We start from the raw sequence: 57,671 nt of genomic DNA on the forward strand, positions 1-57,671 counted from the left end.
GCATCACCACGCCAATCGCAGGCGATGACATCATCAATGCCGCGGAAAGTGACGAACCACTGACCATCAGTGGTACCACCACCAACGTGGAAAACGGTCAAACCGTGACGGTGACCATCGATGGTGTTGCATACACAGCGGAAGTGACAGACAACGCATGGAGTGTTGAAGTACCGGCTGCTGCTGTAGCGGAGTTCGAAGAAGGCACGGAAAGCATCACGGCGGACGTGAGTGATAAAGCGGGCAACCCAGCACCGCAAGCGAGCCATGACATCACGGTCGATACCGAAGCCCCCAATCCCCCAGTCATCACCAATATTACTGATGACTCAGCGGGTAGTGATTACAGCGATGTCACTATGCACGGTACGGGTGAACCTGGAGCAACCATTTCGATTTACTTCGAAGGTGAGAGTGGAGCGCCTCTTGCTCAAGTCACAGTGGCAGCGGACGGCTCTTGGGCCATTGAGCTCGAGGGTATCGACAACATCGGCACGAACGACAACGTACGTTTAGAAGCCGTACAAAGTGACGATGCGGGCAATCAGAGTGGACCATCAGAGGCAGTGCATTACTGGCACGGTAGTTGGGCGAATGCAAATACTGAAACAGGGGATGATTATGTCCTAACCGGTGAAGGTAACGATACGGTTAATATCATTACCGATGATGCGAACGATCAATTGGTGATTGATGGTGGGGCGGGTACTGATAAAGCTGTGTTCAATACTCGTGTTGATCATTTATCTTTTAGTAAAGACACCAATGGTTATCTCATCGTCGAAAACAGTGATACCGGAGATCGTATTGAGCTTCGTGATTTCGAGACAATCAATATTGATGGTGATGAAAAACATATTGATGAACTCTTCACGCCAACAGTGACTATTAGTGAAGACGCCAACGATGATGGTGTTATCACTGCCAATGAGCTGAATGGTGACGTTGATGTGATTGTCGGTCTGCCTCTTGGGGCCTCTGTGGGCGACACCATTCGTGTCAGCGATGGCACCACGACCAACGAGATCGTGTTGGTCGAGGCCGACATCGACAACGGTAGCGTAGCAACTTCGTTCGATGCCCCGGCGGAAGGTGAAACCCTCACCGTGACTGCAGAACTGGAAGATCAGATCGGCAATACATCAGAACCAGGCAGCGACAGCGCCGTACTCGATACTCAGTATGGTGGTGAAGATGGCGAAGATCCTAGTGATATACGTTTACCTAATATTGTCATCACGGACAGCACGGAGAACGATGGCGATGATATGATCACCAATTCAGAAACGGCTGAAATAACAGTCGATTTTGGTGAAGGGGTTACGGCTGGAGCCAGTACAATTGTCTTGCGAGATAGTTCAGGCAATGATTCAGATGTTGAACTGCAACTGGTCTGGGATCATAACGGTCCACGTATTAACGTCATCAATGGAGAGCTTGACGCAAATGCGCTTACTCTTTCTGGACAGGATGGCCTGTTTACCATCAGTGGTATTGATGTCAGTAATTTACAAGATGGCGGTATTGACGCGTTTGCATCATTTATCGACCAGGATGGTAACGTCGCTACGAATGTAAACGGTAGTCAATGGTTTGATGACTCAGTTGTGAAAAGTTTCGCGCCTGTGATCACCATTGGCTCGGGTGTCAACGTGTCCGAAGAAGGGCTGGATGGTGGGAACGCCGATAGCGCTCCAACGGGCACAGATACGACCAATAGCCCATCGGTATCGGGCGAGTTCGCTGTGACGGGAGGCGTGGGTAATGTGACCGTCGCACTTGCCGGCGGTAGCGGTTTGACCTCTAACGGTGAAGCGGTAGCCTGGACATGGGATGCATCTACAAATCGCTTAATCGGGTATACGAGCACCACAAACCCTGTTGTTTCTATTGCGCTTAATGAGCCTACTCCCGGAAATGAAGTATGGACTTATGACGTCGAGTTGCATGGATCGCTCGATCATTCAGACTCACAGACAGAAGATACACTCGCGCTTCCTATCAATGTTGTTGTGAGTGATGACAACCACACGGGCTTGAGTAAGCCGTTGAGTGTTACTGTTGAGGATGATAGCCCTGAAACGACAGCGGCAGAGGCCATTCCTGTCGAGTTGCAAGACATCCCTGATGTACTTACTGGCAAAGTCTCGTTTACTGGGCAAGGTTCGGGAGATAGTGTCACTTTTGATGATGTTACGGTGACCGCGCTCGGGTTTGCGAATGATTACAACACACAACTTGAATACGATAAGGTGAATCTATCGTCTGATGGTATCGGTGTTGATAGCGGGTCTTCGCCTACTCCTTGGCCATGGCCAAGTAATCCTGACGAACACGGTCACCCGTTATCCAATGAGATCGAATATCGCATCACGGAAACAGGCCAAGGTGTGTCCGAACAGCTCATTTTCTCATTAAATGGCAAAGTGGCTTACGGCGCTCAAATTGAGTTCTCAAAAATGTATGGCGGAGAGCTCGAGTCAGGTATTGTGCGCTTCTATCGTGATGGACAGCTTATTGCTGAAAAGGCATTCACCTCCGATGAAGCCAGTGGTGACTATGCGAAGAACTTTGATATTCAGGAAGGTGGCTTTGACCAAATTACTATTGAGGCCACTGACAATGGAAACCGAAATGGCCCAGATAATAGTGACCTAACCGTCAAGTCGATAACTTTCACCGGCGCATCGGATCAACAAGCGATTGCTGTTGCTGATGGTACATTGCAATACCACGCTGGCGCCGATGGACTCGGCTCTCTCAAGATCACAGGCGTTGAGGATGGATTGCGCACCGCTGAAGGGTTAGCCATTACAACCCGTTCTGATGGTAATAATCGCCTCATTGCAACTGATGAAAACGGTGCATTGGTCTTTGAAGTTCAGTTGACTCCAGCGACAGGAAAATGGGAGTTCTATCAATATCAAGTCGTGCAAACGCCAGAAGGTGATGCTGATATCGACTTCTCATACCAAGTCGTGGATGGCGATGGTGATTCGGCAACCGGTGAGTTTTCTGTTCAGCCAGCAAACGTGCCTGAGCCACAAAATCATTCGATAGAAACCGGTGATGGTGTCGATCAAATTGATATGTTGCAGAGTGCAGACAGTGGTTGGTTAGCATTGAATGTCGGTTTAAGTGGGTCTGAAAAAGTCGTCATTAACGACGAAAGCTTTACTATTGACGGGCCTGAGACGCACCGGATGTCAGAGTTTGTCTCTGACTGGCGGGTGACGGATAATCATGTCATTGATGCCGGAGGTGGCGATGATAATGTCCGTGGTGGTGAAGGTGACGATGTTCTAATCGGTGGTCGTGGCAGCGATATGCTGACCGGCTCTGATGGCGCGGATACTTTCTCTTGGTCGATGGCCGATGTGAACTCACAAAATGGTCATGAATATACCGATACGGTCAGTGACTTCTCCGCAGAAGATACCTTAAACCTGAATGACTTGTTCAAAGGTGATTCTGTTAACGGCGAGTTCAGTCGTTTTAGTGTTACGGTCAGTGACGATAGCGACAATGACGGTACTGTCGATGTGACGTTGAAGTTCGATTATCACAACAGGGCAGATGCTGATCAGACCATTGAGCTGAGCAATGTCAAAATGGAAGGAGGAACGGTCGTGATCAATACGCTAATTGATGGTGAAAGAGGGGCAATAACGATCGATAAACATAACGATGGTTCAATCTCAGTAACGTCAAATCATGATGCACTGGATGATATTCGTATCGATACCGACTGGTAATCCCTACCAGGCAGCGGCTATCATGTCGCTGCCTGCTCATTTTCGGTCAAAAGAGAGACGTAAGTGACTGACCCTTCTAACAATAGTCAAACTGCACAATGGCGAATTGCGCCCGGTGAGCAACCTACAGACGATCCTTTGCTTGATTGCTTAGTGTTATTGACTGAGCACTATGGCACCCCTTGCTCTGGTGATGCGTTGGTCGCGGGCTTACCGATGACTAATGCCTTGCTTACCCCAGACATGTTTCCACAAGCCGCGGGTCGAGCGGGTCTGGCTGCTCGGTTGTCTCGACGTAATCTGGATAATGTCGGCGCGCTCTTATTGCCCTGTGTCCTGTTACTCTCCGATCAAAAAGCCTGTGTATTGCGTGAAATAGATAGTGATGCGGGCACGGCACTTATTCAACTGCCTGAAAATGCAGGGGAAGAGACCATTGCGCTTGAGGCGCTTGAGGCCATGTATGTTGGTTACTGTTTTCTGATTAAACGTCAGTACCGCGGTGATCAATCTGTGGATCTGCATTTGCACGACACTAAGATCCACTGGTTTTGGCAGACGGTAAAAGACGCAGCACCTATCTATCGAGATGCGTTATTAGCCTCCATTTTGGTAAACCTTTTCGCGCTTGTCTCTCCTTTATTTGTCATGAATGTCTATGACAAAGTGGTTCCTAACCTTGCGTTTGAGTCTCTGTGGGTGCTCGCAAGCGGTGCGACGCTAGCGTATTGTTTTGACTTTTTAATGCGAAAACTTCGCTCTTACATGATTGATGTTGCAGGAAAAAAGGTCGACATCATTGTGTCATCTCGTTTATTTGCGCGGCTGATGGGAACCCCTTTGGTCAATCGAGGAGCCAGTGTGGGGGCAACCGCAAAACAGTTGGGTGAGTTTGATGCTGTGCGAGATATGTTGACCTCAGCCACGATTACCACGCTTGTCGATCTTCCCTTTGCGGTATTTTTTATTACAGTGATTTATCTCGTTGCGGGGGACTTAGCGATAGTGCCTGTGCTTGCGGGCTTTATCATATTGGCTTACACCATTTCGGTTCAGCCCAAACTAAAAGCGGCCATCGAAGAGAGCAACAAGTATGCATCAGAGCGACACGGACACTTAATCGAAAGCCTCTCGGCGTTAGAAGGGATTAAGTCCAATGTTGCTGAAGGTATTGTGCAGCGTAGTTGGCAACAAATGACCGCACACACGGCCAACTGGAATTTTAAAGTTAAGCAAATCACCAACAACATCTCTTATACCGCGACATTTGTGACCCAAATGATGGCTATCGCGGTGGTGATTTTAGGGGTGTATCGTGTCGCTGATGGTGATATTTCCATGGGCGGTATTATTGCGGCGGTGATGCTTTCAAGCCGCGCCGTGTCGCCGATGGCACAGATGGCGAGCCTGCTCAGTCGCTGGAATCAAACCAGTTCCTCGCTTCGTCAGCTTAATGCCATGATGGAGCAAGAAGATGAGTTTGCAGAAAAAGGCCATCTCGTTAGTCGCAAACGCTTAAAAGGTGAGATCAGTGCTGACAACTTGGCGTTTAATTACCCTGAATCAGAACGTCCAGCGCTCTATCCATTAAACTTCCGTGTTCAGCCAGGGGAAGTCATTGCGATTTTGGGCAAAAACGGCTCAGGGAAAACCACCTTACTCAAACTATTAGCTGGCCTATTTCAGCCGCAGCAAGGGAGCTTACGCTTTGACGGGGTCGATAGCCGGCAAATACACCCCGCTGATCTACGTCGAAACGTCGGGTATCTCGCACAGGATGTGGCTCTGTTTCATGGCACTATCCGTGAAAACATTATGTTTGGTACGCGGCAAGTGACCGAACACCAATTGATGCGTGCCGTGCAGCTTTCTGGTGTGAGCTTATTTACCGCTCAAGATCATGAAGGGCTAGACAAACAAGTCGGTGAGCGAGGCGAGCGGCTGTCCCGAGGTCAACGCCAAGCGGTCTCCTTAGCAAGAGCTCTGCTCAATGAGCCACCGATGTTGATCATGGATGAGCCGACCGCAAGCCTAGATGCCCATGCCGAAAACCAGTTCATTAAAGCCATGCAAGTGGCGGCGCGTGGGCGAACACTGATCATGGTGACGCATAATATGGCGCTGCTCAAACTGGCTAAGCGTGTGATTGTGATGGATAAAGGGCGCGTGGTCATGGATGGACCCAGAGATCAGGTGCTCAGTAAGCTCAATAAAGGAAATGCATCATGATCAAGCGGTTAATTAAAAAAGACCGTCATACAGATCTAGATATGATCGATGATGTTTATGGTGCGATGATGACAGATGCACCATTGCGTTATCGCGCAGTGGTATGGGGAGCACTCCTGTTGGTCGCGAGTTTTATCGTTTGGGCGTCTTTTGCTGAATTGGATCGCGTCACTCGTGGCAGTGGTAAAGTGATCCCGTCGTCTCATGTTCAGCTGATTCAAAGCTTGGATGGAGGGATCCTTCAGGCCATGTTCGTTGATGAAGGCCAGCTCGTCGAGAAGGGCATGCCGTTGGCTCGAATTGATGATACCCGATTCCGCTCAGATCTTGCCCAACAAGAGCAAGAAGTGGATAGCCTTCGTGCGGCGGTGACTAGGATGTATCACGAACTCGATAGCGTATCACTGTTGCCCGCCAGCCAGCCTTGGCAACAGCAAATTGTGATTGAACCCAGAACGATCACTTTCCCCGATACCCTCACTAGCCGAAAACCCAATTTGGTGGCTCGCCAAAAGTCTGAATATCGCAGCCGATTAGATAGCTTGAGTAACCAGCTAGAGATACAAGCGCGTCAGATTGTCCAAAAAGGCCAAGAGCTTCAAGAAGTCGCTTCAAAGATAAAAACACTCAATAACAGCATGACAATCATGCAGCGTGAGATCAATATCACACGCCCACTGGTCGAAAAGCGCATTGTCTCAGAAGTGGAACTTCTCAAACTCCAGAGACAGATCAATGATATGGAAGGTGAGTTAACAAACCTGAAGCTGTCCCGACCTAAAATCAAAGCAGCGTTGGATGAGGCAATACTAAAACGACGAGAGGCCGCGCTTCAGTTTATCAGTGAAACACGTGGCAAGCTGAGCGAAATGGAAGCACGGCTGTCTCGGTTGACGGAAGCGACCGTTGGTGCGCAAGACAAAGTGGATAAAGCGGTGATCACCTCTCCGGTGAACGGCACGGTAAAGACAGTGCACATCAATACCCTCGGTGGTGTGGTGCAACCCGGTGAAGACGTGATTGAAATTGTCCCCACCGAAGACCAATTATTGGTCGAGGTGAAAATCTTGCCCAAAGATATCGCCTTTTTGCATCCCGGCTTACCTGCTGTCGTAAAAGTCACAGCCTATGACTTTACCCGTTACGGCGGATTGGACGGGACTGTCGAGCACATTAGCGCCGATACAACGCAAGATGAAGAAGGCAACAGTTTTTACTTAGTGAGAATACGTACGGATTCTTCCCATCTCACTAAGAAAGATGGGACACCCATGCCCATCATACCAGGCATGTTAACGTCAGTGGATATTATAACCGGCAAGCGGACGGTGATTGAGTACTTACTTAACCCGATACTGCGAGCAAAAGAAAATGCGCTCCGCGAGCGCTAATTAAAAATAGGAGAAACAACATGCTGCACTTACCACACGTGGTATTTAAAAAGCGTGTGACTGCCATAGCCTTGATGTTAGGGCTAAGTTCGCCTGCTGTTTTATCACAGACACTGGAGCAAGCGGTTGCCCAGTCGCTCGAATCACATCCTCAGATTCGTCAAGCGTTTGCCCGCTATAAAGCCAGTGAGCAAGCCATTGATCAAGCGAAAGCCGGTTATTATCCCAAGCTCGATGCGACGGCTGGGATCGGTTGGGAGCGTACCGACTCCCCCGCGACACGGCGTGATACCACCACCGATGATGAAGTGGATCTAACACGGCGTGAACTGGGTGTCTCTCTTCAGCAAATGCTATTTGACGGTTTTCGTACCCAAAACGAAGTCGATCGTACCCAAAACGAAGCGACGGCGGAGCAGTGGGCAATGGTCGCTACTGCCGAGGATAAAGCCTTAGAGGTCTCTCGCGTTTACCTTGATGTGTTGGTTGCAGATCAAGTAGTGACTTTGGCAGAGAAGAACTTACAAAACCACCAAGAAATCTATGATGCTATTGCGGAGAGCAATGCGGGCGGGTTTGCCAAAGCCAGTGATCTCTCTCAGGTCACTGGGCGTTTAGCGAGAGCCAATGCAAACCTGATGTCAGCTCGTAACAATCTTGCTGATGCACAAAGTCGCTTTACCAAAATGGTTGGCGAGTCTCCAGAAGCATTGCGTCTGCCGATGCCTGATGCTGAGTTGCTGCCGCGCACGCTAGAAGCCATGCTAGATATTGCCCTCGAACAGCACCCACGTATTCATGCTGCGCAATCCGATATTGCGGCGGCCAATGCTGCGCGAGATGGTTCGCGCGCTGCGTATTTGCCGACTTTAAATGTTGAAGTGGCGGCAAATTGGAACGAAAACGTTGGTGGGGAAGATGGGGCGGGTCCGCCTGACGTTGGCCCAGAGAACAATAACGTCCAAGCGATGTTACGCATGCGCTATAACCTGTTTAATGGGGGCGCAGACCGTGCGCGTGAACGGCAAACGGCGTATCAAACCATTGAAGCGCGAGAGATTAATGAAATGACGCATCGGGATGTGATTGAAGGGGCAACCCTCGCTTGGAACGCGCGTACGTACCTTGAGCAGCAACGCGACTTTATGCGTCAACATGTTGAAGCGGCCACCGATACCCGCGATGCTTACCGTGAAGAGTTTCGCCTAAATGCGCGAACATTGTTGGATGTATTGGACTCTCAGAACGAGCTTTTTGAAGCACGTCGTGAATACTTGAGCAAAGAAGCGGATGAGCTTTACGCGCAATACCGAATTTTAAATGCAACCGGTCGTCTTTTGGCGTCATTGCGAGTTGATACTCCTGCCATTTGGAATACTGAGTCACTGAAGCAGGAGGACAGCCAATGAAACAGTTTTATATCGCGGGATTTGCCGTCATGCTTCTTGCCGGCTGCGCACCGCAAGCGGTGGATACAATGCCAACCACCATTGCGCAAAGCCAAGATTTGAGCGACGCCGATTATGATGGTGTGATTTCTGCCCGTGAGCAATGCGAGCAAACGCCAAACGGTGCCTTGGTTGACAACAATGGCTGTCCTGAGCAATTGCAAACCAGTGAGTCGTTTGAGTTAAACGTGCACTTTGACACCGACTCCGCCGATGTGGATGTCTCACAATATGCCGATATCCAAACCTTGGCTGACTTTATGCAGCGCTACCCGAATACTCAGGTGGTGATTGAGGGGCATGCCAGCAAAGTGGGTTCGGCAGAGTACAACCTCGCACTCTCACAACGTCGTGCTCAAGCCATTGCGGACGTATTGACGCGACAGTTTGCGATTCCTGCTGCTCGTATTGAGGCTATCGGCTATGGTGAGACGCGTCCGTTGATTGACCAAGAAAACGACTACGCTAATGAAGTGAACCGAAGAGTGATTGCTCATGTCACTGGTGAGCATGGCTCAACCCATATGCGCTGGACAATTTATTCTTCAGAGCAGACGCCTTAGAGAATGATCTAAAAGAGAAAGCATGACATTACATCAACGTGTTGTCCTGTTTGTTGTCGCCGCCGCTTTGCTAACTGCGTTAGCGACGGCGGCGGTCGCTTTTCAGCTCGGTATAACCCAACTGAAAAATGAACAGCAACAGCAAGTCAGTTTACTCAGTGCAGCGATGGCCGAGGCACTGCCACCCATTATTGAACAAAGCGACAACGAGCGGCTCAACCAGCTCGTGGCGCATTTTATGGCGGCTCCCCAAGTTAAGTCGGTATCGGTGATGCCGATGCTTTCTGGTCAACGACAACTTTGGCAGGCGGATGCAAGAGCGATCGCAACGCCTCGTTGGTTTGTGCATTTATCTGGCATTGAGTCAGCGTCGAAAACAGTATCAGTCAGTAATGGCTGGACTCAATTGGCGAGAGTTACGGTGGAGGTTAGTCCACTCCCTGCCGTTGAGGCGCTTTGGGAACGCATGTCGCAACTGGTGACGCTACTAGCGGCCATGTGTGCGGTGATCCCTTTTGCCGCATCCTTTATGTTTCGGCGCGTGACCACTCCTTTGGCGGAACTGGACACGCGCTTAAACGCGTTAGGGCGAGGTGATTATCAACCCGCTAAGTCGAGAACGCGCGTTAAAGATCTGCAAGCCTTATTGCAGGCCTTTAATCTCGCGGGTCAGCAGGTAGCTCGAGTCCATAAAAGCCAGCAAGAAGAGCTATCGCGTTTACGCGATAAATTGATGATCGATCCCGTCTCTCGTTTACCGAATCGAGGTTACTTCCAACATCAGTTACAAAGTTTTATAAAAGACGATGTAAACTGCACTTTATTGTTAATTGAGACCGAATGGTTATCACGCTTGCGCGCACGGTATGGTTATCAATATCGCGATCAATGCTGGCGGTTGCTGGGTGAAGCCTTAAGTCATGGTGAGTTAGCTGAGAGACACAAACTGGTTGCACGTCTAAGTCACAACGAAGTTGCCATTCTCCTGACCAGTGTTGATGAGGGGGATATTCGTCCTTATCTACAGCGCTTACTGCGTGTGGTTAACCAAGAGCTGGAAAACATTTCCTTGCCCGCGAATCAAGGTTTTCATATTGGTGTAGCTAAAACACAAGACGATGATGCGGCGTCGTTACTGGCCAAAGCGGATAACGCTTTGCAGCAAGCGAAGCGACACGGTGAGGTTTACCATTGGCCTAGTCATGCGAATGCCGATAGTCGAACCCGAGAACAGTGGCGTCACATTTTGCTTGATGCACTCAATAAAAATCCGCTCACCCTTTATGCTCAGCCAGTGAGACATCGTGATAATCAAACCAACTGGCACCAAGAGGTCTATGCCCATTTGTGGGTGGATGAGGCTTGGTTGTCTGCTGGGCAGCTGCTCAATCGTATTGAAATGTACGCGCTGGGTGAAGAATTTGACCGTCATGTGCTGACACGCGCTGATCAGTACATTAAGGCGCATCCAGACTCGGACAAACTTGCCATTAACCTGACGGTAGAGAGTGTGAGAAGTACGGCGTTCCATGACTGGTTAGCTAACTACTTATTAAAAACCTACTTGTCAGATAAGCTCGCGTTCGAGGTTGCGGAGGAAGCGGTGCAGGTCGACATTGCGGCATGCCAAACCCTGTTTAAGATGATCCGAGAGCATGGGTTTGACGTGGGGATTGACCATTTTGGCCGTGATATGGACAACGTGAATTATATCCACGATATTGAGCCCGATTATGTCAAACTCGATATTGGCTTTGGTCAGCCGTCGAGCGATGTGGATGATGTCTTTATCCGTATGCTGATCAATATTGCCGCGGCGCAAGAGATACGCGTCATTGCCACGGGCATTGAGCAATCTGATCAGCACCAATATTTTCATCAACTGGGCTGTCATGGTTACCAAGGCTATATATTGCCACCGGTTCAACTGGACAACCTTTCTCAGTCCGCGTCATTGCCAAGCTGAGCACGCATAATAAGTGCGTCTTCCGTGGTGCCATCCGGGCAGGGGTAATAGCCTGCTCGGCGGCTTATCAGCTCCAATCCCTGTTTTTGATACAGCGCCCGTGCACCACGGTTACTTTGTCGCACTTCTAACCACAAGGTGTTCGCCCCTGCAGCAACGAGTGTCTTTTTTAGCAAGATGAGTAGCTGGTGACCGACGCCTTTACCTTGAAAAGGCCGGTCAACGGCAATGTTTAAAAGCTCTGCTTCGCCAGCGACGCAACGCGTGTAAAAATAACCGATGATCTGATCATCTTGGTTGACTAACGCATAGTGGTGATCGAAGCGCCCCTGAGCCGGTGCAAGCTGTGTCTTGGACCAAGGCGCAATATGCACGGTTTGTTCAATACGTACGATATCGGTCAGATGCTTATCGTCGATGGGCTGAAGCGTGTAATCAGTCATACTGGCAGATCTGACGCCATAAATCGCGTTTTGCCGCAGGGTTATCATGCATCTGTGCCAAGGGGAGAGAGCGGAGTGTACGCACACCGTCAATCACGACTTCCGGCTCGCCAATATACCAACACCAGACCAAGTGGTGATCGCCGAGTGCTGCGAGCGCAGCGTGGGGCAGTTGCCTCGCCTTATCAGCGTCAAGCTTCATACTTTTTAAGATATTGCCAAATAACCACGCATCTTGCTCGCTGAGAGGATCGTCGCAAACCAGCAATAGCTGGCAGTTTTCGGGAAGCTGGATAACTTCCTGTTCACGGCCGTAAAGCTCAGGATGGCGGAGTTGCCAGACGGATAAACCCATGGCTTGTAAACGTTGAATATCGGTCAACATATCGAGTGCTCGTTAAACGGTGGCGGCAGTGAGTTGCTTGTACCACCAATGCTTGTCGGTCGAAATCGGCGCAAATTCAGCATTGGCCGCTTGAGGGCTCGGCGCAATTTTAAGCTGACAATAGCCAAGTTCAAACAAGACGGATTCTGCCTCATCTAAAAGGGGAGCAATCAATTCAGGGTCGGGGCTAAACCAAACCGCGATAAGTTGCGCATTATCCTCGGATTGTGCATCCACGACGGCAATGTGTCCTAGCGTGCTACCCATATCATCCGTAGCGACCAATGACAGCGTGATCAGCCCTTGCTCTCGCCATTGTTGTAACTGATCAGCTTGCTGAGGGTTAGCGAGTGTATCTCGCCACCATTGATCGAGGCGAACCAGATCGGCGGGCGCTTCTGAGCGGATTAACATAGCGAAAGGCCTAGATGACAAATGATGCGGTCAGGATAACGGATTCCCGATCCGGTGCAAGCACTGTGCGAACAAGGTTCCAGTATATCGACGCTCACAGTCTGTATTGTTAAGCAACAAATTGCGCACTTTCGCTGCAAACTCAACACCAATGACTGATTTTGAGCACCTTATCTATTTTTACAGATTGATGTGCGGTATATAGTGTTAAAAGCTTGAACGCTACAGCAGCTCCACATAGAGTGCTACTGACAAGCTAATAAAAAGTGTCTAACATGTGAGACGAATTTTTCGCCACGACACGTTGGTCGGCACCTGTACCGAGGAAGATGTGAGCCATCCATGCCAATTTCGCAGTTAACCGATTGGTTTTACCGCTTAACCGACAGCAGTCCGTTTCTTTTTGCCATTCTCGATAGTGACGATTGTTACCTCTATGCCAATCAGCGATATGCGGATTTAACTGGGGTCTCATTGGATGCCTTGGCGGGGGCGAACGACCGGCAAACGCTCGGGGAACAGTTTTATGCTGCGGTAAAGCCGCATTACGAGTCAGCCCGGCGAGGGAAAAGCACTGAAGGGGAAGTGGTGGTGTCTGATGGCTATCACAGCACCAGTTTTCATTTTAGTGTCGCCCCGCTTAATGAGCATCGAGACAGCAAAGGGCTGCCGTATGTGGTCATTCATGCTGCTGACACATCAGAGCGGCAGGTGCTTGCAAGTGCCCTTGAAGAAGCCGAAGAAAAATTTTACCGCTTGAGTGAGTTGATTGATGATGGCTGCTGTTTGGTAGAAGACGAACTGATCCTCTCTGCAAATCCCATGGCAGTGGAACGCCTAGGTGTTGACAGTACAGACGCCTTATTGGGTGAGTCATTATCGACCTTCCTGCGTCCCGCAGATTCTAATCAATCGCTCGTCGCCATGCTTTCACAGCCTGAAGGCCATCAAAGCACCCCGTGTGTGCTTGCCAACACGGGAACACCCATCGAAGTGTCTTGTGCACCTATTCACATCCTAGGTAAAAACGCGCATATGGTGCGTTTGCATACACAGGCTGTCGTGGCTGAGCCACAGCCTGCGGCGATGATCCATTCGGCGTATACGGATGCGTTGACTGGATTGTATAACCGACATGGCTTTAGTCGTGAGTTGGATGGCTTGATAGCCAGCGATACACCCTTAGCCATGCTGTACCTTGACGTAGATAACTTTAAAAATATCAACGACTCATTAGGTCACCATATTGGCGATCGGGTATTACAAGATATTGCCCAACGCTTACGCCGTTTACTGTCACCAGACACCATTGTGGGTCATCTGGGTGGCGACGAATTCGCAATTATTCTGCCAAAACCGGCGACTGATGATGCGCCTGATCAGCTGGCGGAAAAAGTGGTCTCTGTGATCAGTCAGCCGTTTGAGCTGCACCATTTTAGTAAGTACTTGGCATGTTCTGTCGGGTTGGTGCGCTATCCAGAAGATGGCAAAGATGCACGCAGTTTACTGCAAAATGCCGATACTGCCATGTATGAGGCGAAAGAGCGCGGCCGAAACCGCGTAGTCGCCTATGACGACCAAATGAGCAAAGAAGCTCGGATGCGGCTTTGGCTTGAGATTGAACTGCAAAAAGCATTACAAAATAATGGTCTAGAGGTGTGGTATCAGCCAAAAGTCAACGCGAGCGATTACCGCGTCAACGGGGCGGAAGCCCTGGTGCGTTGGAAGCATCCAGTCGAAGGATATATCAGTCCTGCGCGATTTATTCCGGTCGCAGAGCGGTGTGGCTTGATTGAGCAACTGGGCCGCAATGTGATGCGAGAGGTGTTTCAAAATGTGCGTCGTTGGCGTCTTCATGATGTTTTGCCCGGCCGCGTCGCTATCAACCTTTCTCCGGAGCAGTTTCGTAATCCTAAACTGACCGAGCATATGGAAAAGCTGCTGCGCGCAACCGGCGCAAATCCCGAAGATATCACGTTTGAGCTTACAGAAAGTGCGGTGATGAACGACGATACCCATGCCATGCAAATGCTCAATGCGATCAAAGAGCTGGGTTTTGCTTTGTCTATCGATGATTTCGGAACCGGATATTCCTCGTTATCCTACTTGGCGCGTTTTCCGCTGGATGAATTGAAAATCGATCGCGCGTTTATTCACGATATGGACGCGTTGAGTAAGCAAGTGACCTTGGTGGAAAGCATTATCAACCTTGGGCGGGCCATGGAGATGACGGTGGTAGCAGAAGGGGTAGAAACGCGCCAGCAAGCGTCGGTGCTGACCAATTTAAACTGTGACACCATTCAGGGATATTATTTTCACTCGCCCATGCCGCGGCGAGAATTTGAAAAGCTATTACAAAAAAGTAAGCCCCGTAAGCAGCCACCCCAGACAGTGCCAGCCCCGACAGACTAATCAGATCAAATAACCGCCTCTACAAGGCGGTTATTGGTTTGCGCTATTCGTCGTTTTGCTGAGATTGGTGATAGGCAATACGATTGAGCTCCAGTAGGGCATAGCGGTGTTCGACAAAGGCATACACGTTGCCAGACATGGCCAACTTATACAGTGCAACCGCTTTGTCTTGATTGCCAAGATGTTGATAGTGCTTGGCCAGATAAAAATAGGCCTCGCATAAACGCTCCGCCAGCACTTGGTTATCGCTCGCCTGAGTGGCCAACTGTTCCAGCAATTCTCGCTCGCTTACCTTGCCCAAAAACATCCGCGCCAGTTGCCATCCCCAATCCAGTTGGTCGCTGTTTTCTATCCGCTCGGCTAAATGTGTTTTGGCCGCGTCATCGCCTTTCCAATCGCGTTCCACCAAGTACAGCCAAATCACACGATACGGATCGTCCACGTCGTCTTGGTAATGGGTGAGAAGATCCTGATAGGCGAGGCGGTAGCGTCCACCATAGTAAAGCGCGATACCACGATTGCGCTCGGCATACGTGTGTGTGTTATCTAGCTCTAAGGTAGAGTCAAACGCTTCATATGCGGCATCGTAGTGACCGGTTTGGGTGAAATAGACGCCCAAAATATTAAACACATCGGGTTGATCCGGCTTTAATGAGAGTGACTGATTAAAATCGAGCCGTGCCAGATCGCGCATTCCGAGGCTGTCGTGCAGCAAACCGCGCTCATAGTGGAGTTGGGCGCGCGCATCGTCGCTCAGATCGTCGCGAGCGAGTAGTTGGTCAATACGGGCAAGATGCACTTCCTGTTGCAACGTGGGTTGCAATGGCACGGCCATGGGCGGGAAAGTCCACTGACTGGTGCAGCCTGTGAGTAGTAAAAGGCCTGCAATGACCAGCGACTTCAAAAAAACGGTCATGACGGTGCGTCTCCATATAAAAAAAGGGGGCCACGGCCCCCTTTATAGCATGAATTACAATCAGACTCTAAGCGTCAGTTGCAGGTGCGTCATCGGCAGGTGCAGCGTCAGTGGCTGCCTTATCCGAAGCTGCTTCTTTCATGCTTAGACGGATACGACCTTGACGGTCGATCTCTAGCACTTTCACTTCAACTTCTTGGCCGATTTCGAGGAAGTCAGAGACTTTCTCAACACGCTGATCCGCGATTTGTGAGATGTGTACCAGACCATCTTTACCACCGATCACAGACACGAACGCACCGAAATCAACGATACGCTGGACTTTACCCGTGTAGATGCGGCCCACTTCCACTTCAGCGGTCAAGGCTTCGATACGAGAAATCGCATCTTGTGCCGCCGCGCCGTCAGTTGCAGCGATTTTCACTGTACCGTCGTCATCGATTTCGATTGTGGTGCCGGTTTCTTCGGTTAGCTGACGGATCACTGCGCCACCTTTACCGATCACATCACGGATCTTATCTGGGTTGATGCTGATGGTGTGAATACGTGGAGCAAACTCAGAGATATCATCACGTGCTGAACCAATCGCTTGATCCATCACATCCAAGATATGCAGACGCGCACCTTTTGCTTGGTTCAGGGCGATTTGCATGATCTCTTTGGTGATACCTTCGATTTTGATGTCCATCTGCAGTGCAGTCACACCGTCATCGGTACCCGCGACTTTAAAGTCCATGTCGCCAAGGTGGTCTTCATCACCGAGGATGTCAGAAAGTACGACAAAATCGTCCCCTTCTTTAACCAGACCCATCGCGATACCCGCGACTGATTTTTTCACCGGTACACCGGCGTCCATCAGTGCCAGAGAGGTACCACATACCGACGCCATTGACGATGAGCCGTTTGACTCAGTGATCTCAGAGACCACACGGACGGTGTATGGGAATTCATCTTGGCTTGGCATTACCGCAGCGATACCACGTTTCGCGAGACGGCCATGGCCGATTTCACGACGCTTTGGTGAACCGACAAAACCGGTTTCACCGACACAGTATGGAGGGAAGTTGTAGTGCAGCATAAAGCTGTCCTGACGCTCACCCATGATTGAGTCGATGATCTGTGCATCACGTTGGGTACCCAGTGTAGCGGTCACCAGCGCCTGCGTTTCACCACGCGTGAACAACGCGCTGCCGTGTGTGCGAGGTAGCACACCGGTACGTACGTCTAGCGCGCGAACCATGTCTTTTTCGCGGCCATCGATACGTGGCTCGCCGGCAATGATGCGGCTACGCACGACTTTTTTCTCTAGGTCGCCAAGCATATCGAGGATTTCACGCTCGTCGAGGGTCTCGTCTTGCTCAAGCAGAGCGGCAACCGCCTCTTGCTTCACGTTACCGACTTGCTCATAACGCGCCATTTTTTCAGTGATTTGGTACGCTTGTGCGAGTGGGCCTTGCGCCATTTCCGCGACACGCGCTTGCAGGGCAGCATTCACTTCTGGTGCTTGCCAATCCCACGCTGGGGTGCCAACTTCCGCGGCGAACTCTTTGATAGCGTTGATAGCGACTTGTTGTTGGTCATGACCAAACATTACCGCTTGCAGCATTTGTTCTTCGCTTAGGCGATCGGCTTCAGATTCAACCATCAGCACCGCGCCTTCAGTACCGGCAACCACAAGGTCTAGACGGCTGTTGTCCAGCTCTGCTTCGCTTGGGTTCAATACCAGCTCATCGTTGATATAACCAACACGTGCTGCACCGATTGGGCCATTGAATGGGATACCAGAAATCGCCAGTGCCGCAGAGGTCCCTAGCATGGCAACCACATCTGGGCTAACAGCTGGGTTTACCGATACTACGGTCGCAATCACTTGAACTTCGTTTTTGAACGAGTCAGGGAAAAGCGGACGAATAGGGCGGTCAATCAAACGTGCTGTCAGGGTTTCTGACTCTGAAGGACGACCTTCACGCTTGAAGAAACCGCCTGGGATTTTACCCGCTGCGTAAGTACGCTCTTGGTAGTTCACGGTCAGTGGGAAAAAGCCTTGGCCTTCTGCCGCTTCTTTTTTACCGACGACAGAGACGAATACTGAGGTATCGTCCATGCTTGCCATTACCGCACCGGTGGCTTGGCGAGCCATCACACCGGTTTCCAACGTCACGGTATGGTTGCCGTATTGGAATGTTTTTACGATTGGATTCACAGAATGTTTCCTTGTTGCTGAGGAGATAAATCATCCGATTTATCGAGCTAAATGTAAGCTTTCAGCTGTTCACCATCGCGACTAATGGCAACACACTGAGGGCTTGTCTCGCGGGCGGACGTGCAATGCGTTGTCAATAGCCGCGACCGGATGGTCGACTTCGTTGACTGTGTCACAACTGAAAGTGGCGCTAATTATACACGTGCTTCACCAATAACGACACCACGCTGCGTTCAATTGGCAACATTTGTGATGTGTTTGGCAAGCAATCTTGACCCTAACGAACACAGATAACAGTGCCAAGTCAGATTTGTGAATTGAAGCTGGCTACAAGATCAGCGAAAATACGTTCCCTTTGTGATTAACCCCCTCAGTTGGCGCCTGATTGCCGCCTGAATAAATCAAGAAGATAACTTGCTATGTCTAATACACCGCTGCAACAGGAAGTTGATAAACGACGCACCTTTGCGATTATCTCGCACCCGGATGCGGGTAAAACCACGATTACTGAAAAAGTCCTGCTATTCGGACGTGCGATTCAAACCGCCGGGACGGTCAAAGGGCGCGGCTCTAACCACCATGCAAAATCTGACTGGATGGATATGGAGAAAGAGCGGGGGATATCCGTGACCACGTCGGTGATGCAGTTCCCGTACAATGACTGTTTGGTCAACCTGCTTGATACCCCAGGGCACGAGGATTTCTCGGAAGATACTTATCGAACCCTCACCGCGGTTGACTCCTGTTTGATGGTGATTGACGCAGCAAAAGGTGTTGAGGATCGTACCCGTAAGTTGATGGAAGTTACGCGTTTGCGCGATACCCCGATCATTACCTTTATGAACAAATTGGACCGTGATATTCGCGATCCGATGGAGCTGCTGGATGAAGTAGAAAGTGAGCTCAATATTGCTTGTGCGCCAGTGTCATGGCCAATTGGTTGTGGTAAAGGGTTTAAAGGGGTGTATCACATTCATCGTGATGAAAGCATCTTGTATCAGTCTGGCCAAGGTCACACCATTCAAGAAGCTCGCATCATTAAAGGGTTGGACAACCCTGAACTGGATGAAGCAATTGGTGCAGATATTGCGCAAGACTTACGTGATGAGCTCGAGCTGGTCATGGGCGCGTCGCATGAATTTGATCGCGAGCTGTTTCTCAGTGGCGACTTAACACCGGTCTTTTTTGGTACGGCACTGGGTAACTTTGGTGTCGATCATATGTTGGATGGGTTGACAGCTTGGGCGCCGAAACCGCTCTCTCGTCCAACGCCGGATCGTGTCGTTAATGCCGACGAAGAAAAATTCACCGGCTTCGTCTTTAAGATTCAGGCCAACATGGATCCCCGTCACCGTGACCGAATTGCCTTTGTTCGAGTGGTATCCGGTCAGTACCAGCAAGGTATGAAGTTAAAACATGTGCGCTTGGGCAAACAAATTAATATCTCTGACGCCGTGACCTTTATGGCGGGTGATCGCGCGCGAGCCGAAGATGCTTACGCCGGCGATATTATTGGTTTGCACAATCATGGCACTATCCAAATTGGGGACACCTTTACACAAGGCGAAGATCTTAAGTTTTCTGGGATCCCTAACTTTGCGCCTGAACTGTTCCGCCGCATTCGCTTGCGTGATCCTTTGCGTCAAAAGCAGCTGCTTAAAGGTCTGGTCCAACTATCGGAAGAAGGTGCGGTACAGGTCTTCCGTCCGCTACAATCGAATGATCTTATCGTTGGTGCGGTTGGTGTGCTGCAGTTTGATGTGGTGGTGGCACGCTTGAAAGCGGAATACAACGTTGATGCGATTTATGAGTCCATTAACGTGGCGACTGCACGTTGGGTCGAATGTGAGGATGAGAAAAAACTCGACGACTTCCAGCGTAAAAACCAAGCTAACCTCGCGCTGGATGGTGGTGACAATCTTACCTATATCGCACCGACCATGGTCAACCTCAACCTGACCCAAGAGCGCTTCCCGGACATTCAATTGCGGGCAACGCGTGAGCACTAAGTAAGCGGGTTGATGCCAAAGGCATCGCACTCATGTAGGGGAGCAGGTTCGTTCCCTGCGTGTGAGGGTCAAACCTTCTATAATGCCGTCTGTATAGGGCGGCATTTTACTTTTAAGAGGACAGCGATGAAGATAGCTTTGGCCATCAAAAGGTGGGTAGCGCGTTATGATGCATGGTGCCAACGCATGGGGCTCATTCCTGAGAACCGACGCAGTTGCGTGCCGGTGAAACGCGAATCACATACTCAGATAAATCGCACTGACAAGCATGATTGATACCCATTGTCATTTTGATTTTCCTCCGTTTAATCAAGCGCCCGCGCAATATTGGCAAGCGGCACGTGAGGCGGGCGTTACGCGGATGATAGTGCCCAGCGTGAGTGAAAAAAACTGGCAGGCGGTGTTAGCGTTGACGGAGCGCTTTGCTGGCATCTATGCCGGGCTTGGGCTGCATCCTTGTTTTGTCGACACGCACACCGACTCGAGTCTTGCCGCATTAGAAGACGCGCTGGTATCACGGCCGCTATCTTGCGTGGCGGTGGGCGAAGCGGGTTTAGACTATTTTGTCGCGAATAGCGCAGAGATGAAGCAGCGCCAGCACGCCTTACTGGAAGGGCAGTTATGGCTGGCTCGCCGTTATGACTTACCCATTATTTTGCACAGTCGCCAATCCCATAACCAATTATTGCGTGTGATCAAAGCGTATCCGGGGGTTCGCGGCGTGCTTCATGCGTTTAGTGGCAGCGCGCAGCAAGGCAAGCAATTTATCGATGCGGGTTTGATGTTGGGAGTAGGTGGAACCATTACCTATTCGCGCGCCAATAAGACCCGTCAAGCGATTCAACATTTACCTCTTTCACATCTGTTACTGGAAACCGATGCGCCGGATATGCCTTTGGCAGGATTTCAAGGAAAAGCCAATACCCCAGCACAGGTTTCTCGGGTGGCAGACGTGCTCTGTGAGTTAAAAGACTGTGATAAAGATCGTCTATTGACTGAAACATCAGGCAATGCTGAGCGATTGTTTAGTCTTAAATAAGCCGCTATCGTCTAAAGCCAAACGTTTGCACTCGTATAAGCTCACAAAAGTAGATCAAAGTCATACTTATTGATGCATTTCAGAATAGTTTTACAGCGAACTGTGATTGGAATATTACTTTAATGTGACTTGCATGCGTATAATCCCTCCCCGGAAACCAAATTCCACTTTGTCGAGACGCCAATTTTTATTTTTGAGGATGCCAAAACTATGAGCCTGCTGATGAGCGTGGTAGGGATGATGGTGCTGCTGGGGATTGCAGTCCTTCTCTCCGATAACCGCAAAGCGATTAACCTCCGTACCGTGGGTGGCGCATTCGCTATCCAACTCTTTTTCGGTGCTTTCGTACTGTATGTCGACGTGGGTCGTGACATCTTGTACGGTGCATCACAATACGTTGCCAACGTCATCGCCTATGGTGATGAAGGGATCAGCTTTATCTTCGGTGGGCTGGTTTCTGGCAAAATGTTTGAACTGTTCGGCGGTGGCGGTTTCGTCTTCGCGCTAAAAGTTCTGCCTGTTATCGTCTTCTTCTCATCATTGATCAGCGTACTTTACTACCTAGGTATCATGCAGGTTGTGATCAATGTACTTGGTGGTGGCCTACAGAAAGCACTGGGTACATCACGTGCCGAGTCCATGTCAGCAACCGCTAACATCTTTGTGGGTCAAACTGAAGCGCCATTGGTGATTCGTCCATTCGTACCGCGTATGACCCAATCTGAGCTGTTTGCCGTTATGTGTGGTGGTCTTGCCTCTGTCGCTGGTGGTGTACTGGCCGGTTATGCGTCAATGGGCGTGCCACTTGAGTACCTCATCGCGGCATCCTTTATGGCGGCACCGGGTGGTCTTCTGTTTGCGAAAATCATCAAGCCTGAAACGGAAGAGCCTGTCGAGCAAATGGCAGATGCAACTGCTGAAGGTGTTGATAAGCCAGCGAACGTGATTGACGCGGCCGCAGCGGGTGCATCATCAGGTATGCAACTGGCGTTAAACGTGGGCGCGATGCTACTGGCATTTATCGGCTTGATTGCACTGATTAACGGCATGCTAGGCGGCATCGGTGGCTGGTTCGGTTATCCAGACATCACGCTTGAGCTCATCCTAGGTTATGTCTTCGCTCCACTTGCCTTCTTGATTGGTGTGCCATGGGAAGAAGCCATCGTTGCCGGTTCTTTCATCGGCCAGAAACTGGTTGTGAACGAATTCGTCGCTTACTTGAACTTCACCCAATACCTAGGTGAAAACGGTCAGTTAGTCGCGCAAACAGGTGCACTGATGACGCAGAAAACACAAGCGATCATTTCATTCGCATTGTGTGGCTTTGCAAACTTGTCATCGGTAGCCATCCTGCTGGGTGGTCTGGGTGGCCTTGCGCCAAACCGTCGTCCAGACATTGCACGCTTTGGTATGAAAGCCGTTGCGGCAGGTACGCTATCTAACCTGATGTCCGCAACCATTGCTGGTCTGTTCCTAACCTTGACCATGATGGGTTAATTTCCCCCCAACCATGTGTCATCAAAAACGCCACACAGGAGACTGTGTGGCGTTTTTATTTGTGATGACCATACTTAGTTAGTGCGATATCTATCAACAAAATAAGGAAATACTATGCAGGAAGTCTTACTGGCGCTTGTGGCAGGTTTTTTGGTCGGGGTGTTATTCAGTGCGATTAAACTCCCTATCCCTGCGCCACCGGTTTTATCAGGAATAATGGGAATTGTCGGTGTCTATTTGGGAGGCGTTGGTTACCAGTGGGTGGTGGAGCGTTTCTTTTCTTAATCGGCTAAATGTTCACCATGTTTGCGATTGGTGCTGGTGGGCAACAGTGTGTATTTCAACAGAAACGGTAAAATCTAGTTTTGCTTGGATGGCGTTGGTAAAATAAGTGAACACCGTCATAGTTTGAGGGTGCCACAATCCCTTATTTTCCTCTTATGGTTAGCAACAAGGTGTGGCTAGCCCCAATCTAGAACGTCCAACGGCGGAATACGCAAACACATCACGTTTGCACGCGGCAACAAGGATGGTTGGTTGAAGGCGGCGAGATGTCCAGCCTCAAACTTCAAGGAGCCAAGTCCGCTGAACGGCAACCTGCTAATAGGTTGTTTACACAGTGGCCAACCCATAACTGTTTGGCAAAAGAATGAGGACTGGAGATACCCATGAACGAATTACAAACCGCAGCCCTACGCGCACTGAAATTAATGGATCTAACCACACTGAATGATGATGACACGGATGAAAAAGTGATCGCTTTGTGTCAGAACGCGAAATCACCAGTTGGTAACACGGCTGCGATCTGCATCTATCCACGTTTCATTCCGGTGGCAAAAAAAGCGCTGCGTGAGCAAGGCACTCCTGAGGTGCGCATCGCCACCGTTACTAACTTCCCTCACGGCAATGATGATATCGATATTGCCGTGGCTGAAACCAAGGCGGCCGTTGCCTATGGCGCCGATGAAGTTGACGTTGTTTTCCCCTATCGTGCATTGATGGCGGGTAACGAAGAGATCGGTTTTGAATTGGTCAAACAATGCAAAGCTGCCTGTGGCGATCAAGCGCTGCTAAAAGTCATCATCGAAAGCGGTGAACTGAAAACAGATGCGCTTATCAAGCGTGCGTCTGAAATCTCAATTGATGCGGGCGCTGACTTTATCAAAACCTCGACCGGTAAAGTGGCGGTGAATGCCACGCCAGAAGCGGCAGAAATTATGCTGAACGTGATTAAAGACAAAGGTGTCGCGGATAAAGTGGGCTTTAAGCCAGCCGGTGGCGTACGCACTGCTGAGGATGCGCAGCAATACCTCGCGATGGCGGATCGTATCTTGGGCGAGAGCTGGGCAGACAGCCGTCACTATCGCTTTGGCGCCTCAAGCTTGTTAGCGAACTTATTACATACGCTGGGTGAAGGTGAAAAAGCAGCGCAAGGCGGCTACTAATCCTTAGTGATGAGATTCGCAGGGCAAGTGGCTGCTTGCCCTGTCTTGCCGGTAAGGAGGATGGATGATCTTACCTCAGGAAATTATTCGTAAGAAACGTGACAACATCGCGTTAAGCAAAGAAGAAATTTATACCTTTATCCAAGGGGTGGCCGACGAGTCGGTCTCAGAGGGGCAAATTGCCGCCTTTGCGATGGCGATTTACTTCAACGACATGACCATGGATGAGCGTGTTGCTCTGACGTGTGCAATGCGCGACTCGGGAATGACCATCGATTGGTCACATATGAATTTTGATGGTCCCGTGGTGGATAAACATTCGACCGGTGGTGTTGGTGATGTGACCTCATTAATGCTTGGCCCTATGGTAGCAGCATGTGGCGGTTATGTGCCCATGATTTCCGGCCGAGGTTTAGGACACACGGGGGGAACGCTAGATAAACTGGAATCGATTCCCGGCTATAACATCATGCCGAGCAACCAAGTGTTTGGTGATGTCACACGCGATGCTGGCGTTGCGATTATCGGGCAAACCGGCTCTTTGGCGCCAGCGGATAAACGCGTTTATGCGACCCGCGATGTCACGGCAACCGTGGACAACATTTCTCTGATCACCGCTTCTATCTTGTCAAAAAAACTGGCGGCAGGGTTAGATGCATTGGTGATGGATGTCAAAGTGGGGTCGGGGGCATTTATGCCCACGTATGAAGATTCCGAGGCGCTTGCCAAATCGATTGTGGCGGTTGCCAATGGCGCAGGTACGAAAACGAGCGCTTTGTTAACCGATATGAACCAAGTATTGGCATCCTCTGCCGGCAATGCGCTAGAAGTCAAAGAAGCGGTTGATTTTCTGACCGGTCGATACCGCAATCCACGCTTGTACAATGTCACTATGGCACTGTGTGCGGATATGCTGGTGATTAGCGGGCTTGCAGACGATGTGAACAGCGCAAAACAGAAACTGGATGAAGCACTAGACAGTGGCCGTGCGGCTGAGTGCTTTGCCAAAATGGTGGCTGGACTGGGTGGTCCGCGTGACTTTGTCGAGTCGCCGGAGCGCTATCTCTCTACCGCCGCTATCATTAAGCCAGTCTACGCGACGGATTCAGGTATAGTCAGTGCCATGGATACCCGAGCATTGGGCATGGCTATGGTAGAAATAGGTGGCGGCCGTCGGGTTGCTAGCGATAAAATTGATTATGCCGTTGGGCTGAACGAAATGATTCGTCTGGGGCAACACGTGGACGGGCAAACACCGCTCGCCATGCTCCATGCTCAAACTGAAGAGCAATGGCAACAAGCGGCGAATGCGGTGCGAGCCGCAGTAAAAGTGGCTGATACGGCGCCAAGTACGACGCCAGACGTTTACCGTCGCATCAGCCTAGAAGACGTCTAACGGAGGCGATCATGAAACGCGCAATAGTATTAGTTTTAGATTCATTTGGTATTGGTGCCACTGAAGACGCAGTTAAATTCGGTGACCAAGGTGCTAATACCTTGGGCCACATTGCTCAAGCGTGTGCCAAAGGCGAAGCGGATAATGCCGACCGCAGCGGCCCGCTTTCATTGCCAAACCTGACCAAATTAGGTCTAGGTAAGGCATGTGAAGAATCATCGGGTTACTTCCCTGAAGGGCTAGATGCCAACGCAGAGATCATCGGTGCCTATGCGCACGCGAAAGAGTTGTCATCTGGCAAAGACACCCCGTCTGGCCACTGGGAAATTGCCGGTGTCCCCGTGCTATTTGATTGGGGTTACTTCACTGACCAGACCAATAGCTTCCCGCAAGCGCTGCTGGATCGTATTGTCGAGCGTGCCAAGCTGCCGGGCTATTTGGGTAACTGTCATGCGTCAGGCACTCAAGTGCTGGACGATTTGGGCGAAGAGCACATGAAAACCGGTAAGCCGATTTTCTACACCTCTGCAGATTCTGTGTTCCAAATCGCATGTCACGAGGAAACCTACGGCCTCGATAACCTGTACGAGCTTTGCCAAATCGTGCGTGAAGAGCTGGAAGACTACAACATTGGTCGTGTGATTGCGCGTCCATTTGTGGGCCCAGGCAAAGGCCAATTTGAGCGTACGGGTAACCGTCGTGATTTGTCAGTTGAGCCACCATCGGCCACGGTATTGCAAAAAATCGTGGACGAGAAAGGCGGTGACGTGATTTCGATTGGTAAGATTGCTGACATCTACGCCCATTGCGGGATCACCAAAAAGATCAAAGCGACAGGCCTTGAAGCGCTGTTTGACGCGACCAAAGACGCGATCAAAGATGCGGGTGATAACAGCTTAGTCTTTACCAACTTTGTTGATTTTGACTCTGCATATGGTCACCGCCGTAATGTGGCTGGTTACGCTGCGGCCTTGGAATACTTCGATGCGCGTTTGCCAGAAATCATGGCCATGCTGGAAGAAGATGATGTTTTGATCCTCACTGCCGACCACGGCTGTGATCCGACTTGGCCGGGCACTGACCATACCCGTGAGCACATTCCTGCTCTGGTTTATGGCAGCAAGGTACCTGCGGGGTCATTAGGTCGCCGTGAAACCTTTGCCGATATTGGCCAATCACTGGCGGCTTATTTTGGCACGTCGCCGATGGACTATGGACAATCCTTCCTGTAAGGATAAAGGATTCATGCATCAAAGAGATGGCTTTGGCCATCTCTTTTTTTATGAGTGAGGTTTGAGGCGCCCTCGTGTGTATCTGAGTTGGGTTACCAAGGAAGCAATGAGGTTTGGCTGTCGCGACGCTTAAGCATGCCAACCAGCAATGCTCCCAACAGAATCGCAAGTACTAGCAGGGTGCGAAACTGATTCATGTTCTCTTGCAATTGGTGATGGGCTTTTTCTGTGACCGCCTGATGTTCTAGCGTGAGGCGGAGAAAGCCTGCTACATCGCCCTCTCGGCTAATGGGGGCCATGAGTTGCTGACGGCCGCGGCTTTCTAACCCAAGCGGTGTGGTTAATCCAACCGCCGTTTCGAGTGGCAGGGCATTAGCCGAGTGCACCACGGCCTGACCGTTTAGGCGGTAGAAACTCGCATCGCGGATCAGAGGCTCTTTGACCAAGGCGTCGGCCATCGTTTGTAATGGCTGATAGTTCTTATCCACCAAGGCGTCGTAGGCTTGTGCGCCAATCTGACGGGTCATCAGTTGTGCCAGTTCATCCGTTTGTTGGTAGAGCGCTTGATATTGGCGCTGGCTTAATGTCGTGCTGTAAAGCATCAACGCCGCAATTGCAGCGATCGCACTGAACAAGATCCCCCATTTCACCACGCGTCGCAGTGCTTGTCGCGAAACCGTAAACATAGCCACCTCAAAAGCTAAACCGCCAGAATAAATTGCACTGGAGCTCAGTGCTGGTTTTATGGTATCACAGCCTCAATACGATTCATTCACTATTCAATCGACGGCTTCGGCCGCAAGGACGCCTACAACCATGGACGCGACGCCTTTTAAAATTTACCGCACCCCAACGCTTTATCAACGTTTCCCATCGTTGTCGACCTATAGTCGCTATACCCGACGTCAAGGTGGATGGGTGCTCCTTGGTGAGCTGGTAGATCCGCGCCAGCTTGATGATATTGCTTTTTTTACTGGCGAAGCGGTGACACCGATTGATGGCTGGCGGGTAGGGCCTTATGAAGTCTTATTAATGGCGGGGCCATTAACCGATGCGCATCAAACCATTGTCCATTTGCTTGGCCTAGATTGTGCGGACGTGCACGGTCTGCCAGATCTCAGTCAGCCGGGTCTTGCGGTATTCGATATGGATTCAACCGCGATTCAAATCGAATGTATTGATGAAATAGCTGCGTTGGCGGGGGTTGGGGATGCGGTCTCCGCGGTGACAGAACGTGCCATGCTGGGTGAATTAGACTTTGAAGCCAGTTTACGCGAGCGTGTTGCCGCGTTGAAAGGCGCGGACAGCCAAATCCTAGCGTCAGTGAAATCCACGTTGCCTTTGATGCCGGATATGGCGCGTTTAGTCGCCAGTTTGCGTGCGCATGGCTGGAAGGTGGCAATTGCTTCTGGTGGCTTTACCTATTTCTCTGATCACCTTAAAGACACGCTGTCACTGGATTATGCTGAGTCCAACCAACTCTCGATAGCGCACGGAAAGCTAACGGGAGAAGTGGAAGGGCGGGTGGTCGATGCCCAGCGAAAGGCAGACGTGCTGACGATGCTGGCACAAAAATATGATATTGCAGCAGAAAATACCCTTGCGGTCGGAGATGGTGCCAACGATTTACCCATGATGAACGCCGCCGGGCTTGGTGTTGCCTACCATGCCAAGCCGATGGTCAACGCCCAAGCGCAAGCGGCGGTGAAACACACTTGGTTAGGCGGTGTGCTTTGTATCCTGTCGGCAAGCTTGCGCGAGGGACGTATCAGTTGGCAGACCCGCTAACAGCCAAGGCGCATCAGCACCTCATCGGTGACATCGACCAGCTCGCCATACGCGCACAGTGCGGCAAACTCATCCTCGAGCTGGCGCGCTTTATGGGTATCGCGTTGTAACAATGCCGCGAGTTTTTCGGGATTGATTTCTTGTTCCGCATGAGCAAGCGGCGCCATGCGGTTGCGCAGTACGGCAAATAGCCCACCGCGCTGAGCCAGCTCAATAAACTTGCGGCGGGCATCGTCGGACTCAAACTCGCTATCCGCGAAGGTATGCACTCTGCGTACGATTTCATCTTGCATGTCCATCCAGACATAGTATTCGCGGATCAGTTCTTTTTGCGGTTGAGACAGGCGGGAAACCTCATGCGTGCGCGTATGAATTTTGTCGCCAAACAAGGGGTAGAAGGAAATCTGTCGCCCTCCACCGGCGCGCTCGAGTAATCGGTGTAACCGGCTCGGTGGTAGGTTAATGCCGACCGCGGATACCGAGAGTACGCCATTGTCTCGGCGTATAAAGTAAGGCTGCACGGTGAGCCGGGTCAGCAATAATTGGTGCATGGCTCGCACCAGTGGCGGATCGGGTAAGATCTCATCCAACACGGTGAGTTTTTCTTGGTTGTGCTCAATCAAACGGCGTAAGTATTGGCGTCGGCGAGTATTCGGGGCTTCGTTGACCAGCTTTAGCTGGATATTATTGCGTTTAGGGCTGACTCGGATAACCTGATAAGGCATATCTACCAAAGGCGCGCGGCGGTCTATTTTCACAAAGGCATCGAGAGAGACAGAGATCAGATCGTCTTTTGCCCCTTGAAAGGGCTGCTTGAGTGCAACATTCAGTCCGCCCGAGGAAAAATCTAACAGCGCGCCTTCCATAAACCCCTGTTCAGCATGCACCAAAGAGACCTTAGAGCGGTATTGATAACGTGGCTCACGGCGCTGCGGCTGCATATCGGAGGAAATTAAGCTGGCTTGGCTCACAGGATTACGCTCATGTAAAAAGCGGCGCAGTGCTTGGCTCGAGCGTTCGGGTTTGGGGTGACTTAAATAGGCCTGCTGCGCATCATGATGTGTTACATCCTGTACCAGTGCTACATGCGTCAACGTCTTCAACTTGTTGAGCCAGTCTGGCGATACATCCTGCAGTCGTTCGATATCGGCAGCCGTGATGGCTGACATGGTCACTTTAAACGCCCGCCAAGATGTCCGCTTGGCCCCTAATTTCCAAAACAGCTGGCGTTCTTCCACACTCATCTCACTCGGAGAGGCTGAGTAGAAAAATCGACGCTTATTCTTTTCAACATAAAAACAGTAAAGCAGCAGTTGGCTATTGGCCGCCCCTTCGACTTGTAATAATGAAAGGCGTTGTGGGTCGAAAAGGTGATTGATCACTGGCTGGTTGCGTTCATCATGCCAGTAATCCCAAAGGCTGTGGTTTTGCCGCGTTTTAAGCACGTACGCCATTTTATCTTGCGCAAAATAGAGCGGCAGTACGCTGGTGTGATGCAAAAAAGATTGTTCATAGCTTTGCAGCTTGAGGGTCAGCAGTTTATCTTCCCCGTCTTGTTTCCCGCGAAAGTCTGGCGATGCCATCTCTGACTCCAATGCCCGTTTGATGGCGTCACTGCTGGTATCAAGACGCAGGCGTAACCAAGCATTGCTCGTACTATCATTGTTTTGGTCCACACCAATAATGCGGTAGCTCAAGCCATCTTCAAGATCGGGGTCGAGATACTTCTTTGCTAACGCCGCAAACCGGACAGTGACTTCTGAGCTTGGAGGGTAGTCAAAGGCGGCGGGGACGCGCACGCGGCAGCCTGAGTTTGATAAGTCGCTGGTGGTCCCGTGAACTTCCTGACCCGACTGCAAGGTGATCAAGACTTGCGTAGCATAGTGAATGCGACTTTCGCTGCGTGATAGATAGCTGCCAAAGGTCAGCTTCTCGGGTAATAACGCCGTTTGAGCACTATCGGTGACTGGGCCTTGCCCTTTTTGCTGGCTCTGCTTCGCTTTCTCGTGTTGGACGCGAAAGTTATTTGGGGTGTTGTGCAGATCTTCCCATAACCCTTGGGTCAGTTGTCCATTATAAAGTGGCAAGCGCTCGTAGTAATAGTTAATGGCAACATCGTCCAACCAATGCTTCTTGCCATGCAAGTCATATTCGTGACATTCGCCATCGACTTTTCCACGCAAATCAATGGTGCGATTGCACGGCGCCATCAGCCGCCTGATCTCCATTTTGATCAGCAGCTTGGCAGAGTTCGGCTCGTTAGCCGTTAGCTTGTCGAGCAGCACCTCAAATTTTGGGGTTTGGGAAAGAGGAAGCAGTTGCTCAATCAGTCCCTGGTAATCATCCTGCTTCATGGCAAAGTCTGTTAAAGTATTGGCCTGCTTTTGTAGCGGCACGCTATCAAAAAAGTTTGGGAATAATTAATAAGATAGCAATCATTTTGTGAATTAGCTGACATCATACGTATTGGAGTGCGAATGGCAAAAACAAAACGGGCCTACGTGTGCAATGACTGTGGCGCTGATTTTCCCCGCTGGCAAGGGCAATGCTCAGCGTGCGGTGCGTGGAATACCATCACAGAAGTACGCCTTGCCGCGTCCCCTCAAGTCGCGCGCAATGAAAAATATGCCGGCTACGCGGGGAGTGCGGAAGGTAAAGTACAGACGTTGCAAGAGATTGACTTGCAAGAAGTGCCACGCCTGAGCAGTGGTTTTAAAGAGCTAGACCGTGTCCTAGGTGGTGGGATTGTGCCTGGCGCGGCCATTTTGATTGGGGGCAACCCGGGCGCCGGTAAAAGTACCTTGCTATTGCAAACCATGGTGGGCTTAGCGCAGCACTTACCGACGCTATACATCACTGGTGAAGAGTCACTCCAACAGGTTGCGATGCGTGCTGACCGACTTGGGCTTCCCAAAGACAAACTCAAGCTGTTATCCGAAACCAGCGTTGAAACCATTTGTCAGGTCGCTAAGAAAGAGCAACCTAAAATCATGGTTATCGACTCCATTCAAGTCATGCATGTCGGTGATGTGCAATCGGCACCGGGTAGCGTGTCTCAAGTACGCGAGTCAGCGGCCGCCTTAACGCGCTACGCGAAACAGCACAATGTGGCGATATTTATGGTCGGCCATGTGACCAAAGACGGCACCTTGGCTGGGCCGAAAGTGCTCGAGCACTGTATTGACTGTTCGATTCTACTCGATGGTTCAAGTGATAGTCGCTTTAGAACCTTACGCAGCCACAAAAATCGCTTTGGGGCGGTGAATGAATTGGGTGTGTTTGCGATGACCGGGCAAGGGCTGAAAGAAGTCAGCAACCCTTCGGCGATTTTTCTTTCGCGTGGCGAGGAGCAGACATCGGGAAGCTCGGTGATGGTGGTATGGGAAGGGACCCGCCCTTTGTTGGTAGAGCTACAAGCGCTGGTCGACTATTCGCAGCTAGCTAATCCTCGTCGTGTCGCGGTGGGTTTAGAACAAAACCGACTGGCGTTATTGTTGGCGGTGTTGCACAAGCATGGTGGGCTACAAATGTCGGATCAAGACGTGTTCGTCAATGTGGTGGGTGGCGTCAAAGTGACCGAAACCAGTGCCGACCTCGCTTTGTTGTTGGCGCTGATCTCTAGTTTCCGCGATCGACCTTTACCCCGCGATTTGGTGGTCTTTGGCGAAGTGGGCTTGGCCGGTGAAATTCGCCCTGTGCCGAGTGGTCAAGAGCGCTTGATGGAAGCGGCGAAACACGGCTTTAAAAAAGCGGTCGTCCCGAAAGCGAATATGCCAAAGCAGCCGCTTGAGGGCATGCAAGTCTTTGGGGTAAGCAAGCTGTCTGATGCATTGGATGTGTTAGAAGACCTCTAACCGCTGTGATAAACAACAAAGCTCACGTGTCTTGCTATGCAGGCGCCGATCTCTGTGAGCTTTGTTGAGTGACTACATCGAGACGTTGGTAGGCGTCACGTCTAAATCCGCCTCGCGCTGTTGCGCGGTACTTAGCGGTGGCTCAGGGTCGGGCATATTGGCGACCTGAACCTGAGTTTCTACCAAGTTTTCTACCACTGAAACTAAATGGCCCCAACCCACACGTTTTTCTTTTTCCAGCAAGGTATCAAAGTTCTCAGCACTCCATTTAATAAAGCGGCGCGGGTCCAGCGCGCGTCCCAAAAAACGGACTTCATAGTGTAAGTGAGGGCCTGTCGATAACCCTGTGTTGCCGGACCAAGCAATCAGATCGCCTTTTTTCACGAACTGACCACTGCGCACATTGAATTTATCAAGGTGTGCGTACAAGGTCATAAAGCCGAAAGCATGGTCGATTTTGACAAAGTTGCCATAGCCTTTTTTGCGACTCGGGCGTACGTATTCCACCACGCCATCAGCAGGCGCATAAACAGGCGTGCCCTTATCTGCGGTCAAATCTAATCCCATATGAAATTTGGCTTTGCCGGTGACTGGGTGTGTGCGTGAACCAAATCCGGATGAGCGCCGATAACTTTCAATCGGTTTGCCGTTGGGGATGAGCTGCAACATGGTGTACCGCACTGCAGAGTTAATGGCCGCGACGTCTAAACGGTGAGTGAGTGAGGCGTCTTTAGCGACCGAGTTTAACCCCAGCATATCTTCGACGGTCACCACGCGTTGCGTGAGCGCAGTAAGCTCAACGTCTTTATTTTCAATGGTTGCGGTTAACTCATCCCGTTTTTGTTGCAGGACCGCTAATTCCGCATTCAGCGCCGCCCGTTCATCCCGTAAACGTTCCACGGCGGCTTCGGCCTCTGTTGAGCGTGCAGAGAGAAAGTACAAGCTGGCAAAGGTGACGGTAAGCAGTGCGAGCAACACAAGCGCGAGCGTCTGCACCACCTTTTTACGAGTGGGGCAGAGGGTGAAGTGCTTCACGCCATTGGGGTGCGTGACGGCGATATGAATGTGATCTGTCATGACTGGCTACTGCTGGCCTGCATTAAATACCGTCCATGACCGCGCGGGCACTAAGCTTGTGGCTCCGCCATATGGTCAGTCAGTTGTGCGAGCTCGCGATGGAGAAGTTCATCGTTGCCGACGTTAAGTTCAACGAGCCTTTTTAAATGACTGGCACTATCAATGTCAATGTGATCGATATAAAGATGTAAGTAATTCGCGCAGTTGTTCACGAGAATGCACTCCATGTCTAATTCTATCTCTGAATCATGGAGAAAAAAGACCAAGTCGAACTCTTTACGCTCAGGGTCAGATTCCCAATTGTTGGGCAAACTGAGTAGCACGCCTTTTAGGGATAAATCGAGTACGTGTGCGTGCCATTCACGACCATCCTGTTTGAGTATCGCGGGAGCACGATACATCACGCGGGAATATTTTCTACGCTCTGACATGACAGCATCTCCTATAGATGTCTGTTTTCAGTGTAGGCAATGGGGTGCAGATGGCACGGGAATTAGACGTTTTGTCTCACTTTTGCAACGTTTGGTTACCTTTATTGCGCTATGTACCGGAGACAATACGGTTTAGGACGCATAAAAAGCCCCGCTGAGGGCTGAGGTGCTAGAAAACCACCTCAGTCCGCCCAGCAGGGCTGTCGTGCGGCGATTACTTGGCGACGCGCTTGTACTTGATGCGGTGCGGCTCAGCGGCTTGCGCCCCTAAGGTTTTCTTCAACCAATCGGTGTATTCAGCAAAGTTACCTTCGAAGAAGTTCACTTGGCCTTCGTCACGATAGTCAAGAATATGGGTTGCAATACGGTCTAAGAACCAGCGGTCGTGCGAGATCACCATGGCACAGCCTGGGAATTCAAGCAGGGCTTCTTCGAGTGCACGCAAGGTTTCTACGTCTAGGTCGTTAGTCGGTTCGTCGAGAAGGAGTACGTTACCGCCTGCTTTAAGCAGTTTGGCAAGGTGGACACGGTTACGCTCACCACCGGAAAGCTCACCGATGCGTTTTTGCTGATCGCTCCCTTTAAAGTTGAAACGTGACACATAGGCGCGCGCTGGCAACTCAAAGTTGTTAATGCGAATGATGTCCGCCCCTTCTGAGATCTCGTCGTAGACAGTGTTATTGTCATCCATGCTGTCACGGAACTGATCCACCGATGCCAATTGGACGGTGTCACCCACTTCCACGGTGCCTGAGTCTGGTTGCTCAGTGCCACTTAGCATCTTAAACAGCGTCGATTTACCCGCACCGTTTGGACCGATAATACCGACGATGGCCCCTTTAGGCACACTGAACGACAGATCGTCAATCAAGACACGATCCCCAAAGGATTTGGTGAGGTTGTTCACCTCAATGACCTTGTCGCCTAAGCGTGGACCCGGCGGGATAAACAGCTCATTGGTCTCGTTACGGCGTTGATAATCTGACGTATTAAGCTCTTCGAAACGCGCCATACGCGCTTTAGATTTGGCCTGACGTCCTTTTGGATTCTGACGAACCCACTCGAGCTCTTTCTCGATGGTTTTTTGACGTGCTTTTTCTTGTGACGCTTCTTGCTTCAAGCGAACGTCTTTCTGTTCCAGCCAAGAGGTATAGTTACCTTCCCAAGGAATACCTTCACCACGGTCAAGCTCCAGAATCCAGCCAGCAGCGTTATCCAAGAAGTAGCGGTCGTGGGTAATCGCCACCACAGTGCCGGTGTAATCGACCAAGAAGTGCTCAAGCCATGCAATAGATTCGGCATCCAAGTGGTTGGTTGGCTCATCAAGAAGCAGCATATCTGGTTTCTCAAGGAGCAAGCGACAAATGGCGACACGACGGCGCTCACCACCCGAAAGGTGCTTAATTTGTGCATCCCACTCAGGGAGGCGCAAGGCATCAGCGGCGCGCTCAAGGGCGTTGTCGAGGTTGTGACCGTCTTTTGCTTGGATCAAGGCTTCCAGTTCGCCTTGCTCTTGCGCCAAGGCGTCAAAATCTGCATCTGGATCAGCGTAAGCCGCGTAAACTGCATCGAGTCGGTTCAATGCGTCTTTAACATCGGCAACCGCTTCTTCGACGGTTTCACGAACCGTTTTGTCTTCGTCCAATACCGGCTCTTGGGGCAGATAACCCACTTTTAAGCCCGGTTGCGCACGGGCTTCACCCTCAATGTCGGTATCGATACCGGCCATGATGCGCAATAGGGTCGATTTACCCGCACCGTTTAGACCCAATACACCGATCTTGGCGCCTGGGAAGAAACATAGAGAAATATCTTTCAGAATTTGGCGCTTAGGTGGCACGATCTTGCTCACCCGCGACATGGTATATACGTACTCAGCCATTTCTGCTCGCGTTAATAGTTGTGGAGTGAAAGACGCTATTCTAACGTTAACTTTGCCAAGTTTAACAGTGATCGTCATATTCAGGCGTTAACATCGAGGGAATTTGCCTGCCAGGCTGTTGTCTACTCGATGTTAGGAACACAGGAGCAACCGTTGACATGGAATTACTCACTGCCTTCTCCCGGCCATATGGCGCAGCGTATCGTCTCGCTGTCGCCTGTGTCCGTGCTTTCTCACGCCCTTTAGTGTCAGGCGTATTAGTGACATCCAGCTTTGCCGCGCCGGCGGTGTTGGCCTCTGCTACCCCCGACGGCACCGAATTAACGCCGCAACAGCGCCAATATGAAGCTGCAATCGACGCCATCGAGCGTGGTGATCTCAAACGCTTTCGCACCCTAAAGGGCCAGCTTCGCGATTATCCGCTTTATCCCTATTTGGACTATCGTGACTTTACTCGCAATTTGTCATTAAAGTCGCACAAGTCGGTCACTAACTTTATCAACCGCTACAATTCGTTGCCTTTTGTAAACAGTTTGCGGGCCGACTATTTGTCCTTGCTTGCCGATCGAGGGGAATGGAAAACCTTGGTGTCTTTCCAGACAGATGTCCCGCGTGGTGAGCGTTATCAGTGCCAGTACTATTACGCCCACAGTCAGGCTGGTAACCGCGCATTAGCACGCAGTGGGGCGAAATCGCTTTATCTCTCGGGTCAGTCGGTAGACAGCGCTTGCGATCCCTTATTTGGCTTTTTATCCCAGCAAAAACTCTTAACCGGTGAGCTGATCTTACAGCGGATGCTATTGACCTTTGAAGCACGTAACCGCAGCCTGATGCGGTATTTAAATCGTCAACTACCGGCGTCTTATCAGCCACAAGGCGAGCAGGTACTGGCGCTTTATGATGAGCCTGAGAACGTCGCTGATTTTTCCAAGCGCAGTAAGGTGACGCCTTTTAACCAAAAGCTAACTCGACTGGCATTTGAGCGCTTGTCGCGCAAAGACGAAGCGCAAGCCATTCGCCAGTTTCGTCGGACGGTCGAAGGGCAGCATTACGATAAGCGTGAACGCCAAGAGATTGCCGATTATCTGATCAGCCAATTGATGAATGATGACGAGCCTGCCCTCTCAGGGTGGCGTGATCGCATGCTGCGCAATACCCACAACGATGGCTTGATTGAGCGACGCTTTCGATTGGCGTTATTGGATAATGATTGGCACGCGCTCAATGCGTGGCTGTCGCTACTCAGTGATACCGAGAAGCAATCGCTGAAGTGGCGCTATTGGGATGCGCGCATTCAGCTCGAGTTAGGGGATAGTGAGCAAGCTAATCGTGCCTTCGCCAATATGGTGGGAGAGCGTAACTTCTACAGTGTCGCCGCGGCGCAGCATTTAGATCAAGCTATTCATATTCCTTCCCGAACAGCGGTACTCAAAGAAGAAGGGCTGATGCCAGTGAAAGATGTGTTAGCGCGAGTGGACGAGCTAATTGCGCTGAACAAAATCTATGCCGCGAAACGTGAATGGTATTACGTCCTCAACCGTGCCAGTGACGCGCAAATTGCGTTATTGGCGGCATACGCCAGTAAAAATCACTGGTATCACTTGGCGGTGCAGGCAACGATCGCAGGAAAAATGTGGGATCACTTATCGCTGCGTTTCCCGCTTGCTCATCAGTGGTGGTTTGAGTTTTTCAGCCGTGAGCGAGGGGTGGATAAAACCACGTTAATGGCGTTGTCGCGGCAAGAGAGTGCCTTCTTTACTCACGCGGTGTCTCATGTTGGCGCGCGGGGCTTAATGCAGCTTATGCCGCGGACGGCGCGAGAAACATCGCGGGAGCTTGGTTATGACTACGAAGGGCCGGCGAGTTTAAGCGATCCTGGGGTGAACATTCGTCTTGGCAGTGGCTATCTAAAAATGATGCTAGATCGCTTTGAAAGTAATCGCATCTTAGCTTTTGCCGCCTATAATGCCGGCCCGCATCGGGTGTCACGTTGGTTGGAGCGATCGCAAGGCCATATGGATGCGATTGCCTTTATCGAGTCGATCCCGTTTTATGAGACCCGCCATTATGTGCAAAATGTGCTGATGTTTGAAATTTATTACCGTCAGCTATTGGGGGAGCCGGTTCAATTTTTACGGGCCAACGAGTTAGCGAAACGTTATTAATGGTACACTTGCCGCACTGACGTTAACCGTGAGAGGAAACCATGTCGCAATCACCTGCATTTTCAGGGTGGCAAGATGTTATCGCTTTAGTGCGTCGTGCCGGACAAGATGGCCATGATGATGCGTTGCTGACGGCGCTACTGACGCCAGATGAGCGTGATACCTTGGTCGCGAGGATCAATATTTTACACGAGCTATTGGAAGGTAAAATGAGCCAGCGCCAACTGAGTCAGTTGCTGGGGGTTGGCATCGCTACCGTGACGCGCGGCTCCAATGAGCTCAAGCGCCTTGATGATGACAGTAAAGCGTGGCTGGCGCGTTTACTCAAAAGCGAAGCAGAGCAGAAAGCGCACACCGACTAGCGGAAACGCCACAGTTTTATTGATAACGGAGCCTTCTGGCTCCGTTTTTTCTTGGCTTATCAGCGGTAAAGATGAGGATGTAGAAAAGGAATCAAGGCTAAGATAAGTGCTTGATGGTAAACGCTTGAGCGCGTTAAGCGATGCCCAGTGAGCATACCAATCGCGCCGCCTTTTTGCTTCACGTTCTGCTCGCTGAACATACGATCCATCACATCCCCCAGCTCCTCGCCATGGTGTAATGCGCGCAGTGCCTCTGGCGGTAGCGGTAGAGAGGCTGAGCGCGCTTCACCGCGTATCGTCCCATCGTCGATCACCATCCACGCAAAGGTATGCTGGTGGTCTAGTCCGGCTTCTACCCCGACGTAAAAATCCCCTTCGTATTTTGCTTTGGCATGCTGAACACGGTTGCAGGCACCGGCATAGGTTTCTTTCTCTGTCATGGGTTGGTCTGGCACGTCGCTGGGGACCGCGACACCGGTAAACGTAAAGGGCTGTTCAGGAAAAACATCACGAAAGGCAGCTTCAACGGCGGCGATTTTAGCGGGGTTTTTGGATGTGACGATGACTTGGCTCATGCGCCTGCGTCTCCTTGTTATTTTGATAGGCGCGCTGAAGTATACGCCAACGCAAAGGCAAACGCAGCATCCCCAAAATATGACTGGCGTCAGTGGCTTGGCTGACTTCGGCTAACCCGATACGCATCCCTTTATGGCCTTTACGCGGTTGTGGCACATAGGTGCCAAACCAGCGGTCCCAGCAAGACAGATTGAAACCATAGTTGGCATTGCACTCATGAAAACGGGTCGAGTGGTGCACCCGGTGCATGTCGGGGGTAACGATAACGCGGCGCAACCATGCATCTACCTGTTTGGGCACGGCGACATTACTGTGATTAAACATGGCCATGCCGCTTAGCAAGGTCTCAAAAAGGATCACCCCGATCACAGGCGCACCGAGCATCATGACAACTAAACACTTAATCAGCATGGAAAGCCAAATTTCTACGGTATGAAAACGTGCTCCTGTGGTGACATCAATGTCCATGTCCGCGTGGTGGACAAGATGTAAACGCCATAGCCAAGGCCATTGATGGAATAGCTTGTGTTGATACCAAATGGCCAAATCCATCAGCACCAGTGTCAGTATTATCGCGAATACCTCGGGCAGAGCGAGGACATTGAACACGCCCACATGATGGGCTTGGGCCCATGACGCGGCACCGACCGCCGTTAGCGGGGCAAACAAGCGTAATGTTAGGGTGTTAAACACCGTCAAACTAATATTGCCCCGCCAGCGCTCTCGCCGAGTTCTGGTGAGGGGGCGCTTGGGCCTACGCCACTCAGCGAGTAGCATCACTGCTAGCACGGCGACAAACACACTCAGCCGGAAGATGGTCTCGTTCGTTTCAATCCAACTCATAAAGGCTCCTTAGGGTTGATTTATGATACGTGATAACGGCATCACTCGCCCACAGGCGGGGGTTGGATGAAGTCGCATTTGGGATCTAGGCTGTCAAAATGACAATGCAGCGAAAGGAGAGGCCGATGACCCCAAGTTTGCATGATGTGTACTTGGCGCGCCGTTCGATACGGGCCATTGCCACTCGTACACCTTTGGTGTTTTCGCCCGGACTATCCGCCCGCTACCAATCTGAAATTTGGCTTAAGTTAGAAACATGCCAGCCTACTGGCGCGTTTAAGCTGAGGGGAGCGGCCTATGCGCTCAGTCAGCTGAGCGATAAAGCGCGCTCACGGGGTGTCATTACATGTTCAACGGGAAACCATGGGCGTGCCCTGGCCTACGCGGCGAAGCAACTTAATATTCCAGCAACGGTTTGCCTATCGTCTCTTGTACCGTCGCATAAAGTAGCAGCGGTGAAAGCACTGGGTGCGGATGTTCGCGTAGAAGGGCGTTCACAAGATGATGCAGAGCGTATCGCGATTCAGGCCGTGCAACGTGAAGGGTTGTGTTATATCCCCCCTTTTGATCATCCCGACATCATTGCTGGCCAAGGCACAATCGGGCTAGAGATTTTAGAAGATCTACCTGATGTAGATGTGATTGCGGCGGGGTTATCTGGCGGCGGGCTCATTGGTGGAATAGGCCTTGCCGTTTCCCAAATCGCACCGCGAGTATCTGTGGTTGGTGTGTCTCTTCGCGACGGTGCCGCAATGGCAGAAAGTCTACGTGTGGGCTATCCGGTTGCCGTCACCGAGACGCCATCGTTAGCCGACAGCCTCGGTGGTGGTATTGGCCTTGAAAATCAATACACCTTTGCATTGGTGCCGAACGTGATGACCGAGCACTATCACGTCGATGAGGCCTACATTGCGCGAGCGATGATCGATGTGTGGCAATGCGAAAATATCTGGGTAGAAGGCGCGGCAGTCGTGGGATTGGCTGCATGTAAGCAACATAGGTTGGCTTGGCAAGGGAAGAAAGTGGTGATTGTCGTGAGCGGCAAAAATTTGTCGACTGACACCTTAGCGGATGTGCAACAACTCAGTGAACAAGTGCATGAATAAGGAGCCGGTATGCAATTATTTCATCGACCACAGATTGAAGCCGTCACAGGGTTAGACCGACAGTCACTGGGTATCATTGAAGAAGCCTTTATTGCCTTGGGACGAGGCGAAGTAACCATGCCACCAGTGTTGAGTATGGCGATTGCGGAGAATAATGGGGAGGTCGATGTTAAAACAGCACATATCCACGGCGCAGAGCGATTTGCGATCAAAGTAAGTCCGGGGTTCTTTGATAACCCTCAATACGGGCTCCCGAGTCTGAATGGCTTGATGGTGGTCTTTTCGGCTAAAACCGGGATGGTGGATGCGGTGCTGTTTGACGACGGTTATCTCACTGACATTCGAACCGCGCTCGCAGGGGCGGTGAGTGCCAAGTATTGTGCGCGAGATGATGCGACAGAGGTGGCCGTGATTGGCGCCGGAAAGCAGGCAAGGCTTCAAGTTGCGGCTCTGACCTTGGTCAGAGATATCACCACGGTGCATGTTTGGGCAAGGGATGAGCAGCAGGCCCAACAGTATAAAACCTCGATAGAGCATGATCTATCGTTGACCGTACATGTTCACTCCAGTGCCAATAGCGCTTGCCAAGAGGCGGATATTATTGTGACCACCACGCCGGCGACCAAGCCAGTTATCTATTGGGAAGATATTCCGGTTGGTGCCCATATCACGGCGATGGGGGCCGACAGCCCAGAAAAGCGTGAACTAGCCCCCGAGATCTTACAACGTGCTGATGGGTTGGTGGTTGACCGACGTACTCAGTCTGAAACCTTGGGGGAATTAAAACACCTTGCTTTGTCTCGGCACGTTGAAGAGTTGGGCAAAGTGGTGGCATCCGGTCGTCCTTTGTGTCGCGCGCGTAATGCGATCACCGTGTGTGATTTGACTGGAACCGGAGTGCAGGATACGGCGATTGCCAATGCAACCGTGGCGAAGCTAGTGGCAGCTTATGGGAGATCAGCGCATACCTGATTGCGGCCACGCTGTTTGGCGGTATACATTGCTCGGTCCGCGCGCGCCATCACCTCATCCAGTGAATGATGGCCCGCTTCTGTGAAGCTAATGCCTGCGCTGACGCTAACCTGATGGCGAGTGGCATGCCACAAGAACCCTTCTTGATAAACATGATGACAAAGAGTGTTTGCCAGCTGGAGCACGTCTTGGCGTGTACAGTCCGGTATGATAATCACAAATTCTTCGCCTCCCCAACGGGCACAGCATGCTTTCGACGGTGAAAACTGCTTAAGTTGGCTTGCGATCTGGACCAACAACCGGTCCCCCGCAATATGCCCTAAGCTATCGTTGACTTGTTTAAATCGGTCAATATCTAACACAATAGTGCCGAGTGCAATGCCATGAGTATATTGCTCAAACCATTCTGTTAGACCGCGCCGGTTTGCTAGCTGGGTCAGACTGTCAGTCAGAGAGGCGTGCGTCGTCTCATCGAGTGAAGTCTTGAGTTGATGGATATCTCGAAATACAACGATATGCCAATCTGGGTTTGGCGTGACATCGACTTGTGCCGTGACCGCATACCAACGCTGCTCTCCATTGGCATGGGTGATTAATGCCGGAAGTTCAACGGTACGTTCACCGCGTGCTTGCGCCTCGTGTACGGCTCGATGCCACTGGTTAATGACATCTTGCCGATAGGTAGGATCCGGATAGGCTTTTTCAAACCATTGGTAGATGTCTGGCATACTATCTAGGGTATAGCCGAGTTCTTGTCGGAAGGCTTGATTAAAGAAAATATGGACGCGATTGTTATTGCCAATTTCATCAGTCACAATCCCTTCTGATATCAATAAGGGCAGTGGCACGATATCCAGCGCATCAAAAAAGTACTGTTTAAACTCATCAAGTGACGCTTTACTCAAGGTATCCGCCTTACTATTCCCATTAATATCCGCTTGCTTTATTGATTTATCTATCATCAGTGAGTGTAGATGATTTACCCGTCTTCGACGTCATCTCTCTCCCTCGTCGGTGGGTCAATGACTCTTTGGATTACGGGCTGAGAAAGGGGGGACACGGCGAATAGCCGATTTGTCGGAGTGCGTCGAGGTGAAGCATTTACATCATTTCTTAAATAATTCTGTGATAATTCCCTTAAAATAAAAAAGTATACCTTATTACGTTTTTATATTGCCTGTTTTGTCGCAATATTTGATTTTTTTACGTGAATTAAATGTTAACAAATGTGGGGTGTGGTCAGTTTTTTAGATGATTTTTGTTTAAAAGCTAGGCACAAGATCACATCTTCTTTAATTGCTTGTTTATCATTAGGTTATTTCTTTTTACTAATGATGGGTCTCTCAGAATCGAGACACGTCTAGTTAGTGTAAAAAGGAATGATAAATGCACAAACACAGCTCTCTTGCGTTGATTATCGGCGCGCTTTTCCACACCTCCGGGGCGTGGGCGATGGCAAAAGTGCCTGAGCCTGTCGAGCCCGATCCACAAGCTTGTGTGGCGTTAACGGGCAATGAGCCTGTTGATATTAGTCGCACCAGTGCAGAGCGTTGCTTGCCGGGCGACGACCCATTTACAGCACAGCAGTGGCACCTACTCAACAGTGGTCAAAAAGCCTTTGCCCGCGAAGGTGGGCAAGCGGGGAACGACCTAAACCTTTGGTGGGCTCACCGACAGGCTATTCTGGGCCAAAACGTCAATGTCGCTGTTGTCGATGATGGGTTGGAGATTGGCCACCCAGATTTGGCGGCTAATGTCCGAGCAGGTAAATCTTACGATTTTGTCGAGCGTGACAATGACCCGACGCCAGAAGGCTGGAGTAATCGTGATACCGCACACGGTACCTCGGTGGCTGGCATCATCGCCGCAGTGCGAGATAACGGCCTTGGCGGTATGGGGGTTGCGCCGCTTGCCAACCTTCAAGGGTATAATTACCTCGCATATCAAAGCCAAAATGCATGGGAGATCAGCCATGGCCGTGAAGGCTATTCGGATGATGTCCGCATATTCAACCAAAGCTATGGTGGTTCCGGGGTGCGCAGCTATCCCTACAGCGATGACCCAATGAGCTATGATGGTCGCCAGAACGCCCAATACAAAAAAATGAGCACGGAAGCCTTTGGCGGACTGGGGGCGGTATTCATCAAATCAGCGGGAAATGGTTATAAGCGTACCTCATTTAATCGTGAGCGCTTCGGTCCTGTCGACGAGAACCACGGGTTGCCTTGGCAGAACAGCAACCAATCGTCTGATAATGCGAATTATTGGAACGTCACGGTCAGCGCGCTCAATGCAGACGGCGAACGTTCTTCCTACTCGTCGGTCGGGAGCAATGTGTTCCTGACTGCACCGGGTGGGGAGTATGGCACCAATAAACCCGCTCATATCACCACGGACCTCACCGGTTGTACGATGGGATATAACCGTGATGATAGTATTCCTTACGATTCGCACGACCTGCACGGTGGCACGGAGATAGATAACACCTGTGATTTCAACAGCGTGATGAACGGGACCTCCTCGGCGGCGCCAAATACCTCAGGGGCATTTGCGTTGATGATGTCAGCTTATCCAAATTTATCGCAGCGCGATATTCGTCACCTATTAGCGACGACCGCGACACGGGTGGATGCAGACGATGCCGAAGTTCTTTTAACCTATCAAACAGCACGTGGTGGTGAGCGCACGGTGACTGGTCTAGAGGGCTGGAAACAAAATGCTGCGGGGCGTTGGTATAGCCCAACCTACGGGTTTGGTTTGATTGATGTCAATGCGGCACTCGATGCGGCGAAGACATATCAGCCACTTCCTGCACAAGTGTTCACGGATTGGGCGTGGTCTTATCACAACCAAGAGGGTGAAACTGGGCTTGCGATAGCCGATGCTGGGGCGGTGGCGACAGCAGACAGTGTGCAAGTAGCCGATAACCTCACTATCGAGGCGGTACAAGTGCGTACCTCGATTGAGCACAGCCGTATGTCTGATTTGCTCATTGAGTTAGAGTCGCCCGCAGGGACTAGGAGCGTATTGATGTCACCACGTAACAGTATGCTTTCAAACACCCTGGATCCTACCTATCCAGAAGGTTTTACCGACCATTTAATGCTATCGCACAAATTTAATGGTGAAGCATCGCAAGGTCAGTGGACGCTCTATGTCACGGATACTGACGGTGATACACGCCAGTACACCTTAGGTGGCGAGGTTAAATCCATGCCAAACAACCACGATGATGGCAAACTGACCCAATGGTCACTGCGTGTCATCGGTCACCGTGGTTAATAGGAGACGAAGTATGAAAAAGATGATCTCAGCACTCGCTATCATGGGCTTTAGCTTGAGTGTTAGCGCAGGTAGCGTGCAATTGAACGGTCAAGACTACGTGGTGGTGGATACGGCCAACAGCGCTCGCAGCATGAGCGGTGAACAAATGGGCGTGATGGTTGGCGATAAGGTCGCTGTATCCGCGCAAAGCACGCCTTTGACTGTTACTGGCTCTATTTTGGTCAAAGCGACCGAAGCGCACGCGAGTGAGCTGGCTCAAAAATACGGTTTAAGTTTGGTAAGTTACCTAGAGGGCGTTGCCCTACTTGAAGCCACACCGGGCACCAATGTGGCAGAACTTGAGAAAGCCTTGAACCAAGAGCTAGATACCCCCGTCAACTTAGAGCTCAACCCACAAAACCAACGCCCCCAATAATGGCTTTGTGGTGATCCCTAGCCCGCCTTCATGGCGGGCTTTTTTATCATGCGCTTTCTTGGTATTTGCAGTGAAAAGTGTGGTCTCATTCGCCAACCAACCATTTTGTTACTAGTTATTCCAGATTGTTCATAACTTTTACATGAGCTGAATTCCGCTACTTGCTATGATTTGTCGCCAATTCGCTACAAAAATGCAGATAAATCATCATTATGCAGCTATGACGCTGTGATTAGGGAAAAGACAATGTGGAAAACCCTTAGACATTCTTTGCCATTGCAAATTGCAGTGGCGGCCGCACTGGCTTGGCTGGTGGGCACGGTATTCGGCCCCATTGAGAACGCGGAACAGACCACTTGGTATCCGTTGCTTATGCTTGCCAAGGTCAGTTATATCGGTCTACTCAAAGCCGTGGTCGGCGTGATGGTATTGCTCTCGTTACTGGAAGGGATCAGTAATATTGGCAATGTGGTTCGCCTTAAGCGCCTAGGTGGTGCAACACTTTTGTTTTACGGTTTTACCACCACCATCGCGATCACCATTGGTCTTGGCGCAGCACTCATGATGCCCGAATGGCAACCGCTCACCAATGCACCGCCTGTGGATGAGAGCATTAGCTTTATCAACCAAGATGCTGCGGGTGCTGGAGCTATTGCCACCAAACTTATTAATATGGCGTTGGTGAATCCGTTTGCCGCGGTGACTCAGGGTAACCTTTTGGCGATTGTGGTGTTCACCATTTTGTTCGGCATTTCGCTGATTGTCGCGCTGCCAGAGTCGCACCCACTATTCGAGACCATTCGCGGGCTGAATAAAGGCATTAACACCATGGTGGCAGGCATTATCAAGCTGGCGCCATTTGCAGTGTTTGCGATTGTTTTCCAGTTCTCCCACAAAGGGGATAACGATCTATTTGGTCAGCTATTTAGCTTCGCTGCTTTGGTGTTTGGACTCACGATGGTCCATGCAGTGATCGTGTTGCCGCTTATTGCACGCGTTGCCGGTGGTATTGGCTTTGTGAGTCTGTTTCGCGCCATTTCTGCACCGCTGGCGATGGCGTTTGCGACTTCATCCAGTGCTGCGACACTGCCCGTTTCGATGCAGGCTGCCAAAGAAGAGCTTAAAGTTACCCCGTCGACCGCGAGCATGGTCTTGCCGTTGGGCGCGGTGATGAACATGGATGGCACCGCGTTATTTGAAGGCATTGCTGCGGTGTTCCTCGCACAATTGTTCGGGATTGACCTGTCGACCACCGGCATTGTGATGATCTTCATTATGGCGATGGTTTCGTCGGTAGGCGCACCGGGCATGCCGTCGGGCTCGATGTCAGGTATGCAGTTGGTGTTGCTGGCTGCGGGTATTCCACTGGAAGCCATTGCTATTTTGCTGATCATTGAGCGCCCACTCGACACTTTCCGTACCGCGGTCAATGTGCAAGGCGATTTGATTGGTGCCACGGTGATTGATAAGTGGCAAAAGCGCTTTGGCTAATAGCCTCATCGCAAAAAACCGCTCCCAACCACGGAGCGGTTTTTTATCCCTCTTCAATCACATGAAAGGCGCGGTACTCGTCGAATGCGTATTGGTCCGTCATACCGCTGATATAGTCAATCAGCAGGCGAGTACGAAAATAGAACTCACGCGCAGTGGCAGAAGGGATCTGCTCCGCCAGGGCCTGTTTTTGTACCGCGTCACGATAGGCTTTTTTATGCTTTTCAGGCAGTTTTTTAAATAGCCGCTGGGTGTATATCGACGCCTGTGGCTTGACCGGCTCGCCATTGACTAAGGCTGTAAACACCTCACTGGGCAAGGTGAGGAGTGGACGATAGATGCTCATCAAACCATGGATGACGCGATAGCCTTGTAGCTCGCGGCGTTCCACTTCAGGGTGACAAAAGGCATGCGCTTTGGCGACGTTTTTAAAGGTTTGTACAAGTAAATGATTGACGCTGTTATCTTCAATTAGCGCGTGATTAAAGGTGCCATCAACGACGGCGGGCAAATGGTCGACAAAGCGTTGGGCGGCATGGCGAGGCAAGCGTTTATTGACCTCCACACGCAAGAAGACAAAAAACTGACTGTCACTGCCGTGGCTGCGCTTTTCCGCATTCTCTAACATGGTCGCCATGGTGTTGGCGTCATGCTCCTCACTGGCTTGGGTAAGCTGTACAAAGGTTGCCTTTAAGGCCGCTTTCAAATCCGCGAGAGTCAGTACGCCTTTTTCAACGGCGTCTTCTAAATCGGCAATGCCATAAGAAATATCATCGGCCGCTTCCATGATGTAACTGACTGGGGCACGACAGCCGGGCGAGATGGAGAGCGTTTTTTGCAAATCGCCAATGTACGCGTGTTCACTGAGAAAATAGCCGACTTTCTTTTTAAGGTACGCGCGGGCATCGTCATCTGCAGGTTTCGGCTCGCTACCACACCGAGTGTATTTAAGAATGCCGGAGACTTGTGAATAGGTGAGGTTCAGCTGTTGTAAGGTATGGATTAGCCGAATGCCTTGTGCGTTGCCTTCAAAATGACAGAGATCGCGCTGTACCGCCTCAGGCAGTTCGTCGTTAAAATGTTGCCGATAGATATAAGGGACCTGCTCACTGAGCCAATCACTGAGCGCTTGCTCGCCAAAGTGTCCGAACGGTGGGTTACCTATGTCGTGCATCAGGCAAGCCATCTCAACCAAGGTTTCCAAGCAGCGGTCGAGCGGGGGAGCGAGTTGCGAGGCAGACAGCTTGTCGGCAATCAGTTGACTGATATAGCGCCCGACTTGCTGAACCTCTAAAGAGTGGGTGAGACGGCTGCGCACCGCGGCATTGCGTTCAAGTGGAAAAACCTGAGTTTTTTGTTGCAAACGGCGTACAGCGGCAGAGTTAATGATCCGTCCACGATCGCTTTCAAACTGCTTCATTAAATCGCCGTTCGTGTGCGTTCTAAAAGGCCTATCTGGACGGATTTTTTGCTCAAAATTCACAGTCATCATGACACCCAGCTTGTCCACTTTTTAAGATAGAGTGCGGCGGATTTCACTGACTGTTAATCCGCCGCTTGGCATAGCAAGACGGCGGCGACATAGATTAATGCATATACATCTGTGCCGAGCGGGCAGGGATGGTGATGGTGTGAAAATCCGATGAGATGGTGGTGGTCGTGGTCGCATCACTCAAAACATCATAATAAGGACGATACCAATTCAGAGGGTATTCGCGTGTATCCATGGTATAAGATTGGGGCTCTCCACATTTATTGATCGCCACAATACCGGCTTGTTCGCGCTTAAATAACAGCAGACATTGGTTGCTGCCAATCACCGTCATTGGCTTGCCGTGCATTGCATTGTGAAAGCGGAGCATGGCCTTCATCGCAGGTTGCTTCCACACGCCTTGCCACCGGCCGTTATCTTTGTCTTCGCCTGCAGAAAGCTCATCACTATAGATCAGCGGACTCCCTCCGTCTTTGCCAAGAATATAAGCATAGGCGAGCGCTTCATCAGTGGGATCCATGATTTGGTAGCGAAAGCCATCGTTAGTCGGTATGTCGTGGGTAATGGTAAAGGTGATCGCTCGGTGTTTATCCAGCGCTTGACCAACACTTTCAGGATGATGCAACTGAGTGAGGCTACCTTGGAACGAAAACGCGCGACGGATTTGCGAGAATAAAGGAAAGTCATAAGCGCTATGGGTGGTTTGTTGTAAATAAGGCAAAAGAAACGCCTCATAGCTTTGATCGCCAGCCCCACCGCTGGTGATCACCTCGCCAAAAATATGCATGCCTTCACGAATCGCATCAGTAAAGACCTGATTGATGTGATACATGCTCATATGTTTGACTGCATCGACCCGAAAACCTTTCACGCCCATGGCTTTTAGTGCCGATAGATACGTACGCTGTTGTTCAACCACCCACTGATTCGGGTCTAAATCGGGTAAGCCTGCATCTCCCTCTCCACCACACAAACGCCAATATTGCACATGGCCTGGGTCATGCCACTGAGTGATACAGCCTTCTGGATGAAAGTCCGTGCTGGAAAACAAATGCTGCGAGAGCTGCCCAAACAGCTTTTGCTGCTCGAACGCTTCTTGGTTTTGTGCGTAGTGTTCTAAGACCTGTGCGCTGGGGTAATTAAGATCGTCACGTAATCCGCTTTCATTCGCCATGTGGTTGAGCACCACATCGGCATAAACAGCTACACCATGCTGGCCGAGGGCTGCAATCATGGCTTGAAAGTCTTGTTTATTGCCTAATGGAGAGTCGATAACACGCAGATCTTGAGGCTGATAGCGTGCCCACCACTCTGTGCCAGATGACTTCATAGCCGGCGCCACTAACACCTTCTTGTAGCCAGCTTCAGCAATGTGCTCCGCTCTTGCTTCTACAAGCTGATACGGCCAATTAAAAGCATGGAGAATAGCCTCTGCATGTGCTGTGGCTGAATAGATAAACAGGCTGATTGCTAATGCGAATGGATAGTTTCTTTTCATTATAAGGGCCTCGTTATTGGGTTCCCCTTAATGCTATTAATATATTTCTTTTTAAGAAGAGAGGCTGAGATGAATAGGAAGAATGGTCACGCTCTGTAGGGGATAAAATACTCAAATATTGAAGTGTTTATCAAAAGTAAGGTCAGGGCCCGAGCTAACACGTCGTGTACATTGTGACGACAGAGACGTGCAAAACCAACGAGAGGAATGGGACCCGTAATCGGTATCAATTATCAGTGAAACGGTATTTCTGATTTCCCAATATCAACTTGAATTAGTAGTCTAATCGATAACATAGTCATATTTCCTACTGGCATTTGCTGCCAAGCAACCAATCGCTAAGCCAGCCAGACCGTATGCCCACCAGTAACGGCTATCTAGTGCCTTTGATACAACCGCGGTTGTACCTCCCACTAAAAGAGCTCCGCGCACTTGCTCACTGCTGGCCACTCCGTGAAGTACTTTTGTCGCCATTTGCTCGCAATTAAAACTGATCAATTTGTATTGGCGAGCTTCTTCTAAGATCTCGAGTGCTCGCATAGTCAAAGATTGTTTCTGCTGGGGTGCTAAGTCACTTGATACTACTTTTACAGGTTTACCATCTGCGTAGTCCTCATAGGAAGTCAGTGCCGGGCCAGCATCAGGGGTATTATGCAAAACCAGACCATTTTCCATCATGACGCCTACATGTTCGACCAAATTCTTAGAACGGTACAGCAGATCTCCGAACTTTAGCTTTTCTTTCATAAACTCTCCTTGTTAACATTAGTAAATAAATTCAAAATTCAATCAAAAATACGTTTAACGTATCTGTATAATGTATACGTTATAGTTTTGTGTTGCAACTTTTTTATACAGATGGTGGAGAAAATGAATGAAAAATTAGCCTCTTACTCGTCTGTCCTCGGTGTAGTCGTCGCCAACAAACGGAAAGAGTTAGAGATAGAGCAGAGTGATATTGCAGCGAAAATGGGGCTGTCACAAGCAAGCTATAGTCGGCTCGAATCAGGTAAATCGACCTTCTCGGTTGATCAACTTTTCGGCTGCGCATCTGCATTGGGAGTACCCGTGGAAGAGCTTTTTCAAACGGTAGTGAATACCGTTAAGAATCTACAGCAAAGTGAAGAGATAACGATCCAAGCACTGGCTCGTGGTAACGCTTCAGGTGCCCAACAGGGAGGCAATGGTGCTACCGCATTTGTTGCAGGGGCTGCTTTGGCAGCATTGATTATTGGACTGGTAGGGAAGTCCAAGTAAAAACAGATATGACGATAAAAGATGCTTCTGTTGTTGATAAAGTACGCACAAAAGTGCCTGGCATATTGTTCTTATTAGGGGCTTTTCGTACTCTCTTAGTATGACTATCTATGTGGGCTTCTTCTTGTTTGAAGCGATTAGACCCGCTGTTTGCTTTTGAATATTAGGCACAATTAATGATCCCCAGCTACCAAGCTTTTATGCGTCCATTGCTGGAAGTCGCCAAAGCGGCCAATGGACAGGAAATCAGACTTCGAGATGCAATTAATGCGCTCGCTGATTATTTCGGTTTGTCGGAAGAAGAACGTGAAGAAAAGTTACCAAGTGGCAAGCAAACCGTTATTGATAGCCGAGTAGGGTGGGCGCGGACTTACTTATCAAAAGCGGGTTTGATTGAAGTTACCCGGCGTGGACATTTTATGATAACGCCTCGTGGTATCGACGCGATTAGTAATCCAAGTGTTGTAATCGATACGCGGTTTTTAAAGCAGTACGAAGAGTTCGTTGCGTTTATTAGCCCTAATCAAAGCAAAGAAGATGAACCTAGCCTAGCGGATGTCGAAAGTGAAACGACGCCAGACGAAGTGCTTCGCGTGGCCTACAAACAAATCAATGATGCACTAGCCTCTGAAATTCTCGCCCGAACACGCAAAGTCAGCCCTGCATTCTTCGAACAGTTACTGATCGACCTGCTTCTTGCCATGGGGTATGGCGGCACTGGGGAGGGTATGGCTCACACCTTGGGTAAAAGTGGTGACAACGGTGTTGATGGCGTTATAAATCAAGATCCATTGGGTGTCGACCAGGTATACATTCAAGCCAAGCGTTATGCAGAGGGTAATAATGTCAGTTCAGGTGATATTCGTGATTTCTTTGGTGCACTTAACCTCAAGAAAGCGCAGAAAGGCATCTTTATCACTACCTCTGATTTCACGCCCTCTGCTGTTCAAACCGCGAAAGATTTAGGTATGCGCATTGTGCTTATTAATGGGAAAGAACTAGCCAAGCTGATGCTTCGGTACAACATCGGTAGCCGAGATGAGCAGGTTTTGCATATCAAGCGGATTGATGAAGAGTTTTTTGAGGAATAAACGCCATGTCAGACTTCAGTAATTTTGAATTTCTCAAAAAGCATCACGATTGGCTATTTAAGCTCGCTGAGAGTGCGGAAAGAAACTTTGTTCCGTTTCCAAATACAACGTTAGTCAATGTTCGTCAGTTAGGAGAAGCGATTGCCCAGACGATAGCGTCACGTGTTGGCGTTGAATATGGTGCAAACGTTAAGCAAATTGATCTTCTTAAAGAACTAGATTGTGTTCTTCGCCTTGATGATAACGTACGAGATGCTTTCCATACGATTCGTAAACTTGGCAATAGTGCAACGCATGTCTTCGACAGCAGTACACACAGGGATGCACTAAAAGCCCTTATGGTTGGGCATGCGCTATCAGTGTGGTTTCATGTCACCTTTGGTGGCGATGAAGCTAAAGGCTTTAAGATTCAGAAATTCGTCAAACCTGAAGACCCTTCAGACTATGTTCGTCAACTTGAAGAGCAAGTTGATAGTTTGAAAATTGAATCTCAGCGAACTGAAAACCGTATCAAAGTCGCGGAAGAACTTAGCAAAGTTGAGGCTGATAAAGCGCAAGCAGAGAGGCTGCGCGCTGAAAAAATGGCCGAGGAAATGGCTGTTTGGGAAGAGTTGGCTGAAGAGCAAGAAAGAACATTATCGTCTTATCGCCTCAAGATGGACGAAGCAAATATTATTTACTTCCAAACGTTTCATTCTAAATCCAAGGAAGAGCAAGCATCTGAAATTATTCGTATTGAGAAGTCGCCTTTTGAAATGGATGAAGCAGAGACTCGCGTCATTATCGACCAGCAATTGGTTGATGCAGGATGGGAGGCGGATACTGAAAACCTTCGATATTCAAAAGGTGCGAGGCCTGAACCAAACAAGAATAGAGCCATCGCAGAATGGCCCACACAGTCTGGTCCGGCAGACTATGCGCTTTTTATGGGAATGACGTTGGTAGCAACCATTGAGGCGAAAAAATCAGCGAAAAATGTGTATGGCGCAGTCGATCAAGCAAAACGCTACGCTAAAGGTATCCAACACTTACCAAGTGGCGTTGAAATAACTCAGTACAATGAATTTTTGGTACCAGTGGTGTTCGCCACGAATGGTCGTACGTATTTAAAACAGCTAAAACAAGAGAGCGGTATTTGGTTTTTAGACGTCAGAGACAGTACCAATCGTAGAAAAGCCCTCAAAGGCTGGTATACCCCCCCCGAGCTAAAAGAATACTTGCGTCAAACACCTCAAAAAGCCAACGCAGAGTTGGATGAAATGGGCTTTGAGTACGAACTAAAGCTCCGTGATTATCAAAAAGAAGCTATCCTCTCGGTTGAGCAAGCGATTAAAGGTGGGGAAGAAAAGGCGCTGGTGGCAATGGCGACGGGTACAGGTAAAACCAAAACCTGTATTGCTCTAGTTTACCGATTATTGAAAGCGCAACGTTTCCGCCGGATTCTGTTCTTAGTAGATAGAAGTGCCTTGGGCGTTCAAGCTTCGGTGGATTTTGGCGAAGTGCGTATGGAAAACCTCAATACGTTTGCTGATACCTTTGAAGTTATGGGGATGGAGCCAGATAAAGCTCCTAAAGCTGTACCTGATGATGATACAAAAGTTCACGTGGCGACGGTTCAAGGTCTGGTCAAGCGGATTATGTACCCCTCGGAAAATGGTTCAAAGCCAGGTGTAGGCCAGTACGACTGTATTGTGGTAGACGAATGTCACCGTGGCTACTTGCTCGATCGTGAGCTTAGCGACACCGAAATTAAGTTTCGAGACCAGAAAGACTACATGTCAAAGTACCGAGCAGTTATTGAGTATTTTGATGCCTTTAAAGTTGGTCTAACAGCAACACCAGCGATCCACACAGTAGATATATTTGGTGAGCCCGTATTCTCATACAGCTATACTGAAGCCGTTATTGATGGACACCTAGTTGATCATCTACCTCCTATTCGTATCCATACCAAATTAAACACGGAAGGGATCAATTATCAGGTCAACGAAGAGGTTCAAGTCTACGACCCTCAAACTCAACAGTTTGATTTGATTCATACACCTGACGAGCTAGATTTTGAAGTTGCCGACTTTAACAGAAAAGTGATTGCTCCAGAATTCACTAAAGTGATTTGTAAGTGGTTAATCGAAAGCGATTCTCTAAACCCGTACTCACAAGAAAAGTCATTGATTTTCTGTGTCACAGACCGCCATGCCGATGAGGTTGTAGAAGCTTTAAAACAAGCGTGTGAAGACTACCACGGTGAAGTTGAAGATGACGCTATTCAGAAAATTACAGGTGCTTCCGATAAGCCTTTGGAAAAAATACGGCTATTCAAAAATGACCGCTTACCTAACATCGCAGTAACCGTTGACCTACTGACAACAGGTGTCGATGTGCCTAGTATCTGTAATTTGGTGTTCTTACGGCGTGTTAATAGCCGCATTTTATTTGAGCAAATGCTTGGTCGAGCTACGCGCCGTTGTGATGAGATAGGTAAAGAGCGATTCCGCATCTACGACGCTGTAGATATCTACAAACAGCTTGAGAAAGTGAACACAATGAAACCTGTTGTGACCAAGGTCGACATTACCTTCTCTGAGTTGGAGCAAGAGATCACCAAGGGGACGGATGCCAAACTGCAAGAACTGGCTAAAGATCAATTTCTTGCCAAACTGCAAAGTAAAAAGAACCACTTAACACCACTTCAACAGGATGAATTTGAGCGAATCGTTGGCAAGCCACCTAAAGAGTTCGCCAAAGAACTGAAAGCAATGAACACAGAGGGGGTGGCGAGTTGGTTTGTTAGCCATCCTGGCTTAGGCGAGCTTCTTGATATGAAAGTGCAGGGCGGCAGTGGTCGAAACAAAATAGTGATATCAGACAAGTCTGACGACGTCACTGGTACATCAACGGGCTATGGCAGCGGCCAGAAACCAGACGATTACTTGTCATCGTTTGCAGCTTTTGTAAACGCAAATAGTAACCGGATGGTGGCATTACAAACGGTTATCCAAAGGCCATGGGAGCTGACACGAACTGATCTCAAGCAACTCGTTGTAGAGCTGGAAAAAAACGAATTTAGAGAGGAAGAGCTAAAAGTAGCTTGGAAAGAAGTGAAAAACGAGGACATCGCCGCCCGAATTATTGGTTTTATCCGACAAGCCGCAATCGGTGAGGCCCTTATTCCGTATGAGCAACGTGTTGACAATGCATTGCAGAAAATACTCGCTAGTTGTGCCTGGAAAACGCCGCAACGAGAGTGGTTGGAAACTATCGCCGCACAGATGAAAGCCAACATCGTTGTTGACGAGTCTAACCTCAACGAAGGTATTTTTAAGCAACGCCTTGGTGGTCTCCAACGAGCGAACAAGCTTTTCGAACAGCCTGTAGTTGATGTCCTCGCGCAATTTAACCGTGCTATTTGGTCGGATGATGACCGTAAAGAAACCGCATAATCGGTTACAATGCCCAACAATTTAAATAAACTAAGAACAACGATGAGCACACAAGACCTAATCAACAGACTTTGGAGCCTTTGTCATTTACTACGTGACGATGGTGTTACCTACAATGAATACCTTAACGAGCTGACATTCCTCGTTTTCTTGAAAATGGTTGAGGAGACGGGACAAGAAAAGCTACTCCCCGAAGGGTACCGTTGGGCTGATATTGAAAAGTTCAATGCAGCAACACGTCTCGAAGAATACAAAAAGTTACTGGTCCACCTAGGCTCACACGGTTCTCTCATTACCAAAGCGATTTTCAACAATGCCTCAACCTGTATTCGTAAACCAGCAACGTTAACAAAGCTGGTTACTGAAATAGACAAACTCGATTGGTACTCGGCTAAGCAAGAAGGCTTGGGCGACATGTACGAAGGTTTGCTGGAAATCAACGCGAGCGAGAAAAAATCCGGTGCAGGCCAGTATTTTACCCCTCGTGTGCTGATTGAGGTGATGGTTGAGCTGATGAAGCCAACGCCGAAAGACAAACGTCACAATCAAAAAGGTGATGTTATAGTTGACCCTACAGCGGGCACTGGCGGCTTTTTGATTGCCGCTCATCAATACATGGAGAAGAACTTCGATGTGATGGGGCTGGATGAAGCTGATTACGACAGCTACCAGCATGAAACCTTCTTTGGCATGGAGTTGGTGCCAGATACACGTCGTCTAGCAATGATGAATCTTATGCTGCATGACTTGGCAGTGGACGATGAAAACTCTGGTGTGCTGTATGGCGACACCCTATCAAACGAAGGCAAGGCATTGCCCAAAGCATCGTTAATTCTCGCTAACCCACCATTTGGTACTAAGCAAGGTGGCGGTATTCCAACCCGTGACGACCTTGTGCACTACACCAGCAACAAGCAATTGGCGTTTTTACATGCCATGTACCACGTTATGCTCAAGCCTGGTGGTCGAGCTGCTGTCGTATTGCCTGACAACGTACTATTTGAAGGTTCGACGGGCCGTAAGATTCGTAATGATCTGATGGAAAAGTGCAATCTGCACACTATCTTGCGCTTGCCTACAGGTATTTTCTATGCAGCTGGCGTTAAAACCAATGTGCTGTTCTTTGATAAGCCAACCGATATCAATCAAGACAAAGGCAACACCAAAAAGGTTTGGGTGTACGACCTTCGTGTCAATATGCCGAAGTTTGGTAAACGCACTGTTTTGGAAAAAGAACATTTTGACGAGTTTTATCGAGCGGTGGGCAGCGATTTAACGCAAGTTGATGAAGATCAACGTCAAGCCTTTATTGATAACCACCAAAATGGAAGTGCTGTCGGCAATATCGATACTTGCCGCTTGCGTGCATTTACCCGTGATGAGATTAAAGCTAAAGATGACTCGCTAGACTTGGCTTGGATTCGTGATGATAGCTTGGAAGACTCAGCCAGTCTGCCTGAGCCTGATGAGTTAATTGCAGAAGCAATTGAAGAGTTGGCAGGGGCGATTTCTGATTTGCAATCAATTTTAGTGGATCTTGGTGGCGCAGAGGCTCCTGAAGAGGTTGTGTTATGAATCAGTTGCCAGAAAGCTGGGAATTAATTGAACTTAAACAACTTCTTTCCTATGTTCTAGGTGGAGACTGGGGCAAAGCTCCTGATTTCCTTGAGGAAGGGTATGAAGATGCTTACTGTATTCGAGGTACTGAGTTTAAAAACTGGATAAAGGATAAAGGAAGTACTAGTGTTAAGCGCCGAATTAAAAAATCTAGTTTAGAAAAACGGATTTTAAGTCAAGGTGATATCCTAGTAGAAATCTCTGGTGGTGGGCCAGAACAACCCGTAGGCAGAACAGTTCTAATTGATAAGTCGGTACTAGAGCATAATTCCGACTATCCTAAAGT

At 49.9% G+C, this 57,671-nt stretch carries 43 protein-coding genes and 1 pseudogene (1 of these 44 running past the window's edge); 28 read left to right on the forward strand and 16 right to left on the reverse strand.

Translation table 11 applies throughout. The features are described from left to right. The 6 genes and pseudogenes from BGK46_RS10495 to BGK46_RS10520 all read left to right on the forward strand — a co-directional run. Nucleotides 1-3,755, forward strand: a pseudogene (locus BGK46_RS10495) (hypothetical protein); the annotation flags it as partial. Nucleotides 3,756-3,818: 63 nt separating this feature from the next. Beyond that, on the forward strand, nt 3,819-5,984 hold the full coding sequence (locus BGK46_RS10500) for a type I secretion system permease/ATPase (protein ID WP_069589141.1): 2,166 nt from the start codon (nt 3,819-3,821) through the stop codon (nt 5,982-5,984). Next, on the forward strand, nt 5,984-7,375 hold the full coding sequence (locus BGK46_RS10505) for an HlyD family type I secretion periplasmic adaptor subunit (protein ID WP_198536707.1): 1,392 nt from the start codon (nt 5,984-5,986) through the stop codon (nt 7,373-7,375). The genes BGK46_RS10500 and BGK46_RS10505 overlap by 1 nt, the downstream gene beginning before the upstream one ends. 20 nt (nt 7,376-7,395) lie before the next feature. Next, entirely contained in the window at nt 7,396-8,784 is a 1,389-nt protein-coding gene (locus tag BGK46_RS10510; RefSeq protein ID WP_069589144.1) for a TolC family outer membrane protein, read from the forward strand. Beyond that, entirely contained in the window at nt 8,781-9,386 is a 606-nt protein-coding gene (locus BGK46_RS10515) for an OmpA family protein (RefSeq protein ID WP_069589145.1), read from the forward strand. The genes BGK46_RS10510 and BGK46_RS10515 overlap by 4 nt, the downstream gene beginning before the upstream one ends. A 22-nt stretch (nt 9,387-9,408) precedes the next feature. Beyond that, entirely contained in the window at nt 9,409-11,352 is a 1,944-nt protein-coding gene (locus tag BGK46_RS10520; protein WP_069589146.1) for an EAL domain-containing protein, read from the forward strand. On the opposite strand, the gene rimI is transcribed toward BGK46_RS10520, so the two are convergent. From rimI to BGK46_RS10535, 3 genes are read right to left on the reverse strand one after another with little or no spacing between them, the layout of a single operon-like run. Next, nucleotides 11,328-11,795, reverse strand: coding sequence for a ribosomal protein S18-alanine N-acetyltransferase (gene rimI / locus BGK46_RS10525; protein WP_069589148.1), 468 nt, complete (start codon nt 11,793-11,795; stop codon nt 11,328-11,330). The two genes, BGK46_RS10520 and rimI, sit on opposite strands and share 25 nt — an antisense overlap. Then, nucleotides 11,788-12,180, reverse strand: coding sequence for a DNA polymerase III subunit psi (locus BGK46_RS10530; RefSeq protein ID WP_069589149.1), 393 nt, complete (start codon nt 12,178-12,180; stop codon nt 11,788-11,790). Before BGK46_RS10530 ends, rimI begins: the two co-directional genes overlap by 8 nt. 12 nt (nt 12,181-12,192) lie before the next feature. After that, complete coding sequence (locus tag BGK46_RS10535) at nt 12,193-12,594, reverse strand: hypothetical protein (RefSeq protein ID WP_069589150.1); 402 nt, start codon at nt 12,592-12,594, stop codon at nt 12,193-12,195. Between the two features lie 342 nt (nt 12,595-12,936). Between BGK46_RS10535 and BGK46_RS10540 the strand changes: the two genes are divergently transcribed. Continuing rightward, nucleotides 12,937-15,006 (forward strand): putative bifunctional diguanylate cyclase/phosphodiesterase, encoded by a 2,070-nt coding sequence (locus BGK46_RS10540; protein ID WP_069589151.1) that lies wholly within the window; start codon nt 12,937-12,939, stop codon nt 15,004-15,006. A gap of 43 nt (nt 15,007-15,049) precedes the next feature. On the opposite strand, the gene nlpI is transcribed toward BGK46_RS10540, so the two are convergent. Both nlpI and pnp read right to left on the reverse strand, forming a co-directional pair. Further along, on the reverse strand, nt 15,050-15,922 hold the full coding sequence (gene nlpI, locus BGK46_RS10545) for a lipoprotein NlpI (protein WP_069589153.1): 873 nt from the start codon (nt 15,920-15,922) through the stop codon (nt 15,050-15,052). Nucleotides 15,923-15,989: 67 nt separating this feature from the next. Next, a complete protein-coding gene (gene pnp, locus BGK46_RS10550; RefSeq protein ID WP_069589154.1) occupies nt 15,990-18,125 on the reverse strand; it encodes a polyribonucleotide nucleotidyltransferase in 2,136 nt (711 codons plus the stop codon). A 419-nt stretch (nt 18,126-18,544) separates the two neighbouring features. Between pnp and prfC the strand changes: the two genes are divergently transcribed. From prfC to BGK46_RS10585, 7 genes are all read left to right on the forward strand, one after another. Beyond that, nucleotides 18,545-20,134, forward strand: coding sequence for a peptide chain release factor 3 (gene prfC, locus BGK46_RS10555; RefSeq protein ID WP_069589155.1), 1,590 nt, complete (start codon nt 18,545-18,547; stop codon nt 20,132-20,134). A gap of 268 nt (nt 20,135-20,402) precedes the next feature. Then, nucleotides 20,403-21,173 (forward strand): TatD family hydrolase, encoded by a 771-nt coding sequence (locus BGK46_RS10560; RefSeq protein WP_069589156.1) that lies wholly within the window; start codon nt 20,403-20,405, stop codon nt 21,171-21,173. 210 nt (nt 21,174-21,383) lie between these two features. Then, nucleotides 21,384-22,670 carry a NupC/NupG family nucleoside CNT transporter gene (locus BGK46_RS10565; protein WP_069589158.1) on the forward strand — a complete coding sequence of 429 codons (1,287 nt, stop codon included), beginning with the start codon at nt 21,384-21,386 and terminating at the stop codon, nt 22,668-22,670. 114 nt (nt 22,671-22,784) lie between these two features. Then, on the forward strand, nt 22,785-22,955 hold the full coding sequence (locus BGK46_RS10570; RefSeq protein ID WP_069589159.1) for a XapX domain-containing protein: 171 nt from the start codon (nt 22,785-22,787) through the stop codon (nt 22,953-22,955). A gap of 383 nt (nt 22,956-23,338) precedes the next feature. Further along, entirely contained in the window at nt 23,339-24,115 is a 777-nt protein-coding gene (gene deoC, locus BGK46_RS10575; protein ID WP_069589160.1) for a deoxyribose-phosphate aldolase, read from the forward strand. A 64-nt stretch (nt 24,116-24,179) separates the two neighbouring features. Beyond that, nucleotides 24,180-25,511 (forward strand): thymidine phosphorylase, encoded by a 1,332-nt coding sequence (gene deoA / locus BGK46_RS10580; protein WP_069589162.1) that lies wholly within the window; start codon nt 24,180-24,182, stop codon nt 25,509-25,511. 11 nt (nt 25,512-25,522) lie between these two features. Continuing rightward, on the forward strand, nt 25,523-26,743 hold the full coding sequence (locus BGK46_RS10585) for a phosphopentomutase (RefSeq protein WP_069589163.1): 1,221 nt from the start codon (nt 25,523-25,525) through the stop codon (nt 26,741-26,743). A 92-nt stretch (nt 26,744-26,835) separates the two neighbouring features. Here the strand turns inward: BGK46_RS10585 and BGK46_RS10590 are convergent, their stop codons facing one another. Further along, a complete protein-coding gene (locus BGK46_RS10590) occupies nt 26,836-27,429 on the reverse strand; it encodes an AhpA/YtjB family protein (protein WP_069589164.1) in 594 nt (197 codons plus the stop codon). A 130-nt stretch (nt 27,430-27,559) separates the two neighbouring features. On the opposite strand from BGK46_RS10590, the gene serB reads away from it, so the two are divergent. Further along, a complete protein-coding gene (serB, locus tag BGK46_RS10595) occupies nt 27,560-28,531 on the forward strand; it encodes a phosphoserine phosphatase (RefSeq protein ID WP_069589165.1) in 972 nt (323 codons plus the stop codon). On the opposite strand, the gene BGK46_RS10600 is transcribed toward serB, so the two are convergent. Continuing rightward, the gene (locus BGK46_RS10600) at nt 28,528-30,885 is read right to left on the reverse strand and encodes a PilZ domain-containing protein (protein WP_069589168.1); all 2,358 of its coding nucleotides are present in this window, start codon (nt 30,883-30,885) and stop codon (nt 28,528-28,530) included. The two genes, serB and BGK46_RS10600, sit on opposite strands and share 4 nt — an antisense overlap. Nucleotides 30,886-31,008: 123 nt before the next feature. On the opposite strand from BGK46_RS10600, the gene radA reads away from it, so the two are divergent. After that, complete coding sequence (gene radA, locus BGK46_RS10605) at nt 31,009-32,385, forward strand: DNA repair protein RadA (RefSeq protein WP_069589170.1); 1,377 nt, start codon at nt 31,009-31,011, stop codon at nt 32,383-32,385. A 72-nt stretch (nt 32,386-32,457) separates the two neighbouring features. Here the strand turns inward: radA and BGK46_RS10610 are convergent, their stop codons facing one another. The 3 genes from BGK46_RS10610 to ettA form a co-directional block, all read right to left on the reverse strand. Further along, the gene (locus BGK46_RS10610) at nt 32,458-33,462 is read right to left on the reverse strand and encodes a peptidoglycan DD-metalloendopeptidase family protein (protein WP_069589171.1); all 1,005 of its coding nucleotides are present in this window, start codon (nt 33,460-33,462) and stop codon (nt 32,458-32,460) included. A 50-nt stretch (nt 33,463-33,512) separates the two neighbouring features. Continuing rightward, nucleotides 33,513-33,893 carry a PilZ domain-containing protein gene (locus BGK46_RS10615; RefSeq protein WP_069589174.1) on the reverse strand — a complete coding sequence of 127 codons (381 nt, stop codon included), beginning with the start codon at nt 33,891-33,893 and terminating at the stop codon, nt 33,513-33,515. 214 nt (nt 33,894-34,107) lie between these two features. Continuing rightward, nucleotides 34,108-35,775 (reverse strand): energy-dependent translational throttle protein EttA, encoded by a 1,668-nt coding sequence (ettA, locus tag BGK46_RS10620; protein ID WP_069589176.1) that lies wholly within the window; start codon nt 35,773-35,775, stop codon nt 34,108-34,110. Between the two features lie 158 nt (nt 35,776-35,933). Here ettA and sltY point away from each other — a divergent pair, with 158 nt between their 5' ends. Next, a complete protein-coding gene (gene sltY, locus BGK46_RS10625; RefSeq protein WP_084781398.1) occupies nt 35,934-37,940 on the forward strand; it encodes a murein transglycosylase in 2,007 nt (668 codons plus the stop codon). 41 nt (nt 37,941-37,981) lie between these two features. Further along, on the forward strand, nt 37,982-38,302 hold the full coding sequence (trpR, locus tag BGK46_RS10630) for a trp operon repressor (RefSeq protein ID WP_069589177.1): 321 nt from the start codon (nt 37,982-37,984) through the stop codon (nt 38,300-38,302). A gap of 59 nt (nt 38,303-38,361) precedes the next feature. Here the strand turns inward: trpR and yjjX are convergent, their stop codons facing one another. Then, nucleotides 38,362-38,877, reverse strand: a complete 516-nt coding sequence (yjjX, locus tag BGK46_RS10635; protein ID WP_069589179.1) for an inosine/xanthosine triphosphatase — start codon at nt 38,875-38,877, stop codon at nt 38,362-38,364. Beyond that, entirely contained in the window at nt 38,840-39,721 is an 882-nt protein-coding gene (locus tag BGK46_RS10640; protein ID WP_069589181.1) for a sterol desaturase family protein, read from the reverse strand. The genes yjjX and BGK46_RS10640 overlap by 38 nt, the downstream gene beginning before the upstream one ends. A gap of 125 nt (nt 39,722-39,846) precedes the next feature. Between BGK46_RS10640 and eutB the strand changes: the two genes are divergently transcribed. Both eutB and BGK46_RS10650 read left to right on the forward strand, forming a co-directional pair. Continuing rightward, nucleotides 39,847-40,827 carry a hydroxyectoine utilization dehydratase EutB gene (gene eutB / locus BGK46_RS10645; protein ID WP_069589182.1) on the forward strand — a complete coding sequence of 327 codons (981 nt, stop codon included), beginning with the start codon at nt 39,847-39,849 and terminating at the stop codon, nt 40,825-40,827. A 9-nt stretch (nt 40,828-40,836) separates the two neighbouring features. Next, nucleotides 40,837-41,799: a cyclodeaminase gene (locus BGK46_RS10650; protein WP_069589184.1), complete on the forward strand. Its 963-nt coding sequence runs from the start codon at nt 40,837-40,839 to the stop codon at nt 41,797-41,799. Here BGK46_RS10650 and BGK46_RS10655 read toward each other — a convergent pair. Further along, nucleotides 41,775-42,704: a sensor domain-containing diguanylate cyclase gene (locus tag BGK46_RS10655; RefSeq protein ID WP_175418653.1), complete on the reverse strand. Its 930-nt coding sequence runs from the start codon at nt 42,702-42,704 to the stop codon at nt 41,775-41,777. The genes BGK46_RS10650 and BGK46_RS10655 overlap by 25 nt on opposite strands. Before the next feature lie 481 nt (nt 42,705-43,185). Between BGK46_RS10655 and BGK46_RS10660 the strand changes: the two genes are divergently transcribed. The 3 genes from BGK46_RS10660 to BGK46_RS10670 all read left to right on the forward strand — a co-directional run bounded on the left by BGK46_RS10660 (nt 43,186) and on the right by BGK46_RS10670 (nt 46,990). Then, entirely contained in the window at nt 43,186-45,081 is a 1,896-nt protein-coding gene (locus tag BGK46_RS10660) for a S8 family serine peptidase (RefSeq protein WP_084781400.1), read from the forward strand. Nucleotides 45,082-45,094: 13 nt separating this feature from the next. Next, nucleotides 45,095-45,499 carry a hypothetical protein gene (locus tag BGK46_RS10665; RefSeq protein WP_069589189.1) on the forward strand — a complete coding sequence of 135 codons (405 nt, stop codon included), beginning with the start codon at nt 45,095-45,097 and terminating at the stop codon, nt 45,497-45,499. Nucleotides 45,500-45,745: 246 nt separating this feature from the next. Then, the gene (locus BGK46_RS10670) at nt 45,746-46,990 is read left to right on the forward strand and encodes a dicarboxylate/amino acid:cation symporter (protein WP_069589193.1); all 1,245 of its coding nucleotides are present in this window, start codon (nt 45,746-45,748) and stop codon (nt 46,988-46,990) included. Nucleotides 46,991-47,033: 43 nt separating this feature from the next. Here BGK46_RS10670 and dgt read toward each other — a convergent pair whose 3' ends face one another. The 3 genes from dgt to BGK46_RS10685 all read right to left on the reverse strand — a co-directional run bounded on the left by dgt (nt 47,034) and on the right by BGK46_RS10685 (nt 50,727). Further along, on the reverse strand, nt 47,034-48,482 hold the full coding sequence (dgt, locus tag BGK46_RS10675) for a dGTPase (RefSeq protein WP_217492733.1): 1,449 nt from the start codon (nt 48,480-48,482) through the stop codon (nt 47,034-47,036). 94 nt (nt 48,483-48,576) lie between these two features. Then, entirely contained in the window at nt 48,577-49,980 is a 1,404-nt protein-coding gene (locus BGK46_RS10680; protein WP_069589194.1) for an alpha-amylase family protein, read from the reverse strand. Between the two features lie 282 nt (nt 49,981-50,262). Further along, entirely contained in the window at nt 50,263-50,727 is a 465-nt protein-coding gene (locus tag BGK46_RS10685; protein ID WP_069589196.1) for a hypothetical protein, read from the reverse strand. Between the two features lie 123 nt (nt 50,728-50,850). Between BGK46_RS10685 and BGK46_RS10690 the strand changes: the two genes are divergently transcribed. The 5 genes from BGK46_RS10690 to BGK46_RS10710 form a co-directional block, all read left to right on the forward strand. Continuing rightward, nucleotides 50,851-51,237 (forward strand): helix-turn-helix domain-containing protein, encoded by a 387-nt coding sequence (locus tag BGK46_RS10690; RefSeq protein WP_069589199.1) that lies wholly within the window; start codon nt 50,851-50,853, stop codon nt 51,235-51,237. A 176-nt stretch (nt 51,238-51,413) separates the two neighbouring features. Next, complete coding sequence (locus tag BGK46_RS10695; protein ID WP_069589201.1) at nt 51,414-52,328, forward strand: restriction endonuclease; 915 nt, start codon at nt 51,414-51,416, stop codon at nt 52,326-52,328. 5 nt (nt 52,329-52,333) lie between these two features. Beyond that, complete coding sequence (gene hsdR, locus BGK46_RS10700; protein ID WP_069589203.1) at nt 52,334-55,768, forward strand: type I restriction-modification system endonuclease; 3,435 nt, start codon at nt 52,334-52,336, stop codon at nt 55,766-55,768. Between the two features lie 42 nt (nt 55,769-55,810). After that, nucleotides 55,811-57,343: an N-6 DNA methylase gene (locus BGK46_RS10705; RefSeq protein WP_069589206.1), complete on the forward strand. Its 1,533-nt coding sequence runs from the start codon at nt 55,811-55,813 to the stop codon at nt 57,341-57,343. Then, nucleotides 57,340-57,671: the 5' portion of a restriction endonuclease subunit S gene (locus tag BGK46_RS10710; protein ID WP_069589208.1), read on the forward strand. Its footprint extends 1,330 nt past the window's final position; the window shows 332 of its 1,662 coding nt (coding positions 1-332); the start codon lies at nt 57,340-57,342; its stop codon lies off the right edge, out of view. The genes BGK46_RS10705 and BGK46_RS10710 overlap by 4 nt, the downstream gene beginning before the upstream one ends.

The sequence above is a fragment of the Salinivibrio sp. SS2 genome, assembly GCF_001722075.1.
Taxonomy (GTDB): domain Bacteria; phylum Pseudomonadota; class Gammaproteobacteria; order Enterobacterales; family Vibrionaceae; genus Salinivibrio; species Salinivibrio proteolyticus.

Coding starts and splice junctions, on each gene's coding strand:
- BGK46_RS10510 (WP_069589144.1), top strand. CDS start 7,396: ATGCTGCACTTACCACACGTGGTATTTAAAAAGCGTGTGACTGCCATA.
- BGK46_RS10515 (WP_069589145.1), top strand. CDS start 8,781: ATGAAACAGTTTTATATCGCGGGATTTGCCGTCATGCTTCTTGCCGGC.
- BGK46_RS10520 (WP_069589146.1), top strand. CDS start 9,409: ATGACATTACATCAACGTGTTGTCCTGTTTGTTGTCGCCGCCGCTTTG.
- rimI (WP_069589148.1), bottom strand. CDS start 11,795: ATGACTGATTACACGCTTCAGCCCATCGACGATAAGCATCTGACCGAT.
- BGK46_RS10530 (WP_069589149.1), bottom strand. CDS start 12,180: ATGTTGACCGATATTCAACGTTTACAAGCCATGGGTTTATCCGTCTGG.
- BGK46_RS10535 (WP_069589150.1), bottom strand. CDS start 12,594: ATGTTAATCCGCTCAGAAGCGCCCGCCGATCTGGTTCGCCTCGATCAA.
- BGK46_RS10540 (WP_069589151.1), top strand. CDS start 12,937: ATGCCAATTTCGCAGTTAACCGATTGGTTTTACCGCTTAACCGACAGC.
- nlpI (WP_069589153.1), bottom strand. CDS start 15,922: ATGACCGTTTTTTTGAAGTCGCTGGTCATTGCAGGCCTTTTACTACTC.
- prfC (WP_069589155.1), top strand. CDS start 18,545: ATGTCTAATACACCGCTGCAACAGGAAGTTGATAAACGACGCACCTTT.
- BGK46_RS10560 (WP_069589156.1), top strand. CDS start 20,403: ATGATTGATACCCATTGTCATTTTGATTTTCCTCCGTTTAATCAAGCG.
- BGK46_RS10565 (WP_069589158.1), top strand. CDS start 21,384: ATGAGCCTGCTGATGAGCGTGGTAGGGATGATGGTGCTGCTGGGGATT.
- BGK46_RS10570 (WP_069589159.1), top strand. CDS start 22,785: ATGCAGGAAGTCTTACTGGCGCTTGTGGCAGGTTTTTTGGTCGGGGTG.
- deoC (WP_069589160.1), top strand. CDS start 23,339: ATGAACGAATTACAAACCGCAGCCCTACGCGCACTGAAATTAATGGAT.
- deoA (WP_069589162.1), top strand. CDS start 24,180: ATGATCTTACCTCAGGAAATTATTCGTAAGAAACGTGACAACATCGCG.
- BGK46_RS10585 (WP_069589163.1), top strand. CDS start 25,523: ATGAAACGCGCAATAGTATTAGTTTTAGATTCATTTGGTATTGGTGCC.
- BGK46_RS10590 (WP_069589164.1), bottom strand. CDS start 27,429: ATGTTTACGGTTTCGCGACAAGCACTGCGACGCGTGGTGAAATGGGGG.
- serB (WP_069589165.1), top strand. CDS start 27,560: ATGGACGCGACGCCTTTTAAAATTTACCGCACCCCAACGCTTTATCAA.
- BGK46_RS10600 (WP_069589168.1), bottom strand. CDS start 30,885: ATGAAGCAGGATGATTACCAGGGACTGATTGAGCAACTGCTTCCTCTT.
- radA (WP_069589170.1), top strand. CDS start 31,009: ATGGCAAAAACAAAACGGGCCTACGTGTGCAATGACTGTGGCGCTGAT.
- BGK46_RS10610 (WP_069589171.1), bottom strand. CDS start 33,462: ATGACAGATCACATTCATATCGCCGTCACGCACCCCAATGGCGTGAAG.
- BGK46_RS10615 (WP_069589174.1), bottom strand. CDS start 33,893: ATGTCAGAGCGTAGAAAATATTCCCGCGTGATGTATCGTGCTCCCGCG.
- ettA (WP_069589176.1), bottom strand. CDS start 35,775: ATGGCTGAGTACGTATATACCATGTCGCGGGTGAGCAAGATCGTGCCA.
- sltY (WP_084781398.1), top strand. CDS start 35,934: ATGGAATTACTCACTGCCTTCTCCCGGCCATATGGCGCAGCGTATCGT.
- trpR (WP_069589177.1), top strand. CDS start 37,982: ATGTCGCAATCACCTGCATTTTCAGGGTGGCAAGATGTTATCGCTTTA.
- yjjX (WP_069589179.1), bottom strand. CDS start 38,877: ATGAGCCAAGTCATCGTCACATCCAAAAACCCCGCTAAAATCGCCGCC.
- BGK46_RS10640 (WP_069589181.1), bottom strand. CDS start 39,721: ATGAGTTGGATTGAAACGAACGAGACCATCTTCCGGCTGAGTGTGTTT.
- eutB (WP_069589182.1), top strand. CDS start 39,847: ATGACCCCAAGTTTGCATGATGTGTACTTGGCGCGCCGTTCGATACGG.
- BGK46_RS10650 (WP_069589184.1), top strand. CDS start 40,837: ATGCAATTATTTCATCGACCACAGATTGAAGCCGTCACAGGGTTAGAC.
- BGK46_RS10660 (WP_084781400.1), top strand. CDS start 43,186: ATGCACAAACACAGCTCTCTTGCGTTGATTATCGGCGCGCTTTTCCAC.
- BGK46_RS10665 (WP_069589189.1), top strand. CDS start 45,095: ATGAAAAAGATGATCTCAGCACTCGCTATCATGGGCTTTAGCTTGAGT.
- BGK46_RS10670 (WP_069589193.1), top strand. CDS start 45,746: ATGTGGAAAACCCTTAGACATTCTTTGCCATTGCAAATTGCAGTGGCG.
- dgt (WP_217492733.1), bottom strand. CDS start 48,482: ATGATGACTGTGAATTTTGAGCAAAAAATCCGTCCAGATAGGCCTTTT.
- BGK46_RS10680 (WP_069589194.1), bottom strand. CDS start 49,980: ATGAAAAGAAACTATCCATTCGCATTAGCAATCAGCCTGTTTATCTAT.
- BGK46_RS10685 (WP_069589196.1), bottom strand. CDS start 50,727: ATGAAAGAAAAGCTAAAGTTCGGAGATCTGCTGTACCGTTCTAAGAAT.
- BGK46_RS10690 (WP_069589199.1), top strand. CDS start 50,851: ATGAATGAAAAATTAGCCTCTTACTCGTCTGTCCTCGGTGTAGTCGTC.
- BGK46_RS10695 (WP_069589201.1), top strand. CDS start 51,414: ATGATCCCCAGCTACCAAGCTTTTATGCGTCCATTGCTGGAAGTCGCC.
- hsdR (WP_069589203.1), top strand. CDS start 52,334: ATGTCAGACTTCAGTAATTTTGAATTTCTCAAAAAGCATCACGATTGG.
- BGK46_RS10705 (WP_069589206.1), top strand. CDS start 55,811: ATGAGCACACAAGACCTAATCAACAGACTTTGGAGCCTTTGTCATTTA.